Here is a 51,131-nt window from a genome sequence, read left to right as displayed (position 1 = left end):
GATGCGCAGCGCATTGGGGTGTCGATTTCACTCGATCAGTCAGTCACGTGCTGAAGCACGCTCCTTCCTTCTCTCCTTCATCTCCTACCACTGCACTACACCTCGGCCGCCAGCACTTCTGACTACAATAGAAAGAAGTTAGATATGAGAAATTCGAATAGCTCGAGTTTCTTGCTGGCATCTTGTTAAGATGTCAATTTCGAATCCGAAGATTCGTTTTGTCTCTTCCGCCGACGGGGTCGGCTTTGAGACTTTATTTGTTGACGTTTTGCTGTTCAGTTTTCAAGGTTCATTCATTGTCTTTTTTTCGACAGCGACTTACTCATCATAACATCCTCTTTGCTAAGTGTCAACAACTTTTTTAAACTTAATTTCATAAGTTATTTTGTTGTTTTCAACTTGTCGGAAAGGACATGTATTAATATACAACATGACTTCGGAAGAAATCAAGTCTTTTTTAAAAATAATTTCTCCCGAAGTTTCTTTACATCTACTACATAAAGCAAAATACCTGATATAACAATGATTCCGCCTACTATTTGTGAAACAGTTAATGTCTCATGGAATATATAATAAGCTAAAATCGCAGCACCAACCGGCTCAAATAAAATAGCAATTGAAATAACATTTGTGCTTACCCACTTTATTGCCCAGTTAAATAATGAGTGCCCTAAAAGATTAGGAATTAAAGCTAACATGAAGAACCAAAACCAATTCGACGGCGAATAAGGAGCAAATGCTTCCCCTTTAATAAGTACATAAAAGAACAATGTGACAGTACTAATCGAATATAGAACAAACGTATATGTAATAAGAGAAAGTCTTTTTCTCACTTCTTGTCCAAAAAGAAGATATGCAGTAATGAGCGCGCATCCAGCCAGCGCCAACATATCACCGTAAAACGCATCCCCGCTTAACTGAAAGTCTCCCCAACTAATAATGACACTCCCACTAATTGCTACAACTGCGGATAAGATCGTTTTCATAGATATTTTTTCTTTGAAAAAGAAGTATGTTCCTACGAAAGCGAATATTGGTTGTAACGTGACAAGTACGGTAGAACTTGCAACTGAAGTGTAGTTTAAAGATTCAAACCATAAGATGAAATGAAACGCTAAAAAGATTCCGGCTATTGAAGAAAAGAGCCAATCTTTCTTAGTGAACTTCAGTACTTCATGTCTATGCTTCATTAAGAATACTGGAAGTAGCAACAGCACTGTAAACAGCATCCGATAAAATGCGATTACACCGGCGTCAGCAGTAGATAACTTAACAAAGATCGCCGATAAAGCAACTGAGATCACACCAATTATTATTGGTATATATGGATGGATAGAGGGTTTTTCCAATAATCACACCTTCCCTTTCCGTCGTTATTACGTTAGTTTAGTACCTTTTAAGGTTAAAGACAACATAACGAAGTATATCACAATTAATTTATCATCTATAGATGATTGGGGGAATTTCAATGGAATGGATAGCAAATTATGCGATGTATCCAGAAGTTTTAATCAAATTATCTCTCGCTTTGTTTTTAAGTTTAATTATTGGTGTAGAGAGGGAAATAAAGAAAAAGCCGATTGGACTGAAAACGAGTGCGGTAATTTCCACATTCAGCTGCTTGCTTACAATTGTTTCTATAGAAGCGGCTTACTTAGTACCAGCAAGGGATGATATTAATGTGACAATGGATCCTTTGCGACTTGCTGCACAAATTGTGAGCGGTATTGGATTCTTAGGAGCTGGGGCAATATTAAGAAGAGATAACGACAATATAACAGGGCTAACGACAGCTGCGATGATTTGGGGAGCAGCAAGTATCGGCATCGCGGTAGGCGCCGGCTTTTATATTGAAGCTGCATTCGCAGTTCTATGTGTATTATTCGTCATTGAAGTAATCGCCCCGGCCCTTGGCAAGTTTGGGCCGAAACGCATCCGCTCAAAAGAAGCTGCATGCATCGTATTCATTACAGACAAACGGAAAATAAATGATCTTATCGAGCATTTAAATTCCGTCAATATGAAAGTGGAAAATATGCGAATTCGTCAAATGATTAAAAATCCTGTTATGTATGAGGTAGACTTTCGATTACAAGCTCTTCCTAAAAAATCCACTTCAGATTTATTCATCGAACTGACTGAACTTCCTTATATAGAATCAGTCGAAATAGAAATATTCCCATAACTGGAGGCGCTATAATGAATGAAATGTTCAGCTTGCTAAAACAGGGTAACAAACCATCCTTGTTGGCAGGTGTTGTCAACGCGGTGATCGCCATTATTAAGGCAGTCGCTTTCTTTTTCACAGGCAATGTCGCCATGTTCGCAGAAACGATGCACTCTTTAGGAGACGCTGCAAACCAGTTTTTTGTATATATCGGATCTGCACTATCAAAAAAAGCACCTACCCCGCAATATCCAAATGGCTTTGGGAGAGTAGTTAATTTAGTCTGTTTAGGTGCAGTCATCGTCGTTGCGATTATGTCATACGAAGCAATAAAAGAAGGTTGGAGCCATATAATGAATCCAACTGAAACGAAGGGGCTTCTTATTAATTTATCTGTTTTAGGAGTTGCAACTCTTTTGGAGTTCTCCGTCCTGTTAAAAGCATCAAAGGAGATTTCTAGGGATTCAGGGGAGAATTATAAAGGGTTACGAGCTTTTTTATTTAGTCTCACCCATTTAAACCGAGCAAAGCCTGCGACGAAATTAGTCTTCATGGAAGATTTAGTCGCTACAATAGGTGGTATTTTAGCATTTCTATCCGTCTTAATAGCACATTTCACAGGATTTTTCGCCGCTGAAGGAATTGCTTCTATGGTAATCGGAATCATGATGTTTTATGTAGTAGGGAGGATCTTTTTGGAAAACGCGAGAGGCGCTATCGGAGAAACAGATGAGGAAATGATGAATCATATCGCTCACATCGTTGCAGAAGATCCAGATATAAAGGATATTCAAAAGGTTGAAGTGTTAAAGGAAGGAGAGTACCTTCACGTTGAAGTGGTCGCAGAGGTAGACCCATCTAAAACAGTCGCTTACGTAGATGATGTACGCGACCGGCTTATGATGATTATTTTAAAGCAAAGGGGCGTTAAAGAAGCATTAATTTCTTTTGACGAAGATGATGGAATTCGAACGTGGAAAGGCACAAACTCAAACGATAAATCAGTAGAGACATTTAAAAAACTGCCAAAATAAATGTTGAAGGCTACCGAATGGAAGTGTTTAGGTAGCCTTCTTGAAGTTATAATGATGCTGTTAATATTGCTTCTACATCTTTTTTAGATAGCGGTGCAAACTTTCCTACTTTCCCATTGACCGTCGCTTTTTCCGCCATTAAGCTAATTTTGGAATCATCGATGCCATAATCAGCCAACTTAACTGGCGCTCCCAACGACGTCCAATACTCCCGCAGCTTGTCAATGCCTTCCATCGCGATTTCTTCTACCGTTCTCCCTTCTCCATTGACACCAAAGACATTTACTGCCAACCGTGCAAATCGCTTAGGGTTCACATTGACGTTATACCGCATCCAATTAGGGAATAATATCGCCAATCCTCCTGCATGCGGAATGTCATAAACCGCTGAAACAGCATGTTCTATATCGTGCGTTGCCCAATCTCCACCTGCATTGCCCATTCCTAAAAAGCCATTAAGTCCCCAAGTGCCGCCTAACAAAATCGTTTCTCTCAGCTCATAGTTTTGGAGGTCATTAACTAATTTTCGGCCATCTTTCATAATTGCCCTTAATGCTCCTTCGCAAAGCTCATCTTGAAGTGGAGTATTCGTCGTACTATGGAAATATTGTTCAAATATATGAGACATCATATCAACAATGCCGTAAATCGTTTGATCCTTCGGCAACGATAAAGTGTACGTTGGGTCAAGAATCGAAAACTTAGGAAAATTAAACGGACTTCCCCAACCGTATTTTTCTTCTGTCTCTTCATTCGTTATAACAGAGCCTGCATTCATCTCACTACCCGTAGCAGCCATCGTCAACACTGTACCGAATGGGATTGCATCTGTCGGTTTTGCGGACTTTACGACAAAATCCCATGGATCTCCATCGTACTTAGCTGCACAAGCGATCAATTTTGTACAATCGATAACGGATCCGCCACCAACTGCCAAAATGAAATCTATTTGTTCTTTTTTACAAATTTCCGCACCTTTTCTTGCAGTAGATACTCTCGGATTCGGCTCCACTCCGCCCAATTCATAAATTTCCTTATTAAGCTTTTTCAGGATGGACATAACTTCGTCATACAGGCCATTCCTTTTAATGCTTCCGCCCCCATAAACAACAAGTATTTTATTGCCGTAGCTTTCAAGGCCATTAGGCAGTTTCGATAAAACTCCTTTACCGAAAATCAACTTTACCGGATTGTGAAATATAAATTGTTCCATATGATCGACCTCCTTATCGTTCTTTTTATCCTAACATGAAATGTCCATTGATTGTATGGAACTTTCCTTCGTGGGAAAACCTATTCTCAAGGAGGTGCTGTTATGAACAATTTACAAAAAGTCGCGCTAGCAATTACAATTATCGGTGCATTGAATTGGGGAGTCATCGGTCTTTTTAATTTTGACGTCGTTGCACAACTCACGGGCGGCAACGTCAATTCTGTATCACGTTTCATTTATATTATAGTTGGGATTGCAGGTATCGTTTCCCTCTGGCTTCTTTTCAATCCTGAGCCTAAAAGGGAACGCTATCGGATGACCGAAGCCGAAAAACTATAATTTTGCTTGGCTAAAGTTTAAAGGATGTACACTAAAGTCCATTGACCAAATCCTTGCATGGAAAGTGATAGAATTGCGAGTCGCTAAATGTACGATAAAAAAGAAGCATCCCTGTAGATAGGAGATGCTTCTTTTTTTGCATTACGCCCAACCACGGAAGCGAGATGCTTCTGCAGTTTTGCGAATACCGATCATATATGCAGCCAAACGCATATCAATATTGCGTGTTGTAGCTACGCTATAAACATTTTCAAATGCTTCAACCATTTTTTCCGTCATTTTCTCACGTACTTCTTCTTCTGACCAGTAGTATCCCATATTGTTTTGAACCCACTCAAAATAAGATACCGTTACGCCGCCCGCACTTGCAAGCACGTCTGGCACAAGAAGGATTCCGCGCTCTGTAAGAATTTTTGTCGCCTCGGAAGTTGTCGGACCATTTGCAGCTTCGACAACAATTGTCGCTTTAATTTTATCGGCATTTTCTTCTGTAATTTGGTTTTCGATTGCAGCAGGAACTAAAATATCGCAATCCAATTCAAGCAATTCTTTGTTGGAAATTGTATTGTCGAATAAGGTAGTTACTGTTCCGAAACTATCACGGCGATCCAATAGATAGTCGATATCTAAACCTTCAGGATCGTGCAATGCGCCGTATGCATCAGAAATACCGATTACTTTCGCGCCAGCATCATGCAAGAACTTAGACAAGAAGCTTCCTGCGTTACCAAATCCTTGGATAACAACACGTGCACCTTTCATATCAATTCCTTTGCGTTTAGCAGCTTCATTGATGATGATCGTTACGCCTTCTGCAGTCGCACGGTCACGGCCTTGAGATCCTCCAAGTACAATTGGCTTTCCAGTAATAAAACCTGGTGAGTTGAATTCGTCAATACGGCTATACTCATCCATCATCCATGCCATAATTTGAGCGTTTGTGAAAACGTCCGGAGCAGGGATATCTTTAGTTGGTCCCATTACTTGGCTTAGTGCACGTACATAGCCACGGCTTAAACGTTCCAATTCTCCCATAGACATTTCGCGTGGATCGCAAATGATTCCGCCTTTACCACCGCCATATGGCAAGTCAACGATACCGGCTTTCAATGTCATCCACATGGAAAGTGCACGCACTTCGTCAGCAGTAACTCCAGGATGGAAGCGTACTCCGCCTTTCGTTGGACCTACAGCGTCGTTATGCTGCCCACGGTAGCCAGTAAATACTTTTACTTTACCATCGTCCATGCGGACAGGGATTCGAACTTCTACCATACGGATTGGTTCTTTTAATAGTTCATACATTCCTTCATCATAGCCTAATTTGTCGAGTGCTTCTTTGATGACAACTTGTGTAGACGTGAACAGATTCAGGTTTTCAGTCATTTTAAGTGTTCGCCTCTTTGATTTATAATGTTTTCTTCGCCCATATTGTAACATAGACCAATTGACTTTTGGACACTAATTATTCAACCTGCAAAAACTTTTTTAATTTTTTCGACTGCCCAATCCAATTCATCCTTCGTAATAATTAACGGAGGAGCAAAACGGATTACAGTATCATGGGTTTCTTTGCATAGCAATCCAAGTTCTTTCAGTTTTTCACAATAAGGTCGTGCAGCTTCGGTTAATTCTACACCTATGAATAATCCTCTGCCGCGCACTTCTTTTATCGACGGATGATTAATCTTTTTCAATTCTTCTACAAAATAATTTCCGAGGTCGAGAGATTTTTCAGCAAGCTTCTCTTCTGTTAAAACATCAAGAGATGCCAAGGATACAGCGCATGCCATCGGATTCCCGCCGAAGGTTGAACCGTGAGAACCAGGGTTAAAAACACCTAATATATCTTTATTCGCTACAACGCAGGAAATTGGGAATACACCACCGCCAAGCGCTTTACCTAATATGTACATATCAGGCTCAAAGCCTTCCCATTCGCAAGCGAACATCTTACCAGTACGGCATAGCCCAGCTTGAATTTCATCAGCAATAAATAGAACATTATGCTTCTTACATAATTCATAGGCCGCTTTCATATAGCCCGCCGGCGGAATGATAATGCCCGCTTCCCCTTGGATTGGCTCAATAAGGAAAGCCGCTGTATTCGGAGTAATCGCTTCTTCTAATGCTTTCAAATCTCCGTAAGGGACTAACTTGATACCCGGGAGCATAGGTCCAAAACCACGTTTATATTCTTCTTCAGATGAAAGAGATACAGCTGTCATCGTACGGCCATGGAAGTTTCCTTCACAACCGATAATTTCTGCTTTATCCTTCTCAACGCCTTTTACATCATACGCCCAACGACGTGCAGCTTTAACAGCTGTTTCGACCGCTTCCGCACCTGTATTCATAGGCAATGCCATATCTTTATTGGATAGTTGGCAAATTTTTTCATACCACGGACCTAATTGATCATTATGGAATGCACGAGATGTTAATGTTACTTTGTCTGCTTGATCTTTCAATGCCTGAATGATTTTCGGATGACGGTGTCCTTGGTTAACCGCTGAATACGCCGATAACATATCCATGTATTTGTTTCCCTCTGGATCCTTTACCCAAACACCTTCTGCTTCAGAAATAACAATTGGAAGCGGATGGTAGTTATTAGCCCCATACTGATTTGTAGTAGTAATAATTTTCTCACTGATTGACATGAGCTTTCCCTCCCTGACCTCTATATGTAGTTGTAGAAGCAGGTCTTTACAACCTGCTTCTATAAATTGATGACACTTTATGCTATTCCATACGAATAAGACGCACTAAGCATAAATCCCCCTAATCAGCCATCATCCTCCGCTAAAACGGGGATAGTTGCAATCTAATTAAAACATTTCAGATGTTGTTTTACCTTGCATGTGAAGTTGCAAGTAGTCCGGACCGCCTGCTTTTGAGTCAGTACCTGACATGTTGAAGCCGCCGAATGGTTGGTAACCAACAATTGCGCCTGTGCAGCCGCGGTTGAAGTATAGGTTACCTACATGGAAATCTTCACGTGCTTGCTCAATGTGGTGACGGTTATTTGTAATAACAGCACCAGTCAAGCCGTAGTCTGTGTTGTTTGCGATTTCGATTGCTTCGTCGAAGTTTTTCGCTTTTGTAATCGCAACGACTGGCCCGAAAATTTCTTCTTGCATAATGCGTGCATCAGGAGCTACATCAGCAAAAACTGTTGGAGCTACGAAGTACCCTTTCGAGCTGTCTCCTTCTCCACCAGCTACAAGACGTCCTTCTTGTTTACCGATTTCGATATAGCTCATAATTTTATCGAATGAGTTTTGGTCGATTACTGGACCTGCAAAGTTTGTTGGGTCAGTTGGATCGCCGTATGTTAAACCTTTTGTAAGCTCTTCAACACGTGCAACCACTTGATCGTATACATCCTCATGGATAACTGCGCGTGAACATGCTGAACATTTTTGCCCGCTGAAGCCAAATGCAGATTTAACGATGGATTGTGCTGCCAATTCAAGATCCGCTTCGTTGTCAACTACGATTGTGTCTTTACCGCCCATCTCTGCAATAACGCGTTTCAACCAGATTTGGCCTTCATTCACTTTGCCAGCACGCTCGTAAATACGTGAACCTACTTCACGTGAACCTGTGAAGGAAATGAAACGTGTTTTAGGGTGGTCTACAAGATAGTCACCAACTTCGGAGCCAGAGCCTGGGATGTAGTTTACAACGCCAGCCGGCATACCTGCTTCTTCAAGCACTTCGATGAATTTGTAAGCAACAACTGGTGTAGTTGAAGCTGGTTTAAGAAGTACTGTGTTTCCTGTTACCAATGCAGCGACAGTCGTTCCAGCCATGATTGCTAATGCAAAGTTCCATGGAGAGATTACAACGCCTACACCGAGTGGAATATAATCAAAACGGTTGTATTCACCTGGGCGGCTTTCCACAGGAATACCATCTTTCAATTTCAACATTTGACGTCCGTAGAACTCAAGGAAGTCGATTGCTTCAGCTGTATCTGCATCTGCCTCGTTCCATGGCTTTCCAGCTTCTTTCGTAAGAAGTGCAGAGAATTCGTGTTTGCGACGTCTAATAATTGCAGCTGCTTTGAATAGGACGTCTGCGCGGAATTCAGGTTTTACTTTTTTCCAAGTAGCGAATGTATCGTTTGCGATGTTCATCGCCTTTTCTGCAAGGTCACGGCTCGCTTTTGATACGCGTCCGATTACTTCTTCTTTGTTTGCAGGGTTTGACGATACAATTTTGTCTTCAGTCATGATGCGCTCTCCACCGATGATCAATGGATAATCTTGACCTAAGTAGCCCTCAACTTTTTTAAGTGCGTCAAGGAATGCTTGTTTGTTTTCTTCTTTTGTGAAATCCGTAAATGGTTCATGTTTGTATGGAATCATGTTAGTCCTCCTAAAATATGATGACGCAAAATAAATTTGCATTTTTTCTCTTAATCCACCTATAATAATGCAAGAGATTGTTGCACATTTCAAGTATTTTTATTTATTTCCCTTAAAAAAAGTAAACGGCGGTGTTTAGCGTTGGATAGTACAGAGCAATCTTTGTTCCCTCTTTATGAATTTGCGGTAAATCATGCAGGTGTCGGCATCCATGCTGTTAACCGATCCGGCCGTACTGTCATATACAATGAAAAGATGAAGCTAATTGAAGGCTTGGAACTCGATGAAGTTGGAGACCGCACTATTTTAGAGCTGTTCAATTTCGAACAGGAAGAAAGCACGCTTCTTAAAGTGCTGCAAAGTGGCAAGGAGCAATTAAATGTTAAACAAACGTATTGGAATCGGAAAGGCTATGAAATTACTACGGTAAACGATACGTATCCTGTATTTCTGCATGGTGAATTGATCGGCGCAGTTGAAATTGCCCGTGATGTGACAGCGTTGGAAAAATTTGTTCTTCACCCCCTTCGAAAGGATAGTGTTCCGGTAACGTTCAATCAAATCGTCGCAGTTTCGGATGAAATGAAAACAGTCATTTCGACGGCGAAAAAGGCAATCCACGCAAAACTCCCCCTTCTTTTGATTGGTGAAACCGGAACTGGAAAGGATTTAATTGCAGAGAGCGTACATAATGAGTTGTCACCAGCCAGGCCATATTATTCATTTGATTGCCACCGTTCTGATCCTGCTATGTTCGATCGGCTAAGCGAAGATCTAAATACATTGGAAGCATTCACGTTATTTTGTGAACGTATTGATTTATTATCCCTTCCGTTGCAGCAAAAGCTGTATCGTGTATTAAAAGACATGGAGCAGGATGGCCGGCTTTTCATTGCAAGCATTGGTGATGATCCAGTCGAGCTGATCGCAGAAGGATCGTTAATGAAGGAGCTATATTATTTCTTCGCTTCATTCACGATTCGCATTCCGCCTTTACGCAAGCGTAAAGAGGATATCATGCCGTTCATCAACTCTTATTTGACACGTCGCAAAAAGAGATTTGGAACGACATTGGAAGGTGTGAGCAAAGAAGTAGAACATCTTTTTTTGAGCTATGATTGGCCTGGAAATATTAGAGAGTTGGAGTTTTTATTGGATGAAATCTCGTCAATGGCAACGATCCAAAATAGCATTACATATGAAATGCTACCGCTTCATTTTCGTTTAAAGGTTGATGAAATGACGAATACGCGGATTCAAGCCGGGGATTTCATCGTACAGCCTCAAAAAGATTTATTGCCGCTTGACCAATATTTACGAGAAGCGGAAGAGTACTATTTGCAAAAAGCGATGAAAATGCATAACGACAATATAACGAAGACAGCACAAGCTTTAGGCATGAGTAGGCAAAATTTACAATACCGCCTACGAAAAATGAAAGGCGAAAAATAATAACTTCATTATTTAAATGAAAGCGCTGTCTTTTGTAATACAAGTACTTCCAGTAACGATAAAAAAAGAGAGAACAGCATAAAATTGCCGTTCTCTCAGACTGTAGGCAAAGTATTTTTCCACTTTGCCTACAGTCTATTTAAGGTTTGTAGTCATAGGATAAGCGTTTGCCCAGTTTGGCTTGAAAACACTTGCCAGACAAGGCGCGAAGTCAAGCGAAGACCCGAATAGAACTTTAGGTTCATAAAGGGACGAGCGAGACGAGCAACGCAGTATGCGAGCGTTTGTCAACAAGCTGAGAGAACAGCATAAAATTGCGGTTCTCTCTTTTTACATGTATTCGATTGTTTATTGATACCCCGACCGATCGATCCAGTCTTTCAACTTGTCTTTCAATGAGTTGAATCCTTCAGCATCGTGTTCATTTACGCGGTCTTGCAACGACTTTCGAGGACGGTTGACTTTTTGGTAGGCTTCCGGCTCTTCTAAAAGCGCTTTCATAGATAAGCTGATTTTTCCGGCTGCTTCATTGACATCTAAAACTTTAACTTTTACTTCATCGCCTACCGACAAATATTCATTTATATCTTTGACGAATCCGTATGTGATTTCAGAAATATGGACAAGCCCTTGTGTATCGTCGTCAAGTGCCACGAATGCCCCATATGGCTGAATGCCAGTCACTTTGCCGGAAAGCTCTTCACCCACTTCAAACTTTTTTCCCATGTGAAACAGCTCCCAATCTTTTTGGTATCGATTCTGCCTATACGGCCATCAATAATTATATCATAAAGAGCCCTTTCACAGCAAAACTACAGTTGGTTGAACTATCCAGTTGATACAATTATTCCAAAATATCGTTTAAGGCAATGGCTATGTTAATTATCATTATTGAAATTTGATTAATTTAAAATAAACTTTCCACATATAGGAAGCAAAAGAATTTGTTTGGAGGTCTTGGTTTCAATTCATCGAAATAGAAGAAAATGATAGTAGAAAATTGTTTGCTTCCACTCATTGAAACTTACCTTTCGCTAAGAACGTATCAATAGTAAGTTTATTGTTCAATTGACATGTAGTTTTGCTGAACGAGAATAAATAATTTAAGGGGGTAGAAAGAATTGAAAATAAAATTTTTATTCCTAAGTTTATTAGCGATTTTCTTATTGGCAGCTTGTTCTGACCAAGCTTCTAATAAGTACGATTTGGACAAAATAGTTGCAACCTTAAATGGAAAGGATATAACTACAAGGGATATAATTTCACAGTATCCAATTACCGAAGAAAATATTGAAAATTATTTAAAGCAAGAAATTATCATCGATGAAGCTATGAATAGTGGCATTACAGTAACTAAAGAATATATTAACGAGTTAAAAGAAACGTGGTATCCGAATGCTGAATCAGTTGAAATGGAAAATTTCAATGCAAAAGAAGCAGATGCATTAGGTCTAACTAATGAGGAATATTTCGATATGTGGGCTTCAACTATTTTAGAGAGAGTTGAATACTTCCAAGCCTATATAAAAACAAAATTCGGTGAGCCATCCTCTAATGAGGAAGTCGAAGAATGGGGTAAAAAAATTGATTCCCACGTTAACAATCTTTATGAGAGTTATATTGAAAATAAAAAGTTAATTATCCATTAATACTTTGATGTAACCTCGTCATCGTTCATGTTGTGAATGATGCGGTATAATAAATGAACCAAAAAAGGGACCCAAATTAGGTCCTTTTTTATTGTAAAATAAACCAATTTTTTACATGTCGTAGGCGATAAAGCCGAATCATTCCTTTGCAGCGACTCTCTTTTCTTTTGAGCGCTTCGCTTCTACTATAGAAATAAGGACTACGATCCAAAGAATAGGACTTTTTAATGTAATTCCGACAACGGATTTGCCTCCTAATAAGGTTAGGACGATAATGAGCGACAATAGATAAAGGGTAATGAAAATACCCGATATATGAACTGGATGATCCATATACTTCTCAGTAATACCAGCTACTACAATTAAGAAGACCAAACATAGGATCATCGCCCATTTGGGCAAAATATTGAAAAAGGACATTTTCGGGAAAAAATCGTTGATGATTAATAAAGTAAAGACAAACAAAATGACGCCATATAAAATAGATTGTTTTTTCATAGAATCCCCCGATTTTTAATACTTTCCAATATTTTAACATATAGCGATACTCGCTCCAATAAGTAAAATAAAAGCCCCTATCCTATTTTGAAGAGGCTTCAGACTGCAGTTATGAAATAATTGTTTGCGCAGCTTGGCTTGAAAACGCTTGCCATGTGGAAGGCAGTATAGGTGCGCGACATCCACAGTGCCTTAATTTCCGCAAAGTGGCGTATACGGAAAATCGAACCCTTTGCAGAATCGAGCGTTTGTCAACAAGCTGAAGCCCCTATCCTATTTGGATACGAGGCTACACTGCTTTGAAATTGTTAATCTTCGTTCATGAAACGCTCCAACTGCCCTTCTTTATATAAAACTAGCGCCTCTTCTACAGCATAATAGGAAGTCCTGTCCCATGTTTTAGATGATCGCCAGTTTGAAGCCTCCATTTCTTCGACAATCGGTTTCATAACATAAGTAAGCGGAGTTGCCTTCTCGCTGTCGGCTAGTTTTCTCCATACTTCTTGGTATTCGGAGAGCAATACGCCATTTTCATCGAAAACTACATTTTTATTGTCGCCTTTCAAAACAACATTGAATAACGTTGTAAATTGCGCTTTCATGATTGGATATAAAGTCGAATCTTCCTCCACTGTCATAAGCGTACCTTCCATCATTGACAATATGGAAGGGGTTTCTTCTAACGGATATTCCAAATAACCTCCGTATGTGTATGGTTCTTCAACAAGCATTTGAATATAACCGTAAACACTATGATGAAGCAAGTCATATAGTCTGTCATGGTGAATTGTATTATAATAGTGCGCCTTTATTTCACCGGAACGCTTACTAGTCCGCAGTTGAAATGATTGTTTTGACATTGTTGACAATATCGATTGCAGTGAATCCGGAAATTGGTTACGGCGATCCATTATAATGAGCGCCTTATCAACAGTTGGATCCATTTCATACGAATCAATCGCTTGTTTGTGATCCGTCAAAATAGCATTATAAATCATCGATAGCCTTTCCAGCTTTTTACGATAATGAATGAGGAATTCGATGCTTTTCTCTTCATCTTCCGACAGCGGATTCAACAGTAAATCATCAATCATCTCTGCAGGTGTCTTCAATTGCTCCACAGCTCGCAAATAGTCTTCATAAAATCGATCGTTCGCATTTGCGTTTTGTGAAACAGATTTTACATAATCGTCATGATTCAGTATGGAAATCGAATTGCCTTGGACGTATTGATCAAAATAATGATCATCTAAAGCCAATTCTTTTTGTCGCTTCTCTTTTTCAACTTCAAATTTCTTTTTCAATTCCTCGATGTACTCCTTCTTTGGAACTGAATGGTCGATCTGTTCATTAGCATTCCTGTTTTGATCGACGACAACTCCTGTACCAATTAACCCTATAAGAAAAATGCAACTGATGCCAACCGCCCAAGCAGTTACATGTTGCCGAATCCCGCGCTTTTTCTTAGAAGGTATAGAAAGTCTCTCGGGAGGTTTTGTTTCATCGATTTTTTTAAAAACTTCATCAGGATGAAAAGAGGATGGTACACGGTCATATGCCTTTTTTAAAAGCTCCATTCGCTTTTCAAATTGATCATTGTCCATGTGTCGCACCTCCATAATGGCTCATCTCTTTTTTCAAGCTATCCTTCGCTCTGAAAATCCGGGTTTTCACGTTCGACATTGAAATATTTAATACATCTGCAATTTGCTGGTAGGTTGCATTATGAAAATAAAATAAGATTAATGGAATTCTATATTTTTCATCCAATCGCAAAATAGCTTCATGCAAAACCTTATCCTCTTCAAAAAGAAGCACTTGATTTTCTGCAGAAGGACCGGTCGTTTTCGCTCCTCTTTTCAACACTTCTTCTTTTGCAAGTTCTCGATTCACCTTCCGGTAATAATCCCTCGACGTGTTTAATGTAATTTTATATAGCCAAGTTGTAAAACGCTGGTTATTGAACTGTGGCAAAAATCTGTAAAGTTTAATGAATACCTCTTGCGTGACGTCAGGAATATCATTTAAATGGACTCCGCATTGATACGCAAACTTCTCTACAGTTCGATAATGCATTTCCATCAAAGCTCCAAATGCTGATCGATCCCCATTTTGGGCTTTATGTACTATCTCGATTTCGTCCATCGTTCCCCCTCACTCTCTCTCTTATAATGGTGATACGAACGATCTTTCAATTTTGTTACAAGAAAAAACCACATCTACGTATAGGTAGATGCGGTCTTATTCTTCAAACGATACTTTTCGCCTCGTATTTAATGGCTAATAGCTTATAAGCGATCTGCATGCAATTTTCTATCGGAATCCATATTTTATAGGAGTGTTCATAAATTTCTCTAATCCTTTTTGCAAGATCTGTCGGATGATCTAATGACTGCAATTCCTCGACAACATCCGCAATTTCCACTTCATATGCCCCTTTGCCAATATGGAAAGGATCCCAATCTTGAAGTAATATAATTGCCTTTTTATTCATTTCGATTGTTTGCACGACAATTCACCTTATTTTTTTCTTTTCTTTCGTTTATGATAGCATAGTAGGGAAAAAGAAAAAAGAAAAGAAGGGGATTTTAGTATGAGAGAGTTCGAACAAGTCATTGACCGAAAAAATACAAGATCCGTTAAATGGGGAAACATGGCTGCTGTTTACGGAATCGAAGACGCTTCTGATGTTTTGCCGATGTGGATAGCGGATATGGATTTCAAAGCGCCAGAACCTGTTATTGAAGCTATGAGGGAAAGGCTTGACCATGGTGTATTTGGATACTCCTATATATGTTCGGCATGCAAAGATGCTGTCCGCAACTGGCTTTCTGAACGCCACGGCTGGGAAACGAAGAATGAATGGATGCTTTTCCATCATGGAGTTGTTCCTGCCATTGCGACCGTCGTCGAAACCTTTACAAATGAAGGGGACAATATTTTAATCACTTCACCTGTTTATCCTCCTTTTTTCAATGTGCCTGGCCACCAGCAAAGAAACATTGTCGAATGCCGTATGATTGAAGAAGATGGTAACTATACGATTGACTTTGAGGAATTTGAGCGTTGCTTAAAAAAAGATGTCAAATTATTCATTTTATGCAACCCTCACAATCCTGCAGGGATCGTCTGGTCCAATGAAGAATTGAAACAGATGTTAGAGCTTTGCAACAAATATAACGTTTTAGTACTGTCAGACGAGATTCATGCTGATTTGGTATTACCGGGGTCAGTACATACACCTCTTGCAAAAGTAGCCGAAGAAATTGGCGGACGGGTCATTACATGCGTAGCGCCGACGAAGACATTCAACTTAGCAGGCGTCCAAGCAGCGATTATGATTGCGAAAGATGAAGATCTCCGTGAAGCTCTTCAGAAAAATGCCTTATCTCACGGTCAAATGGACCTTAACGCCTTCGCATCCTCTGCCCTTGTCGCAGCTTATGAAGAAGGTGGCCCGTGGTTAAATAAGCTACTTGAAATCATCTCTTCCAACATGGATTATGTCATTGACAAATTACATGAGGCCGTTCCAAAAATTCATATTCGCAAGCCAGAAGCGACTTATTTATTATGGATCGATTATCGCGACACAGGGCTATCTGAACAAGAAATGATGGACAAGCTTTTGAAGAAAGGCAAATTAGCTCTTGAACCAGGCTCAAAATACGGAGAAGCAGGAAAAGGATTCCTTCGAATGAACATAGCAGCTCCACGCTCAGTTGTAGAAGACGGCGTCGAACGATTCATTACAGCAATGAATTCATAACAGCATTCTTATAATAAGGATGCTTAAACGATAGTCAAACTCGAAAAGCTTCGGAATTCTCCTATAATCTCTTTTTCAAGGAAAATTATACTCCGAAAAGGTGATGAACGCTCCGAATGGGCGCTTTTTACCTGTAGTCAAGACACATTTAAAGTTAGCTACTTAAAAACAAAAGGGTTGGACATCAAATTAATGTCCAACCCTTTTGTCTGTACTTTACAGCATCCTCAATCAATAGGTTGCTGTTTCTCTTTGGCTTCACGGCGTTCGCGTAAAATTTTCTCTTCCAGTTCCTTCGTCTCTTCTTCTTGTTTTTTAGATTTGCGTAAAATCCAAGTAAACGTAATTGCTAATAGAATCATAAAGAAGACAAATGAAAACGCTGCTGGAATGTATTCTGATTTATCTTCCGGAAAATATAGGAACGGCATTAAAATAACGTTCATTTCCGAACACTTCCTTATTGTTCATTTTTCATAAACTTACTTAATTATTTTTGAAGGATTTCGATCGATTCAATGGCAATATCTTCTTTAGGCTTATCTTGTGCGCCAGTTTTTGCTGCCGCAATTTTATCAACAACGTCCATTCCTTCAATCACTTGACCGAACACCGTATGCTTTTGATCCAAATGTGGTGTGCCGCCCTTCTCTTCATAAGCTTCAGCGATTTCATCCGGCCATCCGCCCTTTTTCAGTTGGTCCGCTGACGCTGGCGGATTCGGATTTTGGACGATGAAAAATTGGCTGCCGTTCGTGTTCGGACCAGCATTCGCCATAGATAATGCGCCTCTAATGTTAAATAGATCCATTGTAAATTCATCTTCAAATGAAGATCCGTAAATGCTTTCGCCGCCCATTCCTGTGCCAGTCGGATCTCCGCCTTGAATCATGAAGTCTTGAATAACACGATGGAAAATAATGCCGTCATAATAGCCGTTTTCAGCGTGAGTCAAAAAGTTTTCAACTGTTTTTGGTGCCTTCTCTGGGAAAAGCTTAATTTTAATCGGGCCCATTGTAGTATTCATGACGACCAATGCTTCGTTTGAAGCGACTTCGTTTGTTAATTGTGGATACATAGTCGTAGCCTCCTGTGAATTGTCCTTTGTTCCGCATGCAGAAAGTATAATCATTGTGAAAAGAATCGAGAAAATACCTATCATTTTCTTCATTTTCGTCACCGCCATTAAGTTTATCATAACATCTTTTGTTTATCGATTGATAAGCATGAAACTTCCTTCGATTCCCGAATTGTTTTATAATGGACCTTATAGTAGTTTAACGCGATCGGATACAGGGAATGTCAATTCTGTAAAGATCAATGTCCGACGAAAAGAAAGCGGGTTTCATCGATGAATATACAAAAACGGAATTTCATCATTATCTGGTTTGCCAACTTCCTTGTAGCCGGAACAATGACGATGATTATGCCATTTTTATCTCTGTATATCGAAACGTTTGGCGATCATTCAGATGCTTACGTACAAAAATGGGCTGGTCTCATTTTTGGAGCTACATTCATTACGGCTCTGATCATGTCGCCAATTTGGGGAAGGATCGCGGATAAATACGGTTTTAAGCCGATCTTGCTTATTAACGGCTTTGGAATTGCAACATCCGTCTTCCTTATGGGCTTTGTCCACTCCGTAGAAGCATTCTTCTTACTTCGGTTATTAAACGGTGTTGTGACAGGTTTCATCCCTACCTCACTGGCATTCATCTCATCACAGACGGCAAGAGAAGAGGCAGGAAAAAGATTAGGTACGCTGCAAATGGGCAGTGTGACGGGAACATTGTTCGGCCCGGTATTAGGCGGGTTAATGGCAGATGCATTCGGCTTCAAATATACATTTATCATAACATCTTTTTCAGTCGTCATCGCTGCAATTATCGTCCTATTCGGTATTAAAGAACAAGTGAAAGTAAAAACCGAAAAAAAGGTCCAATACTCCAGAAGAACAATTTTGAGTGGCCTTCTACATCATCGCCTCATGCTGAATATTATGGTCGTCACCGCTTTAATCCAAATCGGGAACTTCAGTATCCAGCCTTTATTATCGCTATACGTTGCCAATTTGACAGATGCAAAAGACGTGGCATTTTTAGCAGGTCTCACCTTCAGCGCAGCAGGAGTCGGCAATTTGCTATTTGCTCGCCGTTGGGGAAAATTAGGTGATGAAATCGGCTATGAAAAAGTATTGGGCGCCTTATTGCTCCTATCATTCATCTTTATTATTCCACAGGCATTCGTCACTTCCATCTGGCAGCTTATGATTTGCAGATTGCTGTTCGGTATTTCAATGGGAGGAATGATCCCAATCACTACAGCGCTTGTTCGCCGCGAAGCACCAATTGACATACAAGGTGAAGTAATGGGCTACAATACAAGCTTCAGGTTTTTAGGCAATATAATCGGCCCGATGTTTGGCGGGATTGTCAGTGGTTTTATAGGCATTTCATCCGTCTTTGTTTTAACGGGTGTCCTGTTTTTATTAGGATTTGGGTTCCTTTATTACGCCAAAAAGAAGCCTGTCCAAGATTTTGAAGATTTCCTATCGAGTCAAGAACGACGCTCTCATATTGAACGTTCGTAAGACAACTATAGTCCTTCGCTCAATGAGCAACCGGATCTTTTAGAATGACTGTAGACAAAGTATCTTCTCTCTTTGTCTACAGTTTTTTTATGTTCTCGATCCATGTTACGCGGAAGGAGGATAGGCGCGATAAAAAATGAAGAAAACTAAATGTTCGATTCGCAGTATGCGAGCGTTTGTCAAACAAGCTAAGCACGCTTCTACAGAAGTATGCTATATTTTTTATAGTACGAAATTGGGAGGATAGCATTTGAAACAGATCATCGGTTTTATTACGATCATCCTCATGACTCTCATTTTAGTCGGTGTACAAAATGCAATTGCAAATGAATGGCATCAAACAACGACGATGAAGTCATCACTTGAAGATTCCATTGAACTTTCTGCCCCAAACAATAAAAATCCGATTCTTTTAACCGATCGCAATGGAAAAATATTTTCAGAGGAATATGTAGAATGGAGAGATCCTCTCCCATTGGATTCGATACCAATGTTTCTTCAACAACTGTTTTTAATGAGTGAAGACCAAGGCTTTTTCGATCATCGTGGCTATGATATTGCCGCCATCGTTCGCGCCTTTGCTGTAAATGCCGCTGCTGATGATGTACAGCAAGGGGCGTCCACAATTACACAGCAAGTAGTGAGAATGCGATTCCTTTCTACAGAAAAAACGTACGAAAGGAAATTTAAAGAATTGCTTTACGCAGCAGAATTGGAAAAGCAAAGTTCAAAAGAAGAAATATTAGAAAGCTATTTGAATGAAATGTATTTTGGCAATCGGGTATATGGGGTCGGTGCTGCTGCCACTTATTATTTTAACCGTCCGTTGGGCGAATTGTCGGAAGCAGAAATGGCTTTCATCGCCGCCATACCGAATAACCCTTCTCTCTACGATCCGCTACGTCACTTTGACCGTACGAAAAAAAGACAGGAAAGGCTCATAGACGTTCTACAAAAAAATGGTGTTATAACAGAAGAAGAAAGCAGCAATTACAAAGCGACACCTATTGAATTAACTATTAAAAAGAAAGCAGGCAATTTCGCCATGTATAGCTCCTTCGTCTTCAACGAATTGACAGAATTAATAGGTGAAGTCGAAGGTTATCATGCAAAGCTGAAGAATGCAGCTTCTGAAGACGAAAAGCGTTCACTACATGAACAACTAAGAAATAGAGTCGCCGACGTTTCTTCAAATGGCCTCATTATCGAAACTGCCCTCAGCTCAGAGAAACAACGACACGATGAAACGGCTCTGAATGCAATTCTCCGTGCGGATGGCCTACAAGCAGGAGCAGTTGTCATAGACAATGAAACGCGGGAGGTTGTTAGTGTATATGGCGGCAAAGAGTACCGGAAATCAGATTTTAACCGGGCATTTCAAGCGATTCGACAACCAGGATCTGCCATTAAACCGATTTTGGTGTATGCGCCTTTTTTTGAAAGCGGACCTTATCATGCAAACACACCGATCGATAGCAGTCCTATTTGTATCGGCTCCTATTGTCCAACAAATATCGGTGGGTATGTTTACGGTATGACGACCGCGATGGAAGCTTTCCGACATAGCCATAACACTGCGGCAGTTCGTCTATTGAGAAGAGTCGGGATTGAAAACGCCTTTCATTTTACGAAACCTTTCAATTTCCAGCATGTTACTGAATCCGACTATACGTACGCAGCTGCACTTGGTGGCTTCCAGCATGGCGTAACACCCTATGAATTGTCATCAAGCTATTCAAGTTTCATAGACGGAACGTTTAAGCCTGCTCGCTCGATAAGGCAGGTAAAAGATCGGGAAGGCAATGTCCTCTATGAATGGAAGGACACTACAGTAGACGTTTGGTCCTCTTCAACTGTTTCAACGATACGAGATCTAATGAAAGACGTTGTTTTGAATGGGACGGGAAGAGGAATCAGCTATACAACTTCTTATACTGGTGCAAAAACTGGTACGACCGATCATTATAAAGACCTATGGGTTGCAGGGTTGAATGATCATTACACGACAGCTGTTTGGATTGGGTACGATCAACCGACACCAATAAAACGGTATAGTGACCAAAAGATTCATATACGGGCATTCTCTTCTTTATTGCAAGACTAATAAAAATCGGCGAATAAGGTACTTTCCTTATTCGCCGATTTCGCTATTTCAAGCTGTCTTTTTCAATTCAAACGGTAAACTTGCAAGTACACCGTTGTACAATTTCAATAAAATATAAATAATTACGGATAATAGGACGCTCCAAACCATTATTTCGAAAACCATCAACCCAATTGTATTCCCTATTGTCATATATTTGCTCAATATGTACACTACAAATACGAAATAAACGAATGTTGTCAATAAAAAAAGAATGATGAGCACTTTCAGTGACTGAATGCCCGCGACAGAAGCGACAGCCCCGAAAAAATAGATCAAATTTCCACTTTTCGCCTTGCTATAGGACTCGCCCATCGCATCTTTTGAAAAAAAGAGCATCGCCGTTTCGTGAATCGTTTCCGCTATTAACTTCATTGCCGAAAATACCATAAAAAAAAGTAAAGCATAGATGATCAACAGAAAAATCCGAAGCTGGACATCCGTCAAAAACTCCCTCATTCCTGCGTAAAGACCAATCTGTTTAAATAGATTCACCGAAAAACCGACTAAATAAACCCCAAATGTCAAACTGAAAAGGGAGATTGTGACAAATGGCAAATAACCGAACACATAAGGATTTCTCATTTTGCACCCCGATAAACGTTTTCTCCGATTTATTTTCACTCTCTATAATATAGGAAGAGATTCGATTCACGCAACAAAGTTAGTGAGTAAGCCATGCAAACCCGTTCATTTTGCGTTATACTTTTACACAATGCAAAGAATAATAATTCAATGTTGGAAGGAGGATTTACTTGGAATTTGTACTTTTAATATTCCTGCCTATTGTGGCTGCTATTTTCATTCCTTTCCTCTTTAGAAAAATGAAAGGCATACATACTGGTTGGTTTGTACTAAGCATTCCTGTACTGTTATTCATTTATTATGCAACATTTATCCCTACTACGATGGATGGTGGACATGCAATATCTGAATTGCAATGGATCCCTTCAATGGGCATCTCGTTTGTCTCCTATTTGGATGGGCTAAGTTTATTGTTTACTTTGCTTATTACGGGAATCGGCTCTTTAGTCGTGCTCTATTCAATCTTTTATCTCGATAAAAAGAAGGAAAAATTAGGGAACTTCTATGTCTATCTTCTACTTTTCATGAGCGCAATGTTAGGTGTTGTACAGTCGGATAATGTCATTTCCCTGTACTTGTTCTGGGAACTGACATCCATTTCATCATTCTTGCTGATCGGTTATTGGTATACGCGCGACGGCTCACGTTTCGGCGCTCTGAAATCGATGATGATTACTGTGTTCGGCGGATTGATGATGTTAGGTGGATTTACATTGCTTGGCATTATGGGCGATACTTTTTCAATCCGGGAGTTGATTGCAAACTCGGATGTACTTTTTAACCACGAGTTCTTTACGCTTTCTCTTATTCTGATATTGTTGGGAGCGTTTACAAAATCTGCACAATTCCCTTTTTATATTTGGTTGCCCGATGCAATGGAGGCACCAACGCCCGTCAGTGCATATTTGCACTCTGCTACGATGGTAAAAGCAGGAATCTACTTAGTTGCACGGTTTACGCCGATTTATGCAGCATCTGAATTATGGATTTGGCTCGTCACCGGCATTGGCCTATTAACTTTATTTTGGGGCTCTTTCTTTGCCGTGAAACAAGTTGATCTGAAAGCGATCTTAGCCTTCTCAACGGTCAGCCAGCTTGGACTGATTATGTCGCTTCTTGGTGCAGGAGCAATTACGTTCCATTCGGACGAACAGATTTTTACATTTGCTATGTTCGCTGCTATTTTCCACCTGATCAACCATGCGACATTTAAAGGCAGTTTGTTTATGATTGCAGGTATCGTTGATCATGAAACTGGGACGAGGGATATACGGAAATTAGGCGGATTAATGAGCATCATGCCAATCAGTTTCACAGTTGCCTTCATTGGTTCCATGTCAATGGCTGGTTTGCCGCCTTTCAATGGCTTTTTAAGTAAAGAGATGTTTTTGCAATCGATGCTTGCAATTGGGCAATTTAATTTGTTCAACTTTGACACGTGGGGCTTCTTATTCCCTGTCATAGCTTGGATTGCAAGTGTGTTCACATTTATTTATAGTTTCTATTTTGTGTTTAGGACATTTGCAGGCAAGAAAAAAGCAGAATCCTTGCCGAACGAACCGCATGAAGCACCATTTGGCATGCTTTTATCTCCAGTTATTTTGGCGGTTCTTGTCATTACTATTTTCTTCATACCTAATCTAGTTGGTAAATGGCTTGTGAAGCCGGCTGTAATGGCCGCTCAACCGTATGCATTTGAACATCCATCAGAAGTCGCCATTCATGTATCGGCATGGCACGGATTTGCTTCTGCGGAATTATGGATGACGATCGGTGTCATTGTTGCTGGTACATTATTGTACTTATCATTGTCAAAATGGCAAAAGTACTATTCTATACAACCCGATTATCTTTCATTGAACGCTTTCTACGATGCAACGATGACCTTTGGAGAGAAAGGCATGAACCGTCTTTCACGCTCCTATATGACCGGTTTAATTCGGTCGTACTTACTTTATATATTCGCTTTCATTTCGATTATGATGATTGTGGTATTGTTCATGAAGGACGCCTTTGCTGTCGATTTCAGCAGTTTCTCGAAAGTGAGTATGTATGCCGCGTTGAATGGAGTAATTCTGTTGTTAGCCGTCATTTTTGTGTTACTTTCGAAAACACGCCTCGGAGCGATTATTTCATTAGGTGCGGTCGGCTATTCAGTTGCTCTATTTTTCGTCATTTTCAAAGCTCCAGATTTGGCTTTGACGCAATTAGTTATTGAAACCGTGTCGGTAGCCTTATTCATGTTGGCATTCAAACATTTGCCTGCCTTATCCGACCACGGAGAAAAGAAGCAAACAAAATTGGTGAATGCGATTGTCGCTTTAGGTGTCGGTGTAACAGTTACATTAATGGCATTGTCAACGCACTCTCAAAAATTTGTTGAGTCCATTTCACAATATTATAAGGACACCGTCCATACAGAAGCTGGCGGGGGCAATATCGTTAACGTTATACTTGTAGATTACCGTGGATTCGATACATTATTCGAAATTGCTGTTCTATCAATTGCAGGTATCGGAGTTTTAGGTATGATTAAACTTCGTTTGGCAAGAAAGGAGAAATTAGATGAGGACAAATGACGTCATATTACAGACGACAACGAAAGTCGTGTTTTTCATCATCTTTCTTTTTTCGATTCATATTTTCTTTGCAGGGCACTATACACCCGGGGGCGGATTTGTAGGCGGTCTTCTGACGACAGGAGCAATCGTCCTTCTGCTCCTATCATTCGATTTAAAAACTGTACAGAAGGCATTGCCATTTAATTTTACGGTCGTTACGGCGATCGGCCTCCTACTGTCTTTAGGCACTGCCGCAGGTTCCATATTTTTTAACGTTCCATTCTTCACCCATGCTTTTGACGACTTCAATTTGCCTTTATTTGGGGAAACTTCTCTCCATACGGCGATGATTTTTGACGCAGGTGTTTATCTCGTCGTCGTCGGCTCTGCTATTACTATTATTCAAGCGATCGGAGGGGATTCATAATGGAGTTTTTAATGGCCATTTTGATCGGGGTCCTATTTACCGCCGCGGTCTATCTAATCCTGTCAAGAAGCTTGCTTAAAATCATTGTTGGAACAGGTTTGTTAAGCCATGGTGCCCATCTTCTTATTTTAACAATGGGCGGCTTAGGTGGAGCTTCACCTCCCGTCCTATTGGAAGGCGTGACGGATTTTGCGGATCCCCTTCCACAAGCGCTCATTTTGACTGCCATCGTAATTAGTTTCGGTGTGACGGCATTCATACTCGTCATGGCCTACCGTGCTTACGCCGTGCATAAGACTGATAATATGAATCTGATGAAAGGAAATGACGAACATGATTAACTTGCTTTTATTTCCGATCATTCTGCCATTCCTTTTCGCGATTCTTCTTTTATTTTTTAAAGAGCAAGTCAAGACGCAACGGGTATTGACTGTGATCGGTTTGCTTATAAGCCTTTGTTCTTCGTTCTACTTGATTTGGACTATAAAGCAGGAAGGGATACAAACGGTCACTTTAGGAAGCTGGCCTGCGCCTTTTGGAATTACGATGGTATCTGACATGTTTTCGGCCATCTTAGTGACAACAACGTTGCTCATCACTTTCTTTATCGTTCTGTACAGCTTTCCTACGATTGGTAAAGGACGCGAACAATACTTTTATTACCCTGCAATCCTCTTTATGATTACAGGTGTGAATGGTGCGTTTACAACAGGCGATATTTTCAATATGTTTGTCTTTTTCGAGGTTCTGCTCATCGCATCTTACTTACTCATCGTCTTAGGCGGTGAAAAGAAACAGTTGCGTGAATCGATTAAGTACATAATTATTAATGTTGTCTCATCCGCTTTATTTGTCATTACAGTTGCAATGCTCTATTCCGTTGTAGGGACGTTGAATATGGCTGATATAGCTGCCAAGATTGCTCAAATCGAACAACCTGCCATCATTTCTGTCATTGCGATATTATTGCTCATCGTATTCGGCATTAAAGGTTCATTGTTCCCGCTTTATTTTTGGCTTCCAGGATCGTATGCTGCACCTCCTATTCCTGTATTATCTTTGTTTGGTGCATTGCTTACGAAAGTTGGTATTTACGCGATTATGCGGACGTACACTTTGTTTTTCGTGCATGACATGGCCTTTACGCATGGGATTTTGATGGCTTTATCCATTCTGACAATTATCGCAGGATGTATCGGCGCCCTTGCCTACTTCGATTTAAAACAGATCATTATATACAATATTGTCATTGCAGTAGGCGTTATTCTTTACGGTGCTGCTCAAATGAATGAATCGGGACTGTCTGGCGCAGTATTTTATCTCGTTCATGACATGTTGATCAAAGCGGCGTTATTCCTGCTAATCGGCATGATCATTTATGTTACCGGGACATCGAATTTAAGGAAAATGGGCGGATTGATGAAAACACATCCTGCCTTGGGTTGGTTTTATTTAATTGCAGCTTTCGGATTAGCGGGTATTCCGCCACTGAGCGGCTTCATAGGAAAATTGCTCATCGTACGCGGAGCTTTTGAAGCAGAGCATATTTGGGGCAGCATTATTATTTTGCTATCGAGCCTTATCGTGCTGCTATCTGTTATTCGGATTTTCATTTATGCGTTCTGGGGAGAGCCACAGAATCTGCCGAAAACGAAAACGAAGCCTTATGTACAAATGATGATTCCTACGCTTTCATTAGTATTGCTATCCGTTCTGTATGGAATCGGGGTAGAATGGTTCGCTCCATATATAGCTGATGCCACGGACGTATTACTGCAACCATCGATCTATATTGACGCAGTGCTAAAGTAAACTTTCATTAGTGGACATTGCTCATTAATTGATAGTGGTACAAATCGGGCATTGCCGAACTGTTGCCCCTTCTTACAATCTATCGGTGAACAACGGCTTATAAATTGAGAAGGGGAGCAGTTAATGAATGCGAGGATAAAGGAGTTGATGTCGATGGCCTTTCAAATATTATTGAATTTCTTTGTAGCTGTTGTATGGATGTTCATGAATTCTTCATTCAATGCAACTACATTCATTATTGGTTATTTAATCGGATTGATACTGATTATAGTTGCAAGACGTTTCTTTCCTTCCAGGTTGTATATAGGGCGGCTTTGGGCGGCAATTAAACTGACATTGTTATTTTTCAAAGAATTGACTTTATCAAATCTATCCGTTTTATCGCTCGTCATTAAGCCGAAATTGGATATTCAACCAATGATTTTTGCAATGCCGACCGATTTAGACCATGATTGGGAAATTACGCTTTTATCGAGTTTGATCACGTTAACACCAGGAACAATTGTGTTATACGTTTCTGACGATCAAAAGACATTGTACATCCATTCGATCGATGTAGATGACGTGGACGAAGCAATCTGGTCAATCAAAAATTCTTTTGAGAAAGCGATTATGGAGGTGAGCCGGGCATGACAGTTTTTATATGGTGCAGTCTCATCTTCGTTATTTTGTCGATGTGCGGAATTATGTACCGCGTCTTCAAAGGGCCGTCCGTTCCAGATCGGTTGATTGCTCTTGATGGTATCGGAGTTATGCTCATTTCATCGATTGCTCTCCTGTCGATTCTTTTTGATACTCCATTTTTTATCGATGTTATTTTATTGATTGCGATTATGTCTTTCATCGGAACGGTTTCCTTCTCCAAATTCATCGAGAGAGGAGAGATTATCGAACGTGAACGTCCTCACTAATATTTTAATAATTGTCCCTATCGTAGTCGGTGTATTGTTCACGATTGTGACAATGATCGGTATTTTACGGCTGCCAGATGTATATACGCGTGCTCATGCAGCTTCGAAAAGCGCCACATTAGGCGTTCTAAGTATTCTATTAGGCGTTTTCTTTCATTTTTGGTTGAAGGAGGGGCATTTCAGTATACAGCTCCTCTTAGGGATCCTTTTCCTCTTCATCACATCGCCGATTGGAGGACATCTAATGGGGCGTGCGGCATATATGTCCGGCGTCAAACCTACTGATCGTACCGTCGGTGATGATTTAAAAGAAGTCGTTGCTGAAGCGACGAAGAACAAACAATTAAAGGATTAAAAAAACACACCCGCTGTTCCTAACGAAAGGAACCGGGTGTGTTTTTTTAATAATACGGAAATCCAAAAGGTGAATAAAATGGATATGGTGAAAATCCACCGTAAAATGGAGAAAAACCACCATAATTATATGGATAAGAAGGGAACAATGCATTCCCGAGGAAACCGCCTACCAATCCACCTAAAAATGGTCCTCCAAATCCAAAACCGAATCCATCATAACCTCCAAATCCACGACCATAAGGTCCTCTGCCAAATCTGCCATACCGTGGCATTCGTCATCCCCCTTTCTCACCTATCCTATTCGAATCGGGCGGTATGTAGAGGGGCGAATGCCCATTCTTGCACAATTAGGTTCACTTTCTGGCACCATCCCTGCGAATCCTATTCGTTCCACTATTTTTTCTATGAACTACCGTACATTTAGTATAAACTTACCGTATTCCTTGATTAAAATAAGGTGCATTACCTGACAAAACTTTATGAATGCCATTTAAATAAGGTGCCCTTCGTTCAACTTGATCCATATCGACCCACTCAATATCGAATATTTCTTCAGGCATTTTAATTTCCTCGTTGCCACTAATGATCTTTCCTTCAAAAGTAAAGAAAATCGCATGATGATTCCGCTCTGAGAACTTTACTTCGTCAATGGCCATGATATTTCCTATTTTAATGATTAACTTCGTTTCTTCATATGCCTCGCGTACTGCAGCCTCTGCTAAAGTTTCTCCCTTTTCTACTCTTCCCCCAGGAAAAGACCAATGCCCCTCATGGTTTTCAACCATTAATACTTGACCCTCACTATTTTGTATAAATGCATAGACAACTTTTATTTCCTCCAAAAAATCTCCCCCCAAAAAAACATCCGCTCGTTTTGTAATGACCAACGAACGGATGTTAAACATTTCATTTACTTTATGATTGCTCTTTCTCAGCCATTCTCTCGATGAAAGTAGCCAAAGTACGTACCATTACCCCTGTGCCGCCTTTTGGACCTAAATCATGGGGTGCTGACGCATCGGACGTCCCAGCGATATCTAAATGAATCCAAGGTGTATCCTCCGCAAATTCACCGACGAAACCACCACCAAAGATCATATGGCCATCTCTTCCAGGAGAGTTATTTAAATCGGCAACATCACTTTTGCGGATTCTCTTTTTATCGTTCTCAGTTAAAGGCAGTCTCCAGACGAACTCTCCAGTTTCTAACGATGCTTCCATGAATTCTTCGAAGAACGCTTCATTATTCGTCAAAGCACCCGTTTTATCATTGCCTAACGCAACAATAACACCACCTGTTAAAGTAGCGATATCAATGACATAGTTTGCTCCGGACTGCTTCGCGTACGTTACAGCATCAGCTAACACCAATCTGCCTTCCGCGTCCGTATTCAATACTTCAATCGTCTTGCCGCTTAAAGATGTAATGACATCGTCCGGCTTGAAAGCATCTCCGGAAATCATATTGTCAGTCGAGCCGATAACAGCAATAACGTTTTTAGAAGGACGCAGCTCTCCGATAATTTGCATTGCTCCTAAAACAGCTGCAGCGCCTCCCATATCACCTTTCATGCCGACCATGCCTTCACGAGGCTTCAATGAATAGCCACCTGTGTCATATGTAACTCCTTTGCCGACAAGCCCGACAACATCTTCCCATTGATCAGTGCCCGCATACTTCATTACAATTAAACGCGGCTCTTCAACAGACCCTTTATTGACTGCTAAGATGGCACCCATGCCTAACTCTTCCATCTCTTTTTTACCTAATACCTCAATTTCAAAATCGTATTTTTCCGCCAATTTTGTCGCATAATCTGCCATTTTGGTAGCTGTCAGCATATTCGGAGGCAAGTTCACTAAGTTTCGAGCGGAATTGACAGCTTCCGCATATGTCTTCCCAACTTCAAATGCCGCTTTCATCTCATCCTCATCAGCGTTCGTTAAAAAGGATAATGTTTCGAGAACAACGTCTTTTTCATTTGAATCTGTTTTGTAGCCTTCAAACTGATAGCTGCCGAGGCCAATCCCTTCAGCTGCTGCAAATACGACATCCTCGCATTTTACATCTTCATTCGTAAAAGGCGATGTCCAAACAGCGACTGAAGAAGCTTTTACATTTTTAAGTTCTTTTCCTGCTGCTGCAAATATTTGCCGCAAGCGGTCCTCCGTCAATTTTTTAGAAGGTCCAAGGCCAACAAACATTACACGGTCATATCCGTTCTTTTGCAACGAAGGCATTTTAACGATCTTTTTAAATTCGGTCTGAATATCCCCAGACTTAATCCAATCAATCAGTCGCGGACTAAAAGATTCCTCAAATACCGACCATCCTGTTACGTTCTCTGGATGCTCAGGTACCCCTACTAACAGTACATCACATTTGATTTCATTGAAGTCTGGCTGTAGAATATTTGTTTTCATTTGACAACCTCCCACTTTTCATTCACCTTTATTATATCTTAAACTACCGCTGAACAAAAAAGAATTATTCGAACTTCGGAATATCCTTTCACATAGTGCGATTGATGGTATAATAATTATATATTTTTCTACTTTTTCAAAAAGGAGTGGATGATCGATGGCTCTTTTTCAAAATACTCCGCTCCTAGCGGCATTATTTGCGATTTTCTTCGCTCAATTTGTAAAAATTCCTATCCATTATCTGTTTTCAAAGAAGTTAGATTGGAAATTAATGACTTCGACAGGGGGTATGCCAAGCTCTCATTCCGCCGCCGTGTCTGCATTGACGACAGCTGTAGCCTATGAGGCGGGACTGGATTCGACATTGTTTGCCATATCTGCCATCTTTGCTGTCATCGTTATGTTTGACGCGACAGGGATACGCTATCAGGCGGGACAACAGGCTCTGATCATTAATCAAATGCGAATTGATTTTCAAACATTTGTGCAAGAGATGAAAGGCTGGTCACATAAAGACGGCCAGCAGAAAATACAAGAGCTAAAAACGCTATTAGGGCATAAGCCAAGTGAAGTATTTGCCGGTTCAGTAACTGGCATTCTTATCTCAGTGATTACGTACTCATTTATCATTTAAGGTATTTAGCAAATTAAAAACGGTGTACCTATAGACAATTTGTCTTCGGTACACCGTTTTTATCAAACACCTCATAATTGTATCTGAGTTTAAACGAGCCTGTTACCATTCATTCAATTAGAAAAACGTAACATGCGCTTGCTGCATTCACCTTATCGATCTGCACTCGTATTAAAAAATGAGCGTTCAGCCAATATTATTTTAAAACATTTGATAACCTTGTTTTCGCAATGCTTTTATCACAAATCCAGATATAATCGCTCCAACCAATCCGCTTAACAAAATGATAATGTCGACAGCATGTAGGGAAACTATTTTATCTCCAAGTAGACCGAAAGCATACTTCGGTTTTGTGAAATATTCAAATACACGCACATCATCAATGATCAAGACGACAACAATTGGATATAGAATCGCCATTAGCCATGTCATACGAAGCAGCATATTCAACAAGAAGCCGATGCCGAAAAACATGACAATGAAAATAAGGATAGATAAAATGACTTCCACTAGTGAAATTTGTCCCAAGTCGACTACCTCCGTTTTCCACTCAACATTTTACAGGAAGAGATGAAACCTTTCAATAGAACGCACGTAAGGTCATTGATTTGTCAAAACTATTTCTTGAAAAGCAGCTTATAAGAAGTATAGCCGAACCAATCCCCAGGATTTATTTCATTCATTTGATATAATCCTGATTCGATCGCCTCATCTGCTATTTCACGAATCATTGCCGACACATTCGGATCCTCCTTAAGCTCAAAAGGCGTTTTCCAAGCGACTTCTGAAATCTCATTGACGTCAGGTGCAAATTGTTGCTCCTCTTTCTTCGGACGCAGTAAAAATATCGCTAAATGATCACTGATCTGTCCATTTAATACACCAGTGCGAAAACCGATCATTCCTACCAAATTGCAATCCACACCTGTTTCTTCCTTAACCTCTTGGAATCGCAGCGGCATCGGCTGTTTCTCCACCATCTACAAACCCTGCAGGAAAAGACCAGGCCCCTTTTAAGCCCCCATATGTTTTACGAACGACTAGCCATTCTCCCATGCGGTTCATCACTAAGCCTGACGCGCCAAGCCATACGTTCCCACGCTTCGCAATCGGCACGGAATCACCTCCGAAAAAAGCATCTGCCAATAAAATAGGCAGATGCTCAGCTTGTTGACAAACGCTCGCATACGGCGTTGCTCGTCTCACTCGTCCCCTCATGAACCTCAAGTTCTATTCGGGTCTTCGCTCGACTTCGCGCGGGCTCGCGGGAAGCGAGTCATGCAACCGTTGCCAATCGAACGGCGAAGGGTTCGATTGGCCGTATTTCTGCGTTCTTTGCAGAAATTAAGGCACCTCTAGGACGTGGCGTTCTTAGATTGCCTTCCTTGGCAAGCGTTTTCAAGTCAAGCTGGGCAAACACCTATCTATTGGCTACAATCCTTAAAAAGACTGTAGACAAAGTAAAAAGATACTTTGTCTACAGTCTGAGCATCTGCCAATAAAATAGGAGATGCTTTAACGTCATTCAATATCTGTTAGCCTCTCACTTCAAAGAGTGGACTAATAGGCTATACATTAGTTTAAGTCACATTACTTTAGAAGATTGAACTTACCTTTTTTCAATGTTAAACCGACGCCACCAATCATGAAGAGCGCACGATTATCAACCATTTTCTTCATGAATGAAGCTTTCTTGCCAGTCATTTTCTTGCCGAAAGCCACTCCAATTGCATCGTCATCGCCCAATGATGCAATGCTTCCTTTCAAATCAGGAACGAAATCGGAAGTACGTTCGCCTTTCATCAAAGCGATAATATTATTTGCACACATATCCCCTTGTTGCATCGCAATTTGTGCAGTTGGAGGATAAGGACGATTCGTTTCTTCATTGATCATCAATGCGCAGTCACCGATGATGAATACGTCATCATGCCCTGGAGCACGAAGATCTTTTTCGACTTTGACACGGGCACGCATGTTTTCAATGCCAGTCTCTTCAATGAGACGGTTGCCTCGAACACCCGCTGCCCATACGACTGTACCGGCTTTGATGAACTCGAATTCATCTTCGCCTTTTTTAATTTTAACGCCTTCAGGAGTCGCTTCTACAACTGGCGTTCCAATTGAGAATTCGATTCCTTTCGCTTTTAATTGTCTAACTGCATAATCAACTAATTCTGGGTCGAAGCCAGGCAATACCATTGGAGCTGCCTCTACACAGATGACACGAACCTTTTCTTGTGGTACATCAAATTCTTTGCAAAGCTCAGGAACTCTGTTGCCTAATTCTCCTAAGAATTCAATACCTGTGAAACCAGCTCCGCCGACAACGATTGTCAAACGGCTATCATCTTTCTCATCTTCAAGAGACCATGTTGCAAATTGATATTCAATATGCTCGCGAATTTGACGTGCTGCATTTACGTTCGCAATCGAAAGTGCGTACTTGTCCAAGCCAGTAATACCGAACGTTTCACCTTCGAAGCCTAAGGAAATGACAAGGTAGTCATACGTATGTGTACCGACGTTAGTAGTTACGACCTTACCTTGTATATCGATCGCTTGTACTTCCGCCTCGATAAACTTCACTTTTCCTTCGTTGATGACAGATTTAATTGGATAACGGACTTGTTCAGGAGACAATGTCCCTGCCGCTGCCTCATGTAACCAAGTAGACTCGTAGTGATAATCATGTTTATTGATCAATACGATATCTGCTTCGTCTGCACCTACTGATTTTTGCAAGTTGACGACTGCTGATAAACCGCCGTAACCCGCACCTAATACTAAGATTGTCGGTCTTTTCACGAAAATCGAAACCACCTTTGAATTTATTATGTGCCGGGCCCGATTAAAAGTCGGTTATATGACGATTTACTCAGTCCTGGCCTTTGTCTCTCTTCGACAAACTTCTACTATATAATAGTAGCCTTTTTATAAGGGGTTTTCAACACTTTAACGTTAAAATAACCATTTAAAAAGGAAGGGAAAATCCCTTCCGTCCTATGCTTTCTACTTTTCAATCACAAGCTTCTGGTGTTCCAACCTTTTTCGCCGTTCTAAAAGACGTTCCACAGCCACAAGAAGCGATTGCATTTGGATTGTCGATCGTAAAGCCTCCGCCCATTAAGGACTCTTTATAATCAACTTTTGTTCCTTCTAAAATGGCCGCATCATCCTTGGCGACGACTATTTGTATACCATGCTGCATGAGCAAGTGGTCTTCATCCGATTTTGTTTCTTCGAATCCTAATCCGTATGTCAGTCCGCTGCATCCTCCGCCGTTCACTGCGACACGGAGATATGAACCTTCCTCTCCGTTATGGGCCATCATCTCTTTCACACGGAAAGCCGCAGCTTCAGTAAGTTCAACATATTGTGTCATTTACATCCACCTTCCTGCTTTTTTTCTATCATATCAATCATTTTGTCAATTACGCAATAATATTTGCTCATAAACATCAAAGATGCGCTATAATAAGACGATTAGTACGAAAGGATGATGTCACATGAATATAAGTCCTACTTATGTCAAGAATGTTGAATGCTTGAACTGTAGGGAGAAATTTACTACAACAAAAATCAGATCAAGATTTGTCCGCGTTGCCAAGCATGATAGTGACTTCAAACCCGTTTATTCTGACCCAGATATCCACCCGCTTTATTACAATGTTGCTGTATGTGAGCATTGTGGGTTTTCATTCACAGAGGAGTTCTCCAAATTCTTTCCAGCCGGCACAAAAGAGGAAATTACTAATACAATTACTTCCCTTTGGAGCGGAAGATCTTTCGGGAATGAAAGAACGATTGAAGAATCGATTGAAACGTATAAATTAGCTTATTTAAGCGCTACTATTAAGAAAGAGAAGCCCCTGACAATGGCGGGGATCACTTTACGCTTAGCATGGCTCTACCGAGAAAAAGGGGATCAAGAGGAGGAAAAGCGATTCACTTCCATTGCACGGGACTTGTACACCGAGGCTTTTAGCGAAGGTGACTATGTAGGCACTCAAATGTCCGAGACGAGAGTCCTCTACATGATGGCCGAATTATCCTATCGAATCGGCGATCAGGAATCGACAATCCGCAATCTATCCCGCGTCATTGAAAGTCAACGAACATCTACAGAGCCCCAAATCATTGAAATGGCAAAAAATAGATGGCAAGAAATTAGAGAATTGAGTGCGCAATGAACCCTTTCACCATATAAATAAGAAAAGGCTGTCCTGCAAAATGCGCATAGGACAGCCTTTTCGATTAATTAAAATACTTGTTCAACTTCCACTACACCAGGAACTTCTTCTAACAATGCACGCTCGATTCCCGCTTTCAACGTAATTGTAGAGCTCGGGCAAGTACCGCATGCGCCTAATAGGCGAAGTTTTACAACGCCCTCTTCAATATCGACCAATTCACAGTCGCCCCCGTCACGTAATAGGAAAGGACGTAATTTATTTAAAACTTCTTGTACTGGTTCCATCATTGCTGTATCATTCATTGTTTTATGTCTCCCCTTTCTTTATACTAAGTATAAACTGGATTCATTAAAAAATCCAATATAGAATAGGAAAGGGAATGATCACGTGGAGAAACAGAGGGTGAAAATTGAAATTTACGGTGCAGATATTATATGTGCAAGCTGTGTCAACGCCCCTTCATCAAAAGATACTTACGAATGGCTACAAGCCGCAATTGACCGTAAATACCCGGATCAGCCATATGCTATCGAATACATCGACATCGAATCGGACATAACAGATGAGAGACAGAAAGAGATTGCCCAACAAGTGTTGGATGACGAATACTTCTATCCTTTAGTCATGATTGAAGATGAAGTTGTAGGGGAAGGATATATTCAATTAAAGCCTGTTTTTGCTGAGTTAGAAAAGCACGGTTTTGTCGTGCAAGAATGATAATGAGAGTACTATAATTGAGAAAAACTCCCTCTTACAAAGATGAATGAGGGAGTTTTGTTTTCATATAACAACGTTACTAAACTTAATTAACCATTGTGCCATTTGTACATCCAAAGAACTCCGGATTTCAAAAGTCTTGCAATGCGTCCAGTGACGGTACGATCAGCAAGATAAGCAAAGCCTTGCTTTTTCCCTAATGAACCCATAAATCCTTTTAACTTAATTTCAGGCATCTTTTCGGGTAATGCTTCTCCGTTCCAAATATGGCGAAGCACTTTGACAATCTGCTCAGCTTGTTCCTCTGCCAATTGGGCGCTTGGAGCGTGTGGAAGGGCTGCATTGTCACCAACGACATAGACGTCTGTATAATTTGGAACTTGGTGGTACTGATTTAAGACGATACGGCCTCTATCTTGCTCAATGTCCAATTCACGTACAATGGATACAGATTGAATGCCAGCTGTCCAAACGACAGCATCCACCATGATTTCATCCTCATGATTATAAAGGGCGTTTTCTTCAACTCTTGTAATATTCGAATTCGCGATCACTTCTACATCATGTTTATCGAACCAGTCTTTTACATAATTACTTAAACGCTCAGGGAAGTCTTTCAAAATCCTTGGGCTTCGATCAAATAGTTTGATCTTCAAATCAGGCCTACTCTCCCGCAATTCGCTCGCAAGTTCAATCCCGCTCAAACCAGCTCCGACAATTCCGACGGTTGCGCCTCCGCCTAAGTCCAATAGCTTATTATACGTGAGTCTTGATTTTCCGATCGTTTGGATACTGTTCGTATACTCGGCCGCCCCCGGTACATTATGGTAATTATCCTCACATCCGAGTCCGATTACCAATTCATCGTATTGAACTGCCTTGCCGTCCCCAAGCTTAATTGCTTTTTCCTCCAAGTCAATCTTGGATACTTCTCCTTCAACGAATTCTAATTGCTCATGTTCTGGCAATGCCACTCGAATATCCGAGTCTGGGGCAGTACCGGCCGCTAATGCATAGAATTCTGTTTTAAGACTATGAAACGGCGTTCTGTCGATGAGCGTAATCTTTACGTCGTCCGGTAAATCCTTATTAAGCAGGCGTAGCAATATACGCATATTCCCATAGCCCGCGCCTAATAGTACAAGTTTTCTCATGACAATCTCCTTTTTTCAATTGCATTTCAGCGTTATTTTGTTCGGATGAACCTCCTTGTTCATTACATCGCGAGTCAACAATGTGCAAATCCCTCTCACAGACAGCACTCTCTTGACAAACCCAATGCATGCCATACAATCATCGATGAATTTCGCAATCGCTCTCAATCCGATCTATGATCGCTCATTAACTGAATTTCTACTAACTGACATCTTGTAGAAGTGTTCTTATGGCATCGCGAACCCTATTCTTTCATCTTTAATTCTACAAACATCCGCCGACGACCTATCTTTATACAAATGATCGTTAAACACATTTGGACTTCCTGAAAAATAACAGTACAATGCTGCTTTTCTCGTAGAAATCTTTCATTGAATAAAGATAAATTAATTTCCGTAGTTTTTCCATCTTCGATTATAACAGTTTGTGAGATATTTCACAATAAGACATGGAAATTGACGGGCGACGAAAAAAAGAGTAACATGCCAAGTAGCGAGGTGATCATCGTGAATCCGATTGTCGAATTTTGCATGAGTAATCTTGCAAACGGTTCACAGGAAACATTAGAAGCATTAGAAAAAGATCCAAATATAGATGTACTTGAATACGGCTGTTTGAGCTACTGCACAACTTGTGCGGAATCATTGTATGCTCTTGTAAATGGCGAAATTGTTGAAGCGGATACTCCTGAAGAATTAACCGAAAAAATTTATCAATTCATCGAGGAGAACCCTTTGTTTTAAAAGAAAAGCGAACCGAATATCGGTTCGCTTTTCTTTTATTTATTTCCAATCGGTCAAGCTGTCAAACAAATACGTCGGTTGCATGTCTTTCTTCAAAACTGTTGCCCGATCCGTTACGCCTCCGCTAACATGAATCGTATCAATGCCGAAGCGGATGCCTGCTTGGATATCCGTGTCGTAATTGTCTCCGATCATCACCATATCCTCTTTCGAATAGCCGCGTTGCCGTATGAACTCCAACATATACGGTTCAGGTTTGCCGACAATGGTCGCCTCACGATCGGTAGCTGTTTCTAATAGCTTGACGAATGAACCGTTTCCTGGAACGAGACCTCTCTCCGTCGGGAAAGCTTTATCGCCATTTGTTGCAATAAAATGGGCACCGTTCCTAATGGATAATGCCGCGTTGGACAGTTTTTCATAAGTGATATTCCGATCGATCCCTACTACTACAACGTCAGGATTTTCATCCGTTATGACAAAACCTTCCGATCGCAGTGCTTGTTCAAGCCCCTCTTCTCCAATCATCATAACTTTCGCACCTTCAAAATGCTGTTTACAATACGTAGCAGCCGCAATTGACGAAGTCATAATTTGATCTGTAGAAGCATGAATCCCCATCCTTAATAGTTTTGCTTGAAAACGTTCCGCCGTCATGGAAGAATTATTCGTTACATAATAAATATCAATATCTTTGCCTTGAAAGCTATTTATGAAAACAGATGCTTCAGGAATGACTTCATTCCCTCTATAGACCGTTCCATCCATGTCCAAACATATTGCTTTGTAAGATTTCAATTTATTCACCTGACGGCATGAAAGCCGATACGGGCCCTAATTCGTATTCAAGATAATGACGGACTTTTTCAGGGAATGCTTTTAATTCATCTCTGTTTTCGTACAACACCGATTCAAGTTCTTCGCTGTCCACTTTCGTAAATTCTCGGACAACCGATTTACGTAGGCTAAGTACCTTTTTCAATGGGGATGCCATTTCAGAAGTGATCACTTTTTCATCTTCCATAATGTCAATAATATCATCATAACTTCCTGGATCTCTCATTATAAATCCATCGATCATGGAATTTCCTACGTCAATAATCGACTCAATCACTGTATGTGCCATACGTTCCAATGCCAATTCCTTAATCGGATCAGTCGTCCAGTCCGTTCGCTGTTCAAACAAATCGATTATTTTTTCCATATAAGACAATGTAGCATTGATTTGATTGCGATCAATAAAATACAATGGTGTTCCCTCCCGATAGTCATCTCTCTTTCATCATATCACATCGGTTCCATAATGGAACATTCATACGGCAATCTAGACCATGCAAAAAGCCGGCATGTTTTTTACACATGCCAGCTCAGCTTGTTGACAAACGCTCGCATACTGCGTTGCTCGTCTCGCTCGTCCCCTCATGAACCTAAGTTCTATTCGGGTCTTCGCTCGACTTCGCGCCTTGTCTGACAAGCGTTTTCAAGCCAAGCTGGGCAAACACCTATCTCATGACTACAAACCTCAAAAGGACTGTAGACAAAGTAAAAAGATACTTTGTCTACAGTCTGAGCTCCGGCATGTTTTTTACACATGCCAGCCATCAATTTTCCTTATGGATTTTCTTTTTCAAGCTCTTCTTGCTTTACTTTGCCAACCTTTTTCAATACAAAGTATGCACAGCCAAAATTGCAGTATTCGTACAGGTAATCTTGCAATGTGCTTATTTTAGATTCATAGCTCGCCTTCGGATGATGATCATCGAAGAATCCCTTCAATCTTAGTTGACCATAGCCCCAATCGCCTAAAATATAGTCATACTTTGATAAGACATCGCTATATCTATTTTCCAATGCTTCTTCATTAAAACCGTCGCGGTGATTTTGTAAAACCTCATATTGCGTCTGATCAATAATAATCAAATTCCATCACCACCATTTTAGCTTTTAACTGTTGCTTCCAATAACTCATCGCCAATACGCTGTTTTTCCCTTGCCGCTGCATTTACTTGTTCATCGGCATGGTAGCTTGAGCGAACAAGCGGACCAGCTTCACAATGTGAAAAACCTTTTGACATGGCAATCTTTCGAAGCTCGGCAAATTCTTGCGGTGTATAATATTTTTGGACTTTCAAATGCTTTTTTGTAGGTTGCAAGTATTGACCGATCGTCATAATATCGACGTTATGAGCACGTAAATCATCCATCGTTTCAACAATTTCTTCAAACGTTTCTCCTAATCCAACCATCAAGGAAGATTTTGTAGGGATATCAGGATACATTTCTTTTGCACGTGCGAGCAATTCCAACGACCGATCATAAGTTGCACGCGCACGGACCCTTGGCGTTAAGCGACGGATCGTCTCAATATTATGGTTTAAAATATCCGGCTTGGCATCCATAAGCCTCTTTAAGTTATCATAGTCGCCACCCATATCTGACGGTAACACTTCGACTGTCGTGAATGGGTTTTTGCGGCGGATTGCACGGATTGTCTCCGCGAAAACTTCAGAGCCTCCATCTTTTAAATCGTCGCGAGCTACTGCCGTTACGACGACGTGCTTCAAATTCATAAGCGCTACAGAGTCGGCAACTCGTTCTGGTTCTGCCAAGTCTAACTCATTCGGTAAACCGGTTTTCACAGCGCAAAAACGGCAAGCACGTGTGCATACCGCTCCTAAAATCATAAATGTCGCTGTTCTTCGCTCTCCCCAACATTCATGGATATTTGGACAACGTGCCTCTTCACACACAGTATGCAAGTTTTTTTCACGCATTAACTTTTTTAAATCGGTATAGTTCTCGTTCGTATTAAGTTTAATTTTTAACCAATCAGGCTTTCGAATATGTTCTGTTTTTTTTCCTGTTTCTGGTCTGCAAGACAAAGCAATCTACCCCATTCCTATGTACTTATAATGGATATCAACGCTCTTGTCAATGTATCATATATTCTGACTTCAAACAACTTTTCAGATTTTACTATCATCCTTTTTACCATCCAAAAATGTATGTGAGATTTTTGATATTACTTTTTTTCATTTCAACGAAACAGCGTCTTTCATACATAAGTATATTTTATTTAATTCTAAAATGAAATTTGGAAACGATTTGCTTTTCGGGCTCAAAATAATCTTCTTCATTTTCCAATTCATCCAAGATGACGAAAGAACTCAAAATATATTTTCCACGTTGAGCTGTGACGGATTTTTCATTCTGTTCATCATAGAATTCCCGATTCCAAAGGAACTGTTGTTCAATGGATTCATTTGCTCCTAATTCTACTAAGACATAATCATAGAAAGTACGTTCTTTTACATTCGATAATTTTTGATTGGAATGAGGAGATAAAAATTGATACAACCGATTATCCTTTTCATCAATTACCATTACCGCAGCAATGCCCTCATCAGTCTCTTTCGGTGTTGGAACGTAGATTTCTTTTGTTGAATCATTATGATTTGTCAAAGTCACATGTAGGAGTACTTCATCGTTAGGAGATACACTGTCTTGATTCAGTTGTACTTTCAACTCAATTCCTTCCTGCTCATTCGAGACAATAATCTCCTTTTTCGTTGAACAACCTGTTAATATGGTAATGGAAATTATTATGCTAAACATCGTAGCAAACCATTTATTCACCTTCATAGTAATCATCCTTTTACTGATTTTTCCAATTCTCTTTTTTATACGGTTGAACAGATGATAAGTTTCAGACGGCAACCAAATGGTAGAAAAAGAAAACATGTGAAAGAATAAATATCCTCACATGTTTTCTATGTTATCGTTTTAGAAAATTTATCGATTACCCATTACTTTTCGATTTCATGACCGCATGCACGATGCTTGCCGCCAGTCCCCCCCATATGACGAGGATCCCGACGATCATCATTAAAATTGCTCCACCACTCATAAAGAATCCTCCTTATCGATTATCATAGTCCGTAGATTCAGCAGTTGTTTTATTCCATTTGAAGAACGTAAAGATGATCGCCGCTACGAGTGCAAAAATGGCTACAGACCATCCTCCCGCCATTATGAATTCTGCAGGATATCCTTCATACGTTCCGGTGTCTGTATCATGCAACTTCATAATATTAATGCGCAGCAACTCGATCATCATATACCCTAAGACGAGTGGAGTAATGACCGTTAAACAAATTTTCCATAACATTCCGACTCGCATATCGGAAATTTCATTTGCATGCGCTTCGAAAACACCCAATTTTCTGAATACCCAAGCGATCAAAATAACTTCAATCAGCCCGATTGCCGCTACACCAAACTGGTTGATGAAATAATCCGCAGCATCGAGGAAGTAGAGACCGCCGCGAGTTGCAAATAGCAATGAACAAATCGTTGCAAGGCCTGCTCCGATAATGACTGATTTTGTCCTTGAAATATTAAATTTATCTTGCAAGCCGGCTACATATGTTTCACAAATTGAAATGAGCGATGTAAGCCCAGCCAACACAAGAGAAAGGAAGAAGAGCGCACCAAATATTCCATTCATGCCTGGTATTTCATTAATGATTTGTGGGAATACAACAAAAGCAAGCCCGACTCCAGCTGAAGCAACCTCTGAAACTGCTACGTTTGCCTGTGAAGCCATAAATCCTAAAGCTGCAAAAATCCCAATACCTGCTAACAATTCAAATCCTGAGTTTGCAAAACCTGTGATGAATGCGTTGTTTGTAATATCCGATTTTTTAGGCAAGTAACTCGAATACGTAATCATGATTGCAAACGCAATCGATAGACTGAAGAAAATATGACCGTATGCGGCTACCCAAACGGTAGGACTGGTCAATTTGCTCAAGTCCGGTTTAAAGAATGCCTCAAGTCCCAATACTGCCCCATCCAATGTAACCGCTCTTATGACAACTAAGAGGAATACAACAATCAATGTCGGGATAAATATTCTGTTCGCCAACTCGATTCCTCTTTTGACACCTGCTAACAGAATAACAAATGTGAGCGCCCATACTAATAACAGCGGCCATAGTACACCAGGGACGAAACCGCCAACTTCCCCAGGATTGTCGGCAATGTTCAGTACGCTTCCAAATAAGAATCCTTCGGTATCGCTCCCCCATGATAAATTAAACGAGTAAATCGTATACTTCATCGCCCAGGCGATTATAACTGCATAATAGGTAGAGATGACAAAAGATACAAAAATCCCCCACCAACCGATCCATTCCGCTTTTTTCCCCTTCATCCGGAAGAATGACAACGGTGCAGACCCACGATACTTATGACCAATCGTAAACTCCATGATCAAAATTGGTATTCCCGCTGTTAACAGAGCAAATAAGTACGGAATAAAAAATGCTCCGCCGCCATTTTCATACGCAACATACGGAAAACGCCAGATATTCCCCAAACCGACAGCAGACCCCACTGCTGCCATAATAAATCCGGCGCGTGTTCCCCATTGAGAACGTCCTTCCATTTTAGATCTCCCCTTTCTTTTTTCTGCATCTAACATGTAAGTAAATTCAGATTATTGCGATCCTACAGTTAGTATAAATGTCCATCCTACTAATGTCAAAGTGTTTTTAGTATAGTAAGAATCTTTTTAACTACTTCTATTAGGTCTAAAGATTGTACAAACGCTGCCATTTTCGGGTAAAAAAACTGCCTCATAGTCGATTAGATCAACATATGAGACAGCTGTTTCTGTTTATTCTATGAAGGATTTCACCTTATACTCTGTTTTATTCTTTTTAGATACTATTATAGTAAATAATAATGCCATGATCACTACTACTACGACAAGCCCTACCCAAATGGAACCAGTTAACCCTAAAGTCAAATAACCAATGCAGGATATGATTGCCGCTATTAAAGCATAAGGCAACTGAGTCGCTACGTGATCCATATGATTGGAACCAGCGCCTGTAGAAGAGAGAATCGTCGTATCTGAAATAGGAGAACAGTGATCTCCGAATACCGCCCCTGCCAATACTGCTGAAAGTGCTGGTAGTAGAAGCTCCGGTTCTGCATTGATCATAATCGTTCCTGCTATCGGCAGCAAAATACCAAACGAACCCCAAGAAGTGCCAGTTGAGAATGCCATCAGGCCGGCTAAGATAAACATAATAAGCGGCAAGAAGTGGACAGGAATACTAGATTTTTCTACAACGCCTGAGAGGTAAAGACCCGTTTCAAGCACATCGATCAAATCAGTTAATCCCCACGCAAAAATCAAAATTAATACCGCTGGTAGCATTGCTTTTAAACCACTAACGATCGCTTTCCCAATTAATGAAAATGAAGCCGTCTCGTTCTGTTTCATTTGTGCGATATAAAGACTTCCTGCTAATACTGTACCGACAATCCCCCCCGTCACTAAGGACAATGGTACGTCCGTATTTTCCAAAATAGACCAAATGCTTGCAGACCCTCCTGCACGATAACCGGTCCACACCATCATGCCCAATGTAAAAATAACAAGCGCTACAATTGGAGCAATCAAATCTCGTACCCGGCCATAAGAATGAACAGGAAAATCCTCTTTCAATTGACCTGGAATATCCTTTTCAGGATCGAATAATTCACCTGTTTGCTCTGCACGATCTTCGTGCTTTTTCATTGCAAAGAAATCAATATTCGTCCATGCAAAGAAAAATACCATAGACAGAGTGGCGATCACGTAGAAATTCATGGGAGCCATCATTAAAAATGCAGACAATGGAGAATACGTAATGGCTGCACTCGTTCCAAAAATTAACGCTAACTGCCCGATCAAAAATGCGCCCCAGCTTGAAATAGGTGAAATTACGCAAATTGGGGCAGAGGTCGAATCGATGAAATAGGCCAATTTCGCACGCGATATGCGATGTTGATCCGTAATAGGTCTTGCAATCTGACCTACAGCCAATGAATTAAAATAATCGTCTACGAAAATTATAATGCCGATGAAAACCGTTAGTAGCTTTGCACCGCGCTTTGTCTTAATGCGGCGTATGGCCCATTCCGCAAATGCCCTGCTGCCGCCTGACAAGCTGACAAACGCTGTAAGTATCCCTAATAAAAGAATGAAAATCATTATGAAAATATTATACGTATTCAAAGCGCCTTCTGACCAGAATGATGCTGTCATTCCTGTCCAGATCGATTTCACAGTTTCCAATGGCGAAAAAGATGAAACTAATAATGCCGCTGCTACAATTCCGGATCCAAGTGATAACAAGACCCTTTTCGTTAGCAGCACCATGACGATTGCGATTAATGGTGGTATTATTGATACCCATGTGCCTATCATATTCATTTCCTCCAACTTTATGAATTGAAGAACATAGAGGGGAAAAAATAAAACCGACACCTATTACACTTTATGTGTCATAGGTGTCGGCTTATTCTACGTTTCGTTTGTAAGATAATTGAGCTCTCTTTATCTAACGCACGATCTGTAGCTCATCACACATCTCAACAATGTGTGACAGTGCCATCCCTATTCGGAATGACCCCAGCTATGAAAGGCTTGGCAAGCCATTTCACACTTCGGCAAAACTTCCTTTCCCAAACGGTCATCGATGCCGTCTCTCGTTTGGTACTCTTAAGCATTGCAACCTCTACCTAATCGGTGTTCCTCTTTCTATTAAGACTAACAGGAAATCGAACTTTTTTCAAGGGCTTCCTTGTGTGCCTGTCAGTGGGAAGGGCACCTCTACTTGTGGAGGACTGACATCCCCTCTATTATAAATTTGAGGAATTGGGCTTTGGATTAATCCAATTGCCATTGGAATCCTTTTTTCCACAACACTTTTACGTGTCGCAAGCGGTACAATGATTTGTACGTTCACTTTTACAACAACATCCACCTTTACTAAAGCATTGTTAATGCCAAACTCTTCAATATCCGTTACAACTTCTGTCTGAACTTCCCCAATTACATGAAAACGAATTGGAATTTTCGGCCCTAAATTCCCCAATATGGGAAGATTCAACGCCTGCCCCATCGGAACGAAATAAACAATTCCTCCTTGGCTTTCCATAGCTTTTGGATCATACTCTATGTTTTCGCTAATAGGCAGCATTTCCAAATTGCCGCTTTCAGCTGATGCCAAATGAGCCTCCACAAGGCTTTGCAACTCTGACATCGACTTATTAATAATATCGGTATTAATCGTGTTGACAACCATTCCCGGTGAATCATTTGGAACAATTTCTATAATTTCATTTGCATTATAAAGCTCTGTCGACCTCGATTTATTTGCTTGAGAAATGACATGTGCCGCGATCCTTTCAGTTTGGACTTCCGCATATAGCAAGTATATTGGCGTCAATTTTGAATTAACATAGTAAAAAAAGAGAGCGATTGTTATTAAAAATGCAGGAATTAAAATCGGGAACCATTTACGTTTCGGTTTACGTCTTCCTCTATAATATTTTCGAGGGACTTGACCATGAAATTTCAAACTGATCCCTCCTGCTTCACATTATGCAGGAGGGGCCCCGTTCATACTATCTATTGCCATCTACAAAAGGATTTTTTACAGCGTACCGGCAAAGGTTTCTTTTCCATACCATCCAAGCACATCACGTATGAATTCCGGCATAATATAGTCTTTTTCTGCATCTTTTAAAGTTGGAAAGAAAAATCCGAAAGTAAACATATCTAAGGTTGCTAATGAAATATTCGTTTCAGGAAGAACTTCCTTCTGACCCGCGAACAACTGTCCTGATTCCGTCTCATGAAGGTTTGCAAATATAAGCCCGCCCATTAAAGTCCCTCTAAAGCCAAGCCCTTTAATTTCTGTTTTCGGCCATTCTTCATTCTTTGAGAGACGGATGATTTCCAAAAGCTCCGTTCCTTTTAGTTGAACGACACAAAGATTGATCGGATGTGGCAGCAATGCATGCAAATCTGCTTTTGTCACCCATCCTTGCTCCAAACCACCTAAAAAGAGTCCCCCATTAAAAAGAGCACAATCAGCATCTGTATAGGCGATTAATGATTTACCGAAGAACGATGACAGCGGGCTTTCTTTAAACAGATCATTCTTCAACGGAAATGAATTGTAAAACACCTTCTCATCCATCGATTGTTTGCCGTCTTCAATTAATCGATTGACCCTTTCAACGTCCGCCTCCTCACTCTCAAGTTCACTTGCCGGAATGATCGTTGCATGTTTATTTGCAATACGTCCCGAATCGATGTCGAACTGTACAACAACCTTTCCTACATACTGTCCAAATTTGCCTGTAGCAGCTAACAGTGTTGAGTCTACACACTCTCCTTCCATTAAAAGGTGATGGGTGTGCGCTCCGAATATAATATCGATTTCTTTGCATTCTGCAGCAAGCAACCGATCTTCGTGGATGCCCAAATGGGAAAGACAGACGATTATATCGACTTGCGGACAAATCGATTTTGCAATTTTCCGCAAAGCTTCGCGCGGCTCCACAATCTGCCAATCAAGCTTCGCGTAAAATTCCTTATATTGCGCAGTAGCACCAATAACGCCTATCTTTAAACCGGTAACAGTCGTATAGATTTCATAGGGCTTCATCCATTTTGGAGTTGAATCATCGGTTTCAAATAAATTGCAAATAATAACATCAAAATCAGCACCTTCATATAACGTATTCAATGCTTTTTTCGACATCGTAATGCCTTCATTATTTCCGATTGTAATCGCGTCATAGCCAGCACTGTTCAGCAATGCAACATTCCCCTTGCCAGCTGTTCCGTCCGTGAAGGGGTGAGAACGGTCTACGTGATCGCCTATGTCAAAAACGAGGCAAGTTTCTTCACGTTCTTTATGCTCGGCTCGTTTTGATATTAGATATCTGCTAATTTGCGGCCAAGTATCAAAATGACTATGAATATCATTTGTATGGTAAAAATATATCGTTTCCATCTTTTTTTGCATATTCATCCCCAAATCCCTTCAAAAATAGACCGTATTCCGAATAACAAGAGCATGATCCGCAATAAGAGAACTAACGTATCTGAGTTCATTTTTTTATTCAGCATTGTACCGATAGTCCCCCCGATATACGCGCCAGGTATGACAGGCAAAGCGTAAAGCCAGTTTACATGACCTAACGAAATATGAGTGATCGAGTTGACGATTGCCGAGAGAAATACGATGAACATCGATGTTCCAACAGCCACGTGGGGTGGAAATAAAAACAGGAGGATCATCGCTGGAACAATCATCGTTCCGCCACCGATCCCGAACAATCCTGATGAAAATCCGATTGCAAATGAAAGGATGAGCGCAAACCAAACTGGATAGCCATAAATATAGGTCTTTCCATTGTGATCAATGAATTCCTGCTTCTTTCCATGATCGACAAACCAATTTATCGGCTTCATATATTTTCGAGCTAATAATAATATCGAAAGCAATATAAGCAATATTCCAAAATACAAATTGAAAGATGGCAAATCAAGCCCTTTATTCACAAATGCACCGATTAAAGTGCCCGGAATGGACCCCGCAAAAAAAATCCAGCCAGTACGATAATCGACCGTCTTCACTTTCATATGCGATAACGTTGAGGAGAGTCCATTGAAAATCATCATAATGACAGAAATACCGACGACAACTTGAGGAGTAATTCCCGGTATTAAGCCTAGGTCAATTCCAACTAATAGTGTTAGAGGCACTAAGATTGTTCCTCCGCCAAGCCCTACGATTGACCCCATAACACCTGATATTGCACCGATCAATGCCAATAAAAGATACGCCATTCTTATTCCTCCTCAAAAAAGTCAAGCTGCTTAGGTGCAAGTGACTGGAAGTTAATGCCCATCATTTTTTGAAAACGTTTGGCGTTCTCAGCTGCATGGCCACCAGAATTATTATTGAAAATGACAAATACATCTTTCGATTCGTTTTTTAATTGATGAACAACTTGACGAATTTCCATCAATTCACTGTCTGAGTAATTATACAAATACCTGACTCTGCGCCAAGCTTCATTATCTCCTGTTGTATTGCGCCAGCCATTCACATTCCTACCGTGCAAACGAATAAATACTTTATCATTGCGCGTTGTTTTAGCTATAAGTGGGACACTGCCCTCACCAGCTTGCGGCTCATCGCAAACAGTATGAATAAAATCCAAATCCTTCAGAAAGGAAAGTGTTTTTTCCTGCATAGGTGAATCGTACCATGATTGATGGCGAAACTCGATTGCTACATCGTACCCTTCCAGTTGTCTTCGAATGTATCTGATCTGCTCTACATTTTCCCGTTTGCAATCAAACCAAGGTGGGAACTGAACTAAAATCATAGATAGCTTTCCGGCTGCTCGCATCGGTTCGATAGAAAGCTTAAACAGCTGAAACATTTCTTCGGCAGTATCATACAGTAACTTTCCTCGCTGATGTCCTGTCATTCCTTGATAAGCTTTCACGATAAATTGAAAGTTATCAGGCGTTTCATCAATCCATTTTCGGATATTACGCTCAGGTTGAATAGCGTAAAAAGATGCGTCTAACTCAACGATTGGAAAGTGGGAGCTATAATCTATCAATTTTTCATTTTTCTTGGAGGTCGGTGAGTAAACGTCCGGATGGTCGCCCCAACCTGTCAATCCAATGTAAATCAAAGTATCCCTCTTTTCCGTTCATAGATGAATATTTTCATCATATCATATGTCCAAGAGGCGATTCCGCCATTTTGCATCTATCTCATACAGATATGGGATGCTAATTTGAGGGCGGAACTTGACCTTTCAGCGCGGGAGGATTCGCATTCTGTAGCAGAGCATCTTACTTTGAGAGCGAAAGATTCACATTGGACGTGGAGTTACCTTCTATATGAACTCGGGACAATTTACTTTGGGAACGGAGCACGGACTTGGGGGTTATTATGTACAAACGAAAGAGGCAGCCATAAAATGGCTGCCTCACTAATAATCAAAGAGTGTTACATTTCTCCGCTTAATTTTACTAAAATTTTCGCTTGCGTTTTATCATTCGTCAAAGCCTCAAAGCCTTTGTCCACAATATCATCCAATTCAATTTGAGAAGTGATAACGCCTTGTGGTTTTAATTGGCCTGTACCGATCAAATCAACTGTTTGTTGGAATGTAGTTCGTGTATAGGCAATGGTCGAAGTTACTTTAACACCAGTATTCGTTAATTGCATCGGATTCCATTCAATTGGACGAGCGAAGATTGATACAATAACCATCGTACCCCGAGCACGCGTTGCGTCAATTGCTTGTTTGAAAGTCGGTGCAACACCTGCAACTTCAAAGGACACATCCACGCCATCAGGCACAACGTCTTTAACAGCTTGTACAGGATCCACTTTCCCTGAATTGAAAACATGTGTAGCGCCAAGCTCTTTAGCTTTCTCTAAACGTTCTTCCGACAAATCAAATGCAAAGATTTTGCTTGCCCCCGCTGCTTTAGCTGCAATGATTGTTAACAATCCAATCGGACCAGCACCAAAAACTGCTACTGTATCACCGAATTGCATATTTCCTTCTTTAACTGCTTGTACAGCAACCGCTGTCGGTTCAACTAATGCACCATCCTGCAATGTCATACCTTCCGGCAATTTATAAATAAAGTTTTCACCTGCGTTTACATACTTTGCAAATCCACCATCTGACCCTAAGCCGATAAATTGGAAACCGTCATAAGCATCCACATCTTCATGTTTATTGCCGAACGTATACATAGGATTAATCGCTACACGATCGCCAACCTTAATCGAGGTTACATCTTTCCCGACTTTTTCAACGACGCCGGCAAATTCATGTCCCATTGTAAGTGGTGCTTGTTGTCCAGTTAACGGATGAGGTTCATTGACTGGAATAAATACTGGACCTTCTTGATATTCATGTAAGTCAGAGCCACAAATACCTGCCCATGCTACACGTACTGTCACCTCATTGTCTTGCAATGGCTTCAGTTCCCGTTCTTCCACACGGATATCTTTTTCGCCATACCAAACTGCTGCTTTCATAACTTCATACCTCCTATTTTTGATGAAAAATCTACTGCGATGTATCTAAAACGGAAATAGAAGAATTAAAATAAATTACCTTTAATTCAATATAATTATATCATTTAAACTATAACTTCGTCAAAACATAGAATTAGGTAAGTAGTCTTTTATATGGAAACGAATCGTAATTTCTTACAGTGAATGAAGTACAATATAATTTTGAAGTGGATGCAGGGTACGATGATTTTGAATACGAATCCAGAAACAATGCAATAAGCAAATGCATTTTTATTTATGAGAGGTTATTCACTCATCAATCGTAAGGCTGAAAATGTCATGAACAGTGAAAATAAAGGTTCTAAATCAAATGTTGGGGTGATGTGATTTGCACGTCACCCTTTTACTTAGATACCGCTGAGTAATGTTGATTTGCGCTACAGGGCGGACGCTTTCCGC

The 51,131-nt window shown here is 40.6% G+C and carries 53 protein-coding genes, 1 pseudogene and 1 riboswitch; of the genes and pseudogenes, 19 read left to right on the top strand and 35 right to left on the bottom strand.

All coding sequences use genetic code 11. From position 1 onward, the window contains the following. Window positions 1-446 precede the first annotated feature (446 nt). On the bottom strand, window positions 447-1,349 hold the full coding sequence (locus ACFQ38_RS10180) for a DMT family transporter (protein ID WP_336824205.1): 903 nt from the start codon (window positions 1,347-1,349) through the stop codon (window positions 447-449). A 119-nt stretch (window positions 1,350-1,468) separates the two neighbouring features. Here ACFQ38_RS10180 and ACFQ38_RS10175 point away from each other — a divergent pair, with 119 nt between their 5' ends. Together ACFQ38_RS10175 and ACFQ38_RS10170 are read left to right on the top strand one after the other, a co-directional pair. After that, entirely contained in the window at window positions 1,469-2,185 is a 717-nt protein-coding gene (locus ACFQ38_RS10175; RefSeq protein ID WP_381480635.1) for an MgtC/SapB family protein, read from the top strand. A gap of 14 nt (window positions 2,186-2,199) precedes the next feature. After that, entirely contained in the window at window positions 2,200-3,201 is a 1,002-nt protein-coding gene (locus ACFQ38_RS10170; RefSeq protein WP_336824207.1) for a cation diffusion facilitator family transporter, read from the top strand. Between the two features lie 46 nt (window positions 3,202-3,247). Here ACFQ38_RS10170 and ACFQ38_RS10165 read toward each other — a convergent pair whose 3' ends face one another. Next, window positions 3,248-4,414, bottom strand: coding sequence for an iron-containing alcohol dehydrogenase (locus ACFQ38_RS10165; RefSeq protein ID WP_381480632.1), 1,167 nt, complete (start codon window positions 4,412-4,414; stop codon window positions 3,248-3,250). Window positions 4,415-4,516: 102 nt separating this feature from the next. Between ACFQ38_RS10165 and ACFQ38_RS10160 the strand changes: the two genes are divergently transcribed. Then, window positions 4,517-4,753: a DUF378 domain-containing protein gene (locus ACFQ38_RS10160; RefSeq protein ID WP_336824209.1), complete on the top strand. Its 237-nt coding sequence runs from the start codon at window positions 4,517-4,519 to the stop codon at window positions 4,751-4,753. Between the two features lie 141 nt (window positions 4,754-4,894). On the opposite strand, the gene ACFQ38_RS10155 is transcribed toward ACFQ38_RS10160, so the two are convergent. The 3 genes from ACFQ38_RS10155 to pruA form a co-directional block, all read right to left on the bottom strand. Next, window positions 4,895-6,139, bottom strand: coding sequence for a Glu/Leu/Phe/Val family dehydrogenase (locus ACFQ38_RS10155; protein ID WP_336824210.1), 1,245 nt, complete (start codon window positions 6,137-6,139; stop codon window positions 4,895-4,897). 83 nt (window positions 6,140-6,222) lie between these two features. Then, a complete protein-coding gene (locus ACFQ38_RS10150) occupies window positions 6,223-7,416 on the bottom strand; it encodes an ornithine--oxo-acid transaminase (RefSeq protein WP_336824211.1) in 1,194 nt (397 codons plus the stop codon). A 168-nt stretch (window positions 7,417-7,584) separates the two neighbouring features. Continuing rightward, the gene (pruA, locus tag ACFQ38_RS10145) at window positions 7,585-9,129 is read right to left on the bottom strand and encodes an L-glutamate gamma-semialdehyde dehydrogenase (RefSeq protein ID WP_336824212.1); all 1,545 of its coding nucleotides are present in this window, start codon (window positions 9,127-9,129) and stop codon (window positions 7,585-7,587) included. Between the two features lie 141 nt (window positions 9,130-9,270). Between pruA and ACFQ38_RS10140 the strand changes: the two genes are divergently transcribed. Further along, window positions 9,271-10,581: an AAA-type ATPase lid domain-containing protein gene (locus ACFQ38_RS10140; RefSeq protein WP_336824213.1), complete on the top strand. Its 1,311-nt coding sequence runs from the start codon at window positions 9,271-9,273 to the stop codon at window positions 10,579-10,581. Window positions 10,582-10,929: 348 nt separating this feature from the next. Here the strand turns inward: ACFQ38_RS10140 and yugI are convergent, their stop codons facing one another. Beyond that, window positions 10,930-11,307 (bottom strand): S1 domain-containing post-transcriptional regulator GSP13, encoded by a 378-nt coding sequence (yugI, locus tag ACFQ38_RS10135; RefSeq protein ID WP_336824214.1) that lies wholly within the window; start codon window positions 11,305-11,307, stop codon window positions 10,930-10,932. 395 nt (window positions 11,308-11,702) lie between these two features. Here yugI and ACFQ38_RS10130 point away from each other — a divergent pair, with 395 nt between their 5' ends. Continuing rightward, entirely contained in the window at window positions 11,703-12,230 is a 528-nt protein-coding gene (locus ACFQ38_RS10130; protein WP_381480628.1) for a hypothetical protein, read from the top strand. A 138-nt stretch (window positions 12,231-12,368) separates the two neighbouring features. Here ACFQ38_RS10130 and ACFQ38_RS10125 read toward each other — a convergent pair whose 3' ends face one another. From ACFQ38_RS10125 to ACFQ38_RS10110, 4 genes are all read right to left on the bottom strand, one after another. Continuing rightward, window positions 12,369-12,728, bottom strand: a complete 360-nt coding sequence (locus ACFQ38_RS10125; protein WP_336824216.1) for a hypothetical protein — start codon at window positions 12,726-12,728, stop codon at window positions 12,369-12,371. Between the two features lie 308 nt (window positions 12,729-13,036). Continuing rightward, window positions 13,037-14,332 (bottom strand): hypothetical protein, encoded by a 1,296-nt coding sequence (locus tag ACFQ38_RS10120; RefSeq protein WP_336824217.1) that lies wholly within the window; start codon window positions 14,330-14,332, stop codon window positions 13,037-13,039. After that, window positions 14,322-14,873 (bottom strand): RNA polymerase sigma factor, encoded by a 552-nt coding sequence (locus ACFQ38_RS10115; RefSeq protein ID WP_336824218.1) that lies wholly within the window; start codon window positions 14,871-14,873, stop codon window positions 14,322-14,324. Before ACFQ38_RS10115 ends, ACFQ38_RS10120 begins: the two co-directional genes overlap by 11 nt. Before the next feature lie 103 nt (window positions 14,874-14,976). Beyond that, window positions 14,977-15,237 carry a DUF1871 family protein gene (locus tag ACFQ38_RS10110; RefSeq protein ID WP_381480625.1) on the bottom strand — a complete coding sequence of 87 codons (261 nt, stop codon included), beginning with the start codon at window positions 15,235-15,237 and terminating at the stop codon, window positions 14,977-14,979. 84 nt (window positions 15,238-15,321) lie between these two features. On the opposite strand from ACFQ38_RS10110, the gene ACFQ38_RS10105 reads away from it, so the two are divergent. Continuing rightward, a complete protein-coding gene (locus ACFQ38_RS10105; RefSeq protein WP_381480623.1) occupies window positions 15,322-16,497 on the top strand; it encodes a MalY/PatB family protein in 1,176 nt (391 codons plus the stop codon). Between the two features lie 227 nt (window positions 16,498-16,724). Here ACFQ38_RS10105 and ACFQ38_RS10100 read toward each other — a convergent pair whose 3' ends face one another. Continuing rightward, entirely contained in the window at window positions 16,725-16,943 is a 219-nt protein-coding gene (locus ACFQ38_RS10100) for a hypothetical protein (protein WP_336824221.1), read from the bottom strand. A gap of 44 nt (window positions 16,944-16,987) precedes the next feature. Beyond that, window positions 16,988-17,575, bottom strand: coding sequence for a peptidylprolyl isomerase (locus ACFQ38_RS10095; RefSeq protein ID WP_336824222.1), 588 nt, complete (start codon window positions 17,573-17,575; stop codon window positions 16,988-16,990). A 273-nt stretch (window positions 17,576-17,848) separates the two neighbouring features. On the opposite strand from ACFQ38_RS10095, the gene ACFQ38_RS10090 reads away from it, so the two are divergent. Both ACFQ38_RS10090 and ACFQ38_RS10085 read left to right on the top strand, forming a co-directional pair. Beyond that, complete coding sequence (locus tag ACFQ38_RS10090) at window positions 17,849-19,090, top strand: MFS transporter (RefSeq protein ID WP_336824223.1); 1,242 nt, start codon at window positions 17,849-17,851, stop codon at window positions 19,088-19,090. Window positions 19,091-19,340: 250 nt separating this feature from the next. Then, on the top strand, window positions 19,341-21,194 hold the full coding sequence (locus tag ACFQ38_RS10085; RefSeq protein WP_381480620.1) for a transglycosylase domain-containing protein: 1,854 nt from the start codon (window positions 19,341-19,343) through the stop codon (window positions 21,192-21,194). 48 nt (window positions 21,195-21,242) lie between these two features. On the opposite strand, the gene ACFQ38_RS10080 is transcribed toward ACFQ38_RS10085, so the two are convergent. Then, window positions 21,243-21,818, bottom strand: a complete 576-nt coding sequence (locus tag ACFQ38_RS10080) for a YufK family protein (protein WP_336824225.1) — start codon at window positions 21,816-21,818, stop codon at window positions 21,243-21,245. A gap of 170 nt (window positions 21,819-21,988) precedes the next feature. Here ACFQ38_RS10080 and ACFQ38_RS10075 point away from each other — a divergent pair, with 170 nt between their 5' ends. The 7 genes from ACFQ38_RS10075 (at window position 21,989) to mnhG (ending at window position 27,884) form a co-directional block, all read left to right on the top strand. Further along, complete coding sequence (locus ACFQ38_RS10075) at window positions 21,989-24,397, top strand: Na+/H+ antiporter subunit A (protein ID WP_336824226.1); 2,409 nt, start codon at window positions 21,989-21,991, stop codon at window positions 24,395-24,397. Next, complete coding sequence (locus ACFQ38_RS10070) at window positions 24,384-24,806, top strand: Na(+)/H(+) antiporter subunit B (RefSeq protein WP_336824227.1); 423 nt, start codon at window positions 24,384-24,386, stop codon at window positions 24,804-24,806. Before ACFQ38_RS10075 ends, ACFQ38_RS10070 begins: the two co-directional genes overlap by 14 nt. After that, window positions 24,806-25,147, top strand: coding sequence for a Na(+)/H(+) antiporter subunit C (locus ACFQ38_RS10065; protein WP_336824228.1), 342 nt, complete (start codon window positions 24,806-24,808; stop codon window positions 25,145-25,147). The genes ACFQ38_RS10070 and ACFQ38_RS10065 overlap by 1 nt, the downstream gene beginning before the upstream one ends. Continuing rightward, window positions 25,140-26,618, top strand: coding sequence for a Na+/H+ antiporter subunit D (locus tag ACFQ38_RS10060; RefSeq protein ID WP_336824229.1), 1,479 nt, complete (start codon window positions 25,140-25,142; stop codon window positions 26,616-26,618). Before ACFQ38_RS10065 ends, ACFQ38_RS10060 begins: the two co-directional genes overlap by 8 nt. 153 nt (window positions 26,619-26,771) lie before the next feature. Beyond that, window positions 26,772-27,251 (top strand): Na+/H+ antiporter subunit E, encoded by a 480-nt coding sequence (locus tag ACFQ38_RS10055; protein ID WP_381480641.1) that lies wholly within the window; start codon window positions 26,772-26,774, stop codon window positions 27,249-27,251. After that, window positions 27,248-27,529 (top strand): Na(+)/H(+) antiporter subunit F1, encoded by a 282-nt coding sequence (locus ACFQ38_RS10050; protein WP_336824230.1) that lies wholly within the window; start codon window positions 27,248-27,250, stop codon window positions 27,527-27,529. The genes ACFQ38_RS10055 and ACFQ38_RS10050 overlap by 4 nt, the downstream gene beginning before the upstream one ends. Beyond that, window positions 27,513-27,884, top strand: a complete 372-nt coding sequence (gene mnhG, locus ACFQ38_RS10045; protein WP_336824231.1) for a monovalent cation/H(+) antiporter subunit G — start codon at window positions 27,513-27,515, stop codon at window positions 27,882-27,884. Before ACFQ38_RS10050 ends, mnhG begins: the two co-directional genes overlap by 17 nt. Window positions 27,885-27,930: 46 nt before the next feature. Here the strand turns inward: mnhG and ACFQ38_RS10040 are convergent, their stop codons facing one another. From ACFQ38_RS10040 to ACFQ38_RS10030, 3 genes are all read right to left on the bottom strand, one after another. Beyond that, window positions 27,931-28,158: a hypothetical protein gene (locus ACFQ38_RS10040; RefSeq protein ID WP_336824232.1), complete on the bottom strand. Its 228-nt coding sequence runs from the start codon at window positions 28,156-28,158 to the stop codon at window positions 27,931-27,933. Window positions 28,159-28,317: 159 nt separating this feature from the next. Further along, on the bottom strand, window positions 28,318-28,728 hold the full coding sequence (locus ACFQ38_RS10035) for an NUDIX hydrolase (protein WP_381480616.1): 411 nt from the start codon (window positions 28,726-28,728) through the stop codon (window positions 28,318-28,320). Window positions 28,729-28,801: 73 nt separating this feature from the next. Next, the gene (locus tag ACFQ38_RS10030; protein WP_381480614.1) at window positions 28,802-30,310 is read right to left on the bottom strand and encodes a leucyl aminopeptidase; all 1,509 of its coding nucleotides are present in this window, start codon (window positions 30,308-30,310) and stop codon (window positions 28,802-28,804) included. A gap of 157 nt (window positions 30,311-30,467) precedes the next feature. Between ACFQ38_RS10030 and ACFQ38_RS10025 the strand changes: the two genes are divergently transcribed. After that, complete coding sequence (locus ACFQ38_RS10025) at window positions 30,468-30,944, top strand: divergent PAP2 family protein (RefSeq protein WP_336824235.1); 477 nt, start codon at window positions 30,468-30,470, stop codon at window positions 30,942-30,944. Window positions 30,945-31,145: 201 nt separating this feature from the next. Here the strand turns inward: ACFQ38_RS10025 and ACFQ38_RS10020 are convergent, their stop codons facing one another. The 4 genes and pseudogenes from ACFQ38_RS10020 to ACFQ38_RS10005 all read right to left on the bottom strand — a co-directional run bounded on the left by ACFQ38_RS10020 (window position 31,146) and on the right by ACFQ38_RS10005 (window position 34,329). Further along, window positions 31,146-31,418: a YuiB family protein gene (locus ACFQ38_RS10020; protein WP_381480639.1), complete on the bottom strand. Its 273-nt coding sequence runs from the start codon at window positions 31,416-31,418 to the stop codon at window positions 31,146-31,148. Window positions 31,419-31,561: 143 nt separating this feature from the next. After that, window positions 31,562-32,009 (bottom strand): annotated as a pseudogene (locus ACFQ38_RS10015) (NUDIX domain-containing protein). 525 nt (window positions 32,010-32,534) lie between these two features. Beyond that, window positions 32,535-33,752 carry an NAD(P)/FAD-dependent oxidoreductase gene (locus tag ACFQ38_RS10010; protein WP_336824239.1) on the bottom strand — a complete coding sequence of 406 codons (1,218 nt, stop codon included), beginning with the start codon at window positions 33,750-33,752 and terminating at the stop codon, window positions 32,535-32,537. Window positions 33,753-33,963: 211 nt separating this feature from the next. Then, window positions 33,964-34,329: a HesB/IscA family protein gene (locus tag ACFQ38_RS10005; protein WP_336824240.1), complete on the bottom strand. Its 366-nt coding sequence runs from the start codon at window positions 34,327-34,329 to the stop codon at window positions 33,964-33,966. A gap of 124 nt (window positions 34,330-34,453) precedes the next feature. On the opposite strand from ACFQ38_RS10005, the gene ACFQ38_RS10000 reads away from it, so the two are divergent. After that, window positions 34,454-35,137, top strand: coding sequence for a DUF2225 domain-containing protein (locus ACFQ38_RS10000; protein WP_381480611.1), 684 nt, complete (start codon window positions 34,454-34,456; stop codon window positions 35,135-35,137). A 68-nt stretch (window positions 35,138-35,205) separates the two neighbouring features. Here ACFQ38_RS10000 and ACFQ38_RS09995 read toward each other — a convergent pair whose 3' ends face one another. Continuing rightward, window positions 35,206-35,442, bottom strand: coding sequence for a NifU family protein (locus tag ACFQ38_RS09995; protein ID WP_336824242.1), 237 nt, complete (start codon window positions 35,440-35,442; stop codon window positions 35,206-35,208). A gap of 85 nt (window positions 35,443-35,527) precedes the next feature. Between ACFQ38_RS09995 and ACFQ38_RS09990 the strand changes: the two genes are divergently transcribed. Continuing rightward, entirely contained in the window at window positions 35,528-35,857 is a 330-nt protein-coding gene (locus tag ACFQ38_RS09990; protein WP_336824243.1) for a YuzD family protein, read from the top strand. A gap of 89 nt (window positions 35,858-35,946) precedes the next feature. On the opposite strand, the gene ACFQ38_RS09985 is transcribed toward ACFQ38_RS09990, so the two are convergent. After that, complete coding sequence (locus ACFQ38_RS09985) at window positions 35,947-37,011, bottom strand: NAD(P)/FAD-dependent oxidoreductase (RefSeq protein ID WP_381480608.1); 1,065 nt, start codon at window positions 37,009-37,011, stop codon at window positions 35,947-35,949. Window positions 37,012-37,518: 507 nt separating this feature from the next. On the opposite strand from ACFQ38_RS09985, the gene ACFQ38_RS09980 reads away from it, so the two are divergent. Then, complete coding sequence (locus ACFQ38_RS09980) at window positions 37,519-37,755, top strand: YuzB family protein (RefSeq protein ID WP_336824265.1); 237 nt, start codon at window positions 37,519-37,521, stop codon at window positions 37,753-37,755. Between the two features lie 39 nt (window positions 37,756-37,794). Here ACFQ38_RS09980 and ACFQ38_RS09975 read toward each other — a convergent pair whose 3' ends face one another. From ACFQ38_RS09975 to ACFQ38_RS09915, 13 genes are all read right to left on the bottom strand, one after another. Beyond that, on the bottom strand, window positions 37,795-38,562 hold the full coding sequence (locus tag ACFQ38_RS09975) for a TIGR01457 family HAD-type hydrolase (RefSeq protein WP_336824245.1): 768 nt from the start codon (window positions 38,560-38,562) through the stop codon (window positions 37,795-37,797). Beyond that, the gene (locus tag ACFQ38_RS09970; RefSeq protein WP_336824246.1) at window positions 38,555-39,004 is read right to left on the bottom strand and encodes a DUF86 domain-containing protein; all 450 of its coding nucleotides are present in this window, start codon (window positions 39,002-39,004) and stop codon (window positions 38,555-38,557) included. The genes ACFQ38_RS09975 and ACFQ38_RS09970 overlap by 8 nt, the downstream gene beginning before the upstream one ends. A gap of 362 nt (window positions 39,005-39,366) precedes the next feature. Then, window positions 39,367-39,675, bottom strand: coding sequence for a YutD family protein (locus ACFQ38_RS09965; protein WP_336824247.1), 309 nt, complete (start codon window positions 39,673-39,675; stop codon window positions 39,367-39,369). A gap of 17 nt (window positions 39,676-39,692) precedes the next feature. Continuing rightward, the gene (gene lipA, locus ACFQ38_RS09960) at window positions 39,693-40,637 is read right to left on the bottom strand and encodes a lipoyl synthase (protein WP_336824248.1); all 945 of its coding nucleotides are present in this window, start codon (window positions 40,635-40,637) and stop codon (window positions 39,693-39,695) included. A 190-nt stretch (window positions 40,638-40,827) separates the two neighbouring features. Next, on the bottom strand, window positions 40,828-41,397 hold the full coding sequence (locus ACFQ38_RS09955) for a hypothetical protein (protein WP_381480604.1): 570 nt from the start codon (window positions 41,395-41,397) through the stop codon (window positions 40,828-40,830). 157 nt (window positions 41,398-41,554) lie between these two features. Further along, window positions 41,555-41,662: a methionine/alanine import family NSS transporter small subunit gene (locus tag ACFQ38_RS09950; protein ID WP_336824250.1), complete on the bottom strand. Its 108-nt coding sequence runs from the start codon at window positions 41,660-41,662 to the stop codon at window positions 41,555-41,557. A 12-nt stretch (window positions 41,663-41,674) separates the two neighbouring features. Then, window positions 41,675-43,204, bottom strand: a complete 1,530-nt coding sequence (locus ACFQ38_RS09945) for a sodium-dependent transporter (RefSeq protein ID WP_336824251.1) — start codon at window positions 43,202-43,204, stop codon at window positions 41,675-41,677. A 231-nt stretch (window positions 43,205-43,435) separates the two neighbouring features. Continuing rightward, a complete protein-coding gene (locus tag ACFQ38_RS09940; protein ID WP_381480602.1) occupies window positions 43,436-45,019 on the bottom strand; it encodes a Na+/H+ antiporter NhaC family protein in 1,584 nt (527 codons plus the stop codon). Between the two features lie 140 nt (window positions 45,020-45,159). Then, a riboswitch (Lysine riboswitch) is annotated at window positions 45,160-45,340 on the bottom strand. A gap of 43 nt (window positions 45,341-45,383) precedes the next feature. Further along, window positions 45,384-46,175: a sporulation protein YunB gene (yunB, locus tag ACFQ38_RS09935; RefSeq protein WP_336824253.1), complete on the bottom strand. Its 792-nt coding sequence runs from the start codon at window positions 46,173-46,175 to the stop codon at window positions 45,384-45,386. Window positions 46,176-46,250: 75 nt separating this feature from the next. Continuing rightward, window positions 46,251-47,639, bottom strand: coding sequence for a bifunctional metallophosphatase/5'-nucleotidase (locus ACFQ38_RS09930; RefSeq protein WP_381480599.1), 1,389 nt, complete (start codon window positions 47,637-47,639; stop codon window positions 46,251-46,253). Beyond that, the gene (locus ACFQ38_RS09925; RefSeq protein ID WP_336824255.1) at window positions 47,636-48,460 is read right to left on the bottom strand and encodes a sulfite exporter TauE/SafE family protein; all 825 of its coding nucleotides are present in this window, start codon (window positions 48,458-48,460) and stop codon (window positions 47,636-47,638) included. The genes ACFQ38_RS09930 and ACFQ38_RS09925 overlap by 4 nt, the downstream gene beginning before the upstream one ends. Window positions 48,461-48,462: 2 nt before the next feature. Then, window positions 48,463-49,323 (bottom strand): DUF72 domain-containing protein, encoded by an 861-nt coding sequence (locus ACFQ38_RS09920; protein ID WP_381480597.1) that lies wholly within the window; start codon window positions 49,321-49,323, stop codon window positions 48,463-48,465. A 320-nt stretch (window positions 49,324-49,643) separates the two neighbouring features. Next, window positions 49,644-50,693 carry a 2,3-butanediol dehydrogenase gene (locus ACFQ38_RS09915; protein WP_336824257.1) on the bottom strand — a complete coding sequence of 350 codons (1,050 nt, stop codon included), beginning with the start codon at window positions 50,691-50,693 and terminating at the stop codon, window positions 49,644-49,646. Window positions 50,694-51,131: the final 438 nt, after the last annotated feature.

The sequence above is a fragment of the Sporosarcina contaminans genome (assembly GCF_042679045.1).
Lineage (GTDB): Bacteria > Bacillota > Bacilli > Bacillales_A > Planococcaceae > Sporosarcina > Sporosarcina contaminans.
Note: the sequence above shows the minus strand (reverse complement) of the source record. Positions and strands in the feature narration are given on the sequence as shown.

Coding starts and splice junctions, on each gene's coding strand:
- ACFQ38_RS10155 (WP_336824210.1), bottom strand. CDS start 6,139: ATGACTGAAAACCTGAATCTGTTCACGTCTACACAAGTTGTCATCAAA.
- ACFQ38_RS10080 (WP_336824225.1), bottom strand. CDS start 21,818: ATGAGAAATCCTTATGTGTTCGGTTATTTGCCATTTGTCACAATCTCC.
- ACFQ38_RS10025 (WP_336824235.1), top strand. CDS start 30,468: ATGGCTCTTTTTCAAAATACTCCGCTCCTAGCGGCATTATTTGCGATT.
- ACFQ38_RS10040 (WP_336824232.1), bottom strand. CDS start 28,158: ATGCCACGGTATGGCAGATTTGGCAGAGGACCTTATGGTCGTGGATTT.
- ACFQ38_RS09955 (WP_381480604.1), bottom strand. CDS start 41,397: ATGAAGGTGAATAAATGGTTTGCTACGATGTTTAGCATAATAATTTCC.
- pruA (WP_336824212.1), bottom strand. CDS start 9,129: ATGATTCCATACAAACATGAACCATTTACGGATTTCACAAAAGAAGAA.
- ACFQ38_RS09915 (WP_336824257.1), bottom strand. CDS start 50,693: ATGAAAGCAGCAGTTTGGTATGGCGAAAAAGATATCCGTGTGGAAGAA.
- ACFQ38_RS10020 (WP_381480639.1), bottom strand. CDS start 31,418: ATGTTTTTCGGCATCGGCTTCTTGTTGAATATGCTGCTTCGTATGACA.
- ACFQ38_RS10030 (WP_381480614.1), bottom strand. CDS start 30,310: ATGAAAACAAATATTCTACAGCCAGACTTCAATGAAATCAAATGTGAT.
- ACFQ38_RS10070 (WP_336824227.1), top strand. CDS start 24,384: ATGAGGACAAATGACGTCATATTACAGACGACAACGAAAGTCGTGTTT.
- ACFQ38_RS10050 (WP_336824230.1), top strand. CDS start 27,248: ATGACAGTTTTTATATGGTGCAGTCTCATCTTCGTTATTTTGTCGATG.
- yugI (WP_336824214.1), bottom strand. CDS start 11,307: ATGGGAAAAAAGTTTGAAGTGGGTGAAGAGCTTTCCGGCAAAGTGACT.
- ACFQ38_RS10100 (WP_336824221.1), bottom strand. CDS start 16,943: ATGAACGTTATTTTAATGCCGTTCCTATATTTTCCGGAAGATAAATCA.
- ACFQ38_RS10125 (WP_336824216.1), bottom strand. CDS start 12,728: ATGAAAAAACAATCTATTTTATATGGCGTCATTTTGTTTGTCTTTACT.
- ACFQ38_RS09940 (WP_381480602.1), bottom strand. CDS start 45,019: ATGATAGGCACATGGGTATCAATAATACCACCATTAATCGCAATCGTC.
- ACFQ38_RS10175 (WP_381480635.1), top strand. CDS start 1,469: ATGGAATGGATAGCAAATTATGCGATGTATCCAGAAGTTTTAATCAAA.
- ACFQ38_RS10055 (WP_381480641.1), top strand. CDS start 26,772: ATGGCCTTTCAAATATTATTGAATTTCTTTGTAGCTGTTGTATGGATG.
- ACFQ38_RS09930 (WP_381480599.1), bottom strand. CDS start 47,639: ATGAATATGCAAAAAAAGATGGAAACGATATATTTTTACCATACAAAT.
- ACFQ38_RS09925 (WP_336824255.1), bottom strand. CDS start 48,460: ATGGCGTATCTTTTATTGGCATTGATCGGTGCAATATCAGGTGTTATG.
- ACFQ38_RS09950 (WP_336824250.1), bottom strand. CDS start 41,662: ATGAGTGGTGGAGCAATTTTAATGATGATCGTCGGGATCCTCGTCATA.
- ACFQ38_RS10165 (WP_381480632.1), bottom strand. CDS start 4,414: ATGGAACAATTTATATTTCACAATCCGGTAAAGTTGATTTTCGGTAAA.
- ACFQ38_RS10115 (WP_336824218.1), bottom strand. CDS start 14,873: ATGGACGAAATCGAGATAGTACATAAAGCCCAAAATGGGGATCGATCA.
- ACFQ38_RS10170 (WP_336824207.1), top strand. CDS start 2,200: ATGAATGAAATGTTCAGCTTGCTAAAACAGGGTAACAAACCATCCTTG.
- ACFQ38_RS10090 (WP_336824223.1), top strand. CDS start 17,849: ATGAATATACAAAAACGGAATTTCATCATTATCTGGTTTGCCAACTTC.
- ACFQ38_RS10000 (WP_381480611.1), top strand. CDS start 34,454: ATGAATATAAGTCCTACTTATGTCAAGAATGTTGAATGCTTGAACTGT.
- ACFQ38_RS10150 (WP_336824211.1), bottom strand. CDS start 7,416: ATGTCAATCAGTGAGAAAATTATTACTACTACAAATCAGTATGGGGCT.
- ACFQ38_RS10095 (WP_336824222.1), bottom strand. CDS start 17,575: ATGTATCCACAATTAACAAACGAAGTCGCTTCAAACGAAGCATTGGTC.
- ACFQ38_RS10005 (WP_336824240.1), bottom strand. CDS start 34,329: ATGACACAATATGTTGAACTTACTGAAGCTGCGGCTTTCCGTGTGAAA.
- ACFQ38_RS09945 (WP_336824251.1), bottom strand. CDS start 43,204: ATGGAAGGACGTTCTCAATGGGGAACACGCGCCGGATTTATTATGGCA.
- ACFQ38_RS09985 (WP_381480608.1), bottom strand. CDS start 37,011: ATGAGAAAACTTGTACTATTAGGCGCGGGCTATGGGAATATGCGTATA.
- ACFQ38_RS10120 (WP_336824217.1), bottom strand. CDS start 14,332: ATGGACAATGATCAATTTGAAAAGCGAATGGAGCTTTTAAAAAAGGCA.
- ACFQ38_RS10160 (WP_336824209.1), top strand. CDS start 4,517: ATGAACAATTTACAAAAAGTCGCGCTAGCAATTACAATTATCGGTGCA.
- ACFQ38_RS10105 (WP_381480623.1), top strand. CDS start 15,322: ATGAGAGAGTTCGAACAAGTCATTGACCGAAAAAATACAAGATCCGTT.
- ACFQ38_RS10060 (WP_336824229.1), top strand. CDS start 25,140: ATGATTAACTTGCTTTTATTTCCGATCATTCTGCCATTCCTTTTCGCG.
- ACFQ38_RS09995 (WP_336824242.1), bottom strand. CDS start 35,442: ATGAATGATACAGCAATGATGGAACCAGTACAAGAAGTTTTAAATAAA.
- ACFQ38_RS10065 (WP_336824228.1), top strand. CDS start 24,806: ATGGAGTTTTTAATGGCCATTTTGATCGGGGTCCTATTTACCGCCGCG.